Source organism: Streptomyces sp. NPDC004266 (genome assembly GCF_042874095.1).
In the GTDB taxonomy this organism is placed as follows: Bacteria; Actinomycetota; Actinomycetes; order Streptomycetales; family Streptomycetaceae; genus Streptomyces.
The window spans coordinates 359,828-415,524 of the sequence record NZ_JBIAMM010000006.1; the positions used below are offsets into that span (position 1 = coordinate 359,828).

52 protein-coding genes (2 of these 52 running past the window's edge) are annotated in these 55,697 nt (G+C 73.2%); 22 read left to right on the plus strand and 30 right to left on the minus strand.

The window, feature by feature from the left end; genetic code table 11:
• The 10 genes from ACFYUZ_RS17680 to ACFYUZ_RS17725 form a co-directional block, all read right to left on the minus strand.
• Nucleotides 1-330 carry the start of an agmatine deiminase family protein gene (locus ACFYUZ_RS17680; RefSeq protein WP_389310109.1) on the minus strand. Its footprint begins 414 nt before the window's first position, so the window shows 330 of its 744 coding nt (coding positions 1-330); it begins with the start codon at nt 328-330; its stop codon lies beyond the left edge, outside the window.
• A gap of 27 nt (nt 331-357) precedes the next feature.
• The gene (locus tag ACFYUZ_RS17685) at nt 358-1,155 is read right to left on the minus strand and encodes an ABC transporter ATP-binding protein (protein ID WP_389310112.1); all 798 of its coding nucleotides are present in this window, start codon (nt 1,153-1,155) and stop codon (nt 358-360) included.
• Nucleotides 1,148-2,134, minus strand: coding sequence for an ABC transporter ATP-binding protein (locus ACFYUZ_RS17690; RefSeq protein ID WP_389310114.1), 987 nt, complete (start codon nt 2,132-2,134; stop codon nt 1,148-1,150). Before ACFYUZ_RS17690 ends, ACFYUZ_RS17685 begins: the two co-directional genes overlap by 8 nt.
• Nucleotides 2,131-2,985 (minus strand): ABC transporter permease, encoded by an 855-nt coding sequence (locus ACFYUZ_RS17695; RefSeq protein ID WP_389310117.1) that lies wholly within the window; start codon nt 2,983-2,985, stop codon nt 2,131-2,133. The genes ACFYUZ_RS17690 and ACFYUZ_RS17695 overlap by 4 nt, the downstream gene beginning before the upstream one ends.
• Nucleotides 2,982-3,941, minus strand: coding sequence for an ABC transporter permease (locus ACFYUZ_RS17700; protein ID WP_389310119.1), 960 nt, complete (start codon nt 3,939-3,941; stop codon nt 2,982-2,984). Before ACFYUZ_RS17700 ends, ACFYUZ_RS17695 begins: the two co-directional genes overlap by 4 nt.
• On the minus strand, nt 3,938-5,617 hold the full coding sequence (locus tag ACFYUZ_RS17705; protein ID WP_389310122.1) for an ABC transporter substrate-binding protein: 1,680 nt from the start codon (nt 5,615-5,617) through the stop codon (nt 3,938-3,940). The genes ACFYUZ_RS17700 and ACFYUZ_RS17705 overlap by 4 nt, the downstream gene beginning before the upstream one ends.
• Before the next feature lie 78 nt (nt 5,618-5,695).
• Nucleotides 5,696-6,712, minus strand: coding sequence for an agmatine/peptidylarginine deiminase (locus tag ACFYUZ_RS17710; RefSeq protein WP_389310125.1), 1,017 nt, complete (start codon nt 6,710-6,712; stop codon nt 5,696-5,698).
• Nucleotides 6,713-6,875: 163 nt separating this feature from the next.
• The gene (locus ACFYUZ_RS17715) at nt 6,876-8,627 is read right to left on the minus strand and encodes an urease subunit alpha (RefSeq protein WP_389310128.1); all 1,752 of its coding nucleotides are present in this window, start codon (nt 8,625-8,627) and stop codon (nt 6,876-6,878) included.
• Nucleotides 8,624-9,319: an urease subunit gamma gene (gene ureA, locus ACFYUZ_RS17720; RefSeq protein WP_389310130.1), complete on the minus strand. Its 696-nt coding sequence runs from the start codon at nt 9,317-9,319 to the stop codon at nt 8,624-8,626. The genes ACFYUZ_RS17715 and ureA overlap by 4 nt, the downstream gene beginning before the upstream one ends.
• 296 nt (nt 9,320-9,615) lie before the next feature.
• Nucleotides 9,616-10,197 carry a TetR/AcrR family transcriptional regulator gene (locus ACFYUZ_RS17725; protein WP_389310133.1) on the minus strand — a complete coding sequence of 194 codons (582 nt, stop codon included), beginning with the start codon at nt 10,195-10,197 and terminating at the stop codon, nt 9,616-9,618.
• A 151-nt stretch (nt 10,198-10,348) separates the two neighbouring features.
• Here ACFYUZ_RS17725 and ACFYUZ_RS17730 point away from each other — a divergent pair, with 151 nt between their 5' ends.
• Nucleotides 10,349-11,539, plus strand: coding sequence for a 7TM domain-containing protein (locus ACFYUZ_RS17730; protein ID WP_389310135.1), 1,191 nt, complete (start codon nt 10,349-10,351; stop codon nt 11,537-11,539).
• Nucleotides 11,536-12,399: a sugar-transfer associated ATP-grasp domain-containing protein gene (locus tag ACFYUZ_RS17735; RefSeq protein ID WP_389310138.1), complete on the plus strand. Its 864-nt coding sequence runs from the start codon at nt 11,536-11,538 to the stop codon at nt 12,397-12,399. Before ACFYUZ_RS17730 ends, ACFYUZ_RS17735 begins: the two co-directional genes overlap by 4 nt.
• A gap of 211 nt (nt 12,400-12,610) precedes the next feature.
• Here the strand turns inward: ACFYUZ_RS17735 and ACFYUZ_RS17740 are convergent, their stop codons facing one another.
• The 4 genes from ACFYUZ_RS17740 to ACFYUZ_RS17755 all read right to left on the minus strand — a co-directional run bounded on the left by ACFYUZ_RS17740 (nt 12,611) and on the right by ACFYUZ_RS17755 (nt 17,555).
• Nucleotides 12,611-13,270, minus strand: a complete 660-nt coding sequence (locus ACFYUZ_RS17740) for a response regulator (protein ID WP_389310140.1) — start codon at nt 13,268-13,270, stop codon at nt 12,611-12,613.
• 10 nt (nt 13,271-13,280) lie between these two features.
• Nucleotides 13,281-14,687: a sensor histidine kinase gene (locus tag ACFYUZ_RS17745; protein WP_389310142.1), complete on the minus strand. Its 1,407-nt coding sequence runs from the start codon at nt 14,685-14,687 to the stop codon at nt 13,281-13,283.
• Between the two features lie 67 nt (nt 14,688-14,754).
• Nucleotides 14,755-15,921 carry an agmatine deiminase family protein gene (locus ACFYUZ_RS17750; RefSeq protein WP_389310144.1) on the minus strand — a complete coding sequence of 389 codons (1,167 nt, stop codon included), beginning with the start codon at nt 15,919-15,921 and terminating at the stop codon, nt 14,755-14,757.
• An 89-nt stretch (nt 15,922-16,010) separates the two neighbouring features.
• A complete protein-coding gene (locus ACFYUZ_RS17755; protein WP_389310146.1) occupies nt 16,011-17,555 on the minus strand; it encodes a serine/threonine-protein kinase in 1,545 nt (514 codons plus the stop codon).
• 127 nt (nt 17,556-17,682) lie between these two features.
• Here ACFYUZ_RS17755 and ACFYUZ_RS17760 point away from each other — a divergent pair, with 127 nt between their 5' ends.
• From ACFYUZ_RS17760 to ACFYUZ_RS17790, 7 genes are all read left to right on the plus strand, one after another.
• Nucleotides 17,683-18,264, plus strand: a complete 582-nt coding sequence (locus ACFYUZ_RS17760) for a TetR/AcrR family transcriptional regulator (protein WP_389310148.1) — start codon at nt 17,683-17,685, stop codon at nt 18,262-18,264.
• Nucleotides 18,265-18,510: 246 nt separating this feature from the next.
• Nucleotides 18,511-19,671: an agmatine/peptidylarginine deiminase gene (locus ACFYUZ_RS17765; RefSeq protein WP_389310150.1), complete on the plus strand. Its 1,161-nt coding sequence runs from the start codon at nt 18,511-18,513 to the stop codon at nt 19,669-19,671.
• A 227-nt stretch (nt 19,672-19,898) separates the two neighbouring features.
• Nucleotides 19,899-21,086 (plus strand): agmatine deiminase family protein, encoded by a 1,188-nt coding sequence (locus tag ACFYUZ_RS17770; RefSeq protein WP_389310152.1) that lies wholly within the window; start codon nt 19,899-19,901, stop codon nt 21,084-21,086.
• Nucleotides 21,087-21,330: 244 nt separating this feature from the next.
• Nucleotides 21,331-22,491: an agmatine/peptidylarginine deiminase gene (locus tag ACFYUZ_RS17775; RefSeq protein WP_389310154.1), complete on the plus strand. Its 1,161-nt coding sequence runs from the start codon at nt 21,331-21,333 to the stop codon at nt 22,489-22,491.
• Nucleotides 22,492-22,789: 298 nt separating this feature from the next.
• Complete coding sequence (locus ACFYUZ_RS17780) at nt 22,790-23,809, plus strand: MsnO8 family LLM class oxidoreductase (protein ID WP_389310156.1); 1,020 nt, start codon at nt 22,790-22,792, stop codon at nt 23,807-23,809.
• A gap of 104 nt (nt 23,810-23,913) precedes the next feature.
• Nucleotides 23,914-26,274, plus strand: coding sequence for an ATP-binding cassette domain-containing protein (locus ACFYUZ_RS17785; protein WP_389310158.1), 2,361 nt, complete (start codon nt 23,914-23,916; stop codon nt 26,272-26,274).
• A gap of 201 nt (nt 26,275-26,475) precedes the next feature.
• Nucleotides 26,476-26,895, plus strand: coding sequence for a GNAT family N-acetyltransferase (locus tag ACFYUZ_RS17790; protein WP_389310160.1), 420 nt, complete (start codon nt 26,476-26,478; stop codon nt 26,893-26,895).
• A 61-nt stretch (nt 26,896-26,956) separates the two neighbouring features.
• Here ACFYUZ_RS17790 and ACFYUZ_RS17795 read toward each other — a convergent pair whose 3' ends face one another.
• From ACFYUZ_RS17795 to ACFYUZ_RS17820, 6 genes are all read right to left on the minus strand, one after another.
• Nucleotides 26,957-28,408, minus strand: a complete 1,452-nt coding sequence (locus tag ACFYUZ_RS17795; protein WP_389310162.1) for an MFS transporter — start codon at nt 28,406-28,408, stop codon at nt 26,957-26,959.
• A 209-nt stretch (nt 28,409-28,617) separates the two neighbouring features.
• A complete protein-coding gene (locus ACFYUZ_RS17800; RefSeq protein ID WP_389310164.1) occupies nt 28,618-29,445 on the minus strand; it encodes a tyrosinase family protein in 828 nt (275 codons plus the stop codon).
• A 22-nt stretch (nt 29,446-29,467) separates the two neighbouring features.
• Nucleotides 29,468-29,860, minus strand: coding sequence for a tyrosinase cofactor (locus ACFYUZ_RS17805; RefSeq protein WP_389310166.1), 393 nt, complete (start codon nt 29,858-29,860; stop codon nt 29,468-29,470).
• Between the two features lie 294 nt (nt 29,861-30,154).
• Entirely contained in the window at nt 30,155-30,904 is a 750-nt protein-coding gene (locus ACFYUZ_RS17810; protein ID WP_389310168.1) for a succinate dehydrogenase/fumarate reductase iron-sulfur subunit, read from the minus strand.
• Nucleotides 30,901-32,877 (minus strand): fumarate reductase/succinate dehydrogenase flavoprotein subunit, encoded by a 1,977-nt coding sequence (locus tag ACFYUZ_RS17815; protein ID WP_389310170.1) that lies wholly within the window; start codon nt 32,875-32,877, stop codon nt 30,901-30,903. Before ACFYUZ_RS17815 ends, ACFYUZ_RS17810 begins: the two co-directional genes overlap by 4 nt.
• Before the next feature lies 1 nt (nt 32,878).
• A complete protein-coding gene (locus ACFYUZ_RS17820) occupies nt 32,879-33,505 on the minus strand; it encodes a succinate dehydrogenase cytochrome b subunit (RefSeq protein ID WP_389310302.1) in 627 nt (208 codons plus the stop codon).
• 195 nt (nt 33,506-33,700) lie between these two features.
• Between ACFYUZ_RS17820 and ACFYUZ_RS17825 the strand changes: the two genes are divergently transcribed.
• On the plus strand, nt 33,701-34,579 hold the full coding sequence (locus ACFYUZ_RS17825) for a LysR family transcriptional regulator (protein ID WP_389310172.1): 879 nt from the start codon (nt 33,701-33,703) through the stop codon (nt 34,577-34,579).
• 93 nt (nt 34,580-34,672) lie between these two features.
• Here ACFYUZ_RS17825 and ACFYUZ_RS17830 read toward each other — a convergent pair whose 3' ends face one another.
• Nucleotides 34,673-35,686, minus strand: a complete 1,014-nt coding sequence (locus ACFYUZ_RS17830) for a helix-turn-helix domain-containing protein (RefSeq protein ID WP_389310174.1) — start codon at nt 35,684-35,686, stop codon at nt 34,673-34,675.
• Between the two features lie 327 nt (nt 35,687-36,013).
• Between ACFYUZ_RS17830 and ACFYUZ_RS17835 the strand changes: the two genes are divergently transcribed.
• Together ACFYUZ_RS17835 and ACFYUZ_RS17840 are read left to right on the plus strand one after the other, a co-directional pair.
• Nucleotides 36,014-36,421, plus strand: a complete 408-nt coding sequence (locus ACFYUZ_RS17835) for a hypothetical protein (protein WP_389310176.1) — start codon at nt 36,014-36,016, stop codon at nt 36,419-36,421.
• A gap of 189 nt (nt 36,422-36,610) precedes the next feature.
• Nucleotides 36,611-37,555 carry a hypothetical protein gene (locus tag ACFYUZ_RS17840; protein WP_389310178.1) on the plus strand — a complete coding sequence of 315 codons (945 nt, stop codon included), beginning with the start codon at nt 36,611-36,613 and terminating at the stop codon, nt 37,553-37,555.
• Nucleotides 37,556-37,702: 147 nt separating this feature from the next.
• On the opposite strand, the gene ACFYUZ_RS17845 is transcribed toward ACFYUZ_RS17840, so the two are convergent.
• Together ACFYUZ_RS17845 and ACFYUZ_RS17850 are read right to left on the minus strand one after the other, a co-directional pair.
• Nucleotides 37,703-39,868, minus strand: a complete 2,166-nt coding sequence (locus tag ACFYUZ_RS17845) for a putative bifunctional diguanylate cyclase/phosphodiesterase (RefSeq protein WP_389310179.1) — start codon at nt 39,866-39,868, stop codon at nt 37,703-37,705.
• Nucleotides 39,865-40,677 carry an SAM-dependent methyltransferase gene (locus ACFYUZ_RS17850; protein ID WP_389310181.1) on the minus strand — a complete coding sequence of 271 codons (813 nt, stop codon included), beginning with the start codon at nt 40,675-40,677 and terminating at the stop codon, nt 39,865-39,867. The genes ACFYUZ_RS17845 and ACFYUZ_RS17850 overlap by 4 nt, the downstream gene beginning before the upstream one ends.
• Nucleotides 40,678-41,220: 543 nt before the next feature.
• On the opposite strand from ACFYUZ_RS17850, the gene ACFYUZ_RS17855 reads away from it, so the two are divergent.
• The 3 genes from ACFYUZ_RS17855 (at nt 41,221) to ACFYUZ_RS17865 (ending at nt 43,484) form a co-directional block, all read left to right on the plus strand.
• Nucleotides 41,221-41,949: a hypothetical protein gene (locus ACFYUZ_RS17855; protein ID WP_389310183.1), complete on the plus strand. Its 729-nt coding sequence runs from the start codon at nt 41,221-41,223 to the stop codon at nt 41,947-41,949.
• 49 nt (nt 41,950-41,998) lie between these two features.
• The gene (locus tag ACFYUZ_RS17860) at nt 41,999-42,763 is read left to right on the plus strand and encodes a hypothetical protein (protein ID WP_389310185.1); all 765 of its coding nucleotides are present in this window, start codon (nt 41,999-42,001) and stop codon (nt 42,761-42,763) included.
• Nucleotides 42,764-42,926: 163 nt separating this feature from the next.
• Nucleotides 42,927-43,484 (plus strand): hypothetical protein, encoded by a 558-nt coding sequence (locus ACFYUZ_RS17865; protein WP_389310187.1) that lies wholly within the window; start codon nt 42,927-42,929, stop codon nt 43,482-43,484.
• Between the two features lie 106 nt (nt 43,485-43,590).
• Here ACFYUZ_RS17865 and ACFYUZ_RS17870 read toward each other — a convergent pair whose 3' ends face one another.
• Nucleotides 43,591-44,118 (minus strand): hypothetical protein, encoded by a 528-nt coding sequence (locus ACFYUZ_RS17870; RefSeq protein WP_389310189.1) that lies wholly within the window; start codon nt 44,116-44,118, stop codon nt 43,591-43,593.
• A gap of 391 nt (nt 44,119-44,509) precedes the next feature.
• On the opposite strand from ACFYUZ_RS17870, the gene ACFYUZ_RS17875 reads away from it, so the two are divergent.
• The gene (locus ACFYUZ_RS17875) at nt 44,510-45,169 is read left to right on the plus strand and encodes a class F sortase (protein WP_389310191.1); all 660 of its coding nucleotides are present in this window, start codon (nt 44,510-44,512) and stop codon (nt 45,167-45,169) included.
• 76 nt (nt 45,170-45,245) lie between these two features.
• Here ACFYUZ_RS17875 and ACFYUZ_RS17880 read toward each other — a convergent pair whose 3' ends face one another.
• Entirely contained in the window at nt 45,246-46,106 is an 861-nt protein-coding gene (locus ACFYUZ_RS17880; RefSeq protein ID WP_389310193.1) for a polysaccharide deacetylase family protein, read from the minus strand.
• A gap of 162 nt (nt 46,107-46,268) precedes the next feature.
• On the opposite strand from ACFYUZ_RS17880, the gene ACFYUZ_RS17885 reads away from it, so the two are divergent.
• Nucleotides 46,269-46,673: a universal stress protein gene (locus ACFYUZ_RS17885; protein WP_389310304.1), complete on the plus strand. Its 405-nt coding sequence runs from the start codon at nt 46,269-46,271 to the stop codon at nt 46,671-46,673.
• 13 nt (nt 46,674-46,686) lie between these two features.
• Here the strand turns inward: ACFYUZ_RS17885 and ACFYUZ_RS17890 are convergent, their stop codons facing one another.
• Nucleotides 46,687-47,889, minus strand: a complete 1,203-nt coding sequence (locus ACFYUZ_RS17890) for a CapA family protein (protein ID WP_389310195.1) — start codon at nt 47,887-47,889, stop codon at nt 46,687-46,689.
• A gap of 262 nt (nt 47,890-48,151) precedes the next feature.
• On the opposite strand from ACFYUZ_RS17890, the gene ACFYUZ_RS17895 reads away from it, so the two are divergent.
• The 3 genes from ACFYUZ_RS17895 to ACFYUZ_RS17905 all read left to right on the plus strand — a co-directional run bounded on the left by ACFYUZ_RS17895 (nt 48,152) and on the right by ACFYUZ_RS17905 (nt 49,846).
• Nucleotides 48,152-48,715 (plus strand): sigma-70 family RNA polymerase sigma factor, encoded by a 564-nt coding sequence (locus ACFYUZ_RS17895; RefSeq protein WP_389310197.1) that lies wholly within the window; start codon nt 48,152-48,154, stop codon nt 48,713-48,715.
• A gap of 4 nt (nt 48,716-48,719) precedes the next feature.
• Nucleotides 48,720-49,142, plus strand: a complete 423-nt coding sequence (locus ACFYUZ_RS17900; RefSeq protein WP_389310199.1) for a PaaI family thioesterase — start codon at nt 48,720-48,722, stop codon at nt 49,140-49,142.
• Between the two features lie 197 nt (nt 49,143-49,339).
• On the plus strand, nt 49,340-49,846 hold the full coding sequence (locus ACFYUZ_RS17905; RefSeq protein ID WP_389310201.1) for a hypothetical protein: 507 nt from the start codon (nt 49,340-49,342) through the stop codon (nt 49,844-49,846).
• 10 nt (nt 49,847-49,856) lie between these two features.
• On the opposite strand, the gene ACFYUZ_RS17910 is transcribed toward ACFYUZ_RS17905, so the two are convergent.
• From ACFYUZ_RS17910 to ACFYUZ_RS17925, 4 genes are all read right to left on the minus strand, one after another.
• Nucleotides 49,857-51,065, minus strand: coding sequence for a histidine kinase (locus ACFYUZ_RS17910; RefSeq protein ID WP_389310203.1), 1,209 nt, complete (start codon nt 51,063-51,065; stop codon nt 49,857-49,859).
• On the minus strand, nt 51,062-52,807 hold the full coding sequence (locus tag ACFYUZ_RS17915; protein ID WP_389310205.1) for a cation acetate symporter: 1,746 nt from the start codon (nt 52,805-52,807) through the stop codon (nt 51,062-51,064). Before ACFYUZ_RS17915 ends, ACFYUZ_RS17910 begins: the two co-directional genes overlap by 4 nt.
• Nucleotides 52,808-52,817: 10 nt before the next feature.
• On the minus strand, nt 52,818-53,222 hold the full coding sequence (locus tag ACFYUZ_RS17920; protein WP_389310207.1) for a hypothetical protein: 405 nt from the start codon (nt 53,220-53,222) through the stop codon (nt 52,818-52,820).
• Between the two features lie 70 nt (nt 53,223-53,292).
• A complete protein-coding gene (locus tag ACFYUZ_RS17925; RefSeq protein ID WP_389310209.1) occupies nt 53,293-54,048 on the minus strand; it encodes a LytR/AlgR family response regulator transcription factor in 756 nt (251 codons plus the stop codon).
• Nucleotides 54,049-54,356: 308 nt separating this feature from the next.
• Here ACFYUZ_RS17925 and ACFYUZ_RS17930 point away from each other — a divergent pair, with 308 nt between their 5' ends.
• Both ACFYUZ_RS17930 and ACFYUZ_RS17935 read left to right on the plus strand, forming a co-directional pair.
• Entirely contained in the window at nt 54,357-55,031 is a 675-nt protein-coding gene (locus ACFYUZ_RS17930) for a response regulator transcription factor (protein WP_389310211.1), read from the plus strand.
• Nucleotides 55,028-55,697, plus strand: the 5' portion of a protein-coding gene (locus ACFYUZ_RS17935) for a sensor histidine kinase (protein ID WP_389310213.1). Its footprint extends 644 nt past the window's final position; only the first 670 of its 1,314 coding nucleotides appear in the window; its start codon is at nt 55,028-55,030; the stop codon falls past the right edge of the window. Before ACFYUZ_RS17930 ends, ACFYUZ_RS17935 begins: the two co-directional genes overlap by 4 nt.

Below are 55,697 nucleotides of genomic sequence, written 5' to 3' on the forward strand. Positions count from 1 at the left end.
GCACATCTGACGGGCTTTCGCCGCGCTGCCGGAGTTGGCGCACATCACGACCGGCTCGTACCCGGCGATGGTACGGGCGATCAGGGCGATGTCCGCCTGGACGCCGTTCAGCCTGCCGCCCCAGATCGCGGTGCTGTCGGGCCAGGCCATCCAGGTGCGGGTGTGGCGGACGTCCTCGACCGGGACCCGGAAGGCCCCCGCGGCGGCACCCGCCCGTTCGGGGAGGGTCGTCGCGAGCGCGGCGCCGACGGCGGTCGCTCCGGCGGTGACGAGAAAGCCACGCCGGTTCAGGCCTCGGTGCGCATGCCGGCCGGCGGTGTGTTCGTTCAAGGTCGATCTCCTGTGTCGGCGGGGCTGTCAGAGCGCCCGGCGGGCGGCGGCGATCGCCGCGGGGTCCCAGCCCGGGCGGGGCACGGACTCCAGCAGCAGCCGCGTGTAGGGGTGTCGGGGTGAGGCGAGCACCTCGGCCGTGGGGCCCGCCTCGACGACACGGCCCTTGCGCATGACGATGACGTCGTCGGTGACGCACCGGACCACGCCGAGGTCGTGGGTGATGAACAGGTAGCCGATCCGGGTCTCCTCGCGGATGTCGGCGAGCAGGTTGAGGATCTGCGCCTGTACGGAGACGTCGAGGGCGGCGACCGCCTCGTCCAGGACCAGCACGGCCGGTTCGACGGCGAGGGCGCGTGCGATGGCGACGCGTTGGCGCTGGCCCCCGGAGAGCCGGCGGGGCCGTGCGTCGGCGGCGCGGGTACCGAGGCCGACCTGATCGAGGAGTTCCCGGACGCGCCGGTCGTGGTCGGTGCCGGGGAAGTGCAGGCTCAGGGTCTCGCGCAGGACCTGTTCGACGCTGGTCCTCGGATCGAGGGAGAGGTACGGGTCCTGGAAGACCATCTGGACCTCGCGCGCCCGCGCCAGGCGCCGGTCCCGGCCGCGACTCCGCGCGCCGCGGACACGGCCGCGGACGCGGATCTCCCCGGCGTCGGCCTGTTCGAGACCGACGACCATCCGGGCCGTGGTGGTCTTGCCGGAGCCGGACTCGCCCACGATGCCCAGGGACCCGCCCTCGGGGAGGGCGAAGGACACGTCGTCGACGGCGCGGACGCTCCCGAAGGCGCGGTGGAGGCCGACGGCCTCCAGGACGTTCTCAGGCATCGGCGGGGCTCTCCGTGAGACGGTCGCTGTGGTGGCACGCGGCCCGGTGCGTCGGCAGGCCCGGCGCGGTGGTCGGCTCGGGCGTCCGCTGCCCGCAGACCTCCGTGGCGAGGGGACAGCGGGCGGCGAACGGGCAGCCGGGCAGTTCCTGACGCAGGTCGGGGGGTTGGCCGTCGATGGCGGCGAGCCGCCCCCGCGGGGCTTCGAGGCGGGGGGTGGAGGCGAGCAGTGCCGCGGTGTACGGGTGCCGGGGACGGGCGAAGAGGACTTCGGCGGGGCCGCTCTCGGCGATCCGGCCGGCGTACATGACGTAGACGCGGTCGCTGATGGCGGCGGCGAGGTCGAGGTCGTGGGTGACGAAGAGCAGTCCGGTGCGGAAGCGGGCGCGCAGTTCGGCCAGGAGTGCGATCACCTCGGCCTGCGTGGTGACGTCGAGCGCCGTGGTGGGCTCGTCCGCGAGGAGGAGCTCGGGGTCTCCCATGAGCGCGGCGGCGATCACGACACGTTGCAGCATGCCGCCGGAGACCTGGCCGGGGTACTTGTGCAGGGCGGAGTCGTCCAGGCCGACCGCCCGCAGGAGTTCGGCGGCGCGGGCGGTGGCGTCCGCCCGGGTCATGCTGCCGGACAGGGTGACGCTCTCGGTGAGGAAGTCGCCGATGCGGCGCAGTGGGTTGAGGGCGGCGCGGGGGTCCTGGAAGATCATGGCGACGGTGTCGGTGCGCAGAGCGCGCAGCTGCTCGCCCCGCATGGCGAGCACGTCGTGTCCGAGGACGCGGACCCGGCCCTCGACGACGGCCCCGGGGGGCAGCAGGCCGAGCGCGCTGCGCGAGGTGAGGGTCTTCCCGGATCCGGACTCGCCGACGAGGGCGACGGTCTCGCCGGCGGCGACGTGGAGGTCGACGCCGTCGAGGACGGGGCGGGCCGTGCCGGGCAGGGTGATCCGCAGCCCCTGGACGTCGAGCGTGTACGTGGAAGTCATCGGTCTCTCCTGGCGACGCGGTCGGCCCAGCGCTCTCCGACGACGTTGAAGGCGACGACGGTGAGCACGATGGACACGCTGGGCAGGACCGCGGAGAGCGGGTAGCCCTGCTGGATGGCGGTCTGGCCGTCGAAGACCATGCGGCCCCAGTCGGGGGTGAGCGCGGGTACGCCGAGGCCGAGGAAGGACAGGCCGGCGAGGTCCATCAGTGCGTAGCCGAAGTTGATGGTGGACTGGGCGAGGACGACGGGGGCGATGTTGGGCAGGATGTGGCGCAGGCTGATCTGGAGGGCCGAGTGCCCCTGGACCTGGTAGGCGCTGACGTAGGGGCGTTTGCGTTCGGCCAGGACGAGGGAGCGGGTGAGCCGGCTGACGTACGGCAGGTAGGCGAGGGAGAGGGCGATGACGGGGGCGAGCAGTCCTTCGCCGTAGAGGGAGACGATCAGGATGGCGAGGAGCATGCCGGGGAACGCGAAGACGAGCTCGGTGCTGCGCGAGAGGACGGAGTCGAGCCAGCCGCCCCGCCAGCCCGCGGCCATGCCGACCGCGATTCCGGCGAGGGTGGAGAAGACGACGACGCCGAGCGGGCCGAGCAGCGAGGTGCGGGCGCCGAGGAGCAGCCGGGAGAAGGTGTCGCGTCCGGCGGCGTCGACCCCGAGCAGGTGCTCCGGGGAAGGTCCGGCCAGCGCGTTGCCGAGGTCGACGGCGTTGGGGTCGTACGGCACGAGCCAGGGCGCGAGGAGCGCGGCGGCCGTGACGAGGGCGACGAGGCCGAGGCAGGCCGGATACAGCGGGGACCGGGCGGTGCGGATCTTCGCGAGGCCGGGCCTGCGGGTCAGGACGGCGGTCATACGGAGGAACTCCTCGATCCGAGGGTGATCCGCGGGTCGACCAGCGGCAGCAGGAGGTCGACGATGAGGTTCACGATCATGAACAGGGCGACGATGATCAGGGAGATGGCCTGGACCGTCGGGAAGTCCTTGGTCGAGGTGGACAGCTCCAGGAGCTGGCCGATGCCGCCGATGCTGAAGGCGGTCTCCACGAGGATCGTGCAGACCAGCAGCGTCGAGACGATCAGGCCGCCGGTGGTCAGGACGGTGCCCAGCGAGTTCCGGAACACGTGCCGGCGGATGACCTGGCGCTCGGGGACGCCGCGGCTGCGGGCGACCGTGACGTGCTCGCTGTCGAGGGCCTCCAGCATGGCCGAGCGGGTGACCCGCGCGAGCATGCCGATCAGGTACAGGGCGAGCGCGATCGCGGGCAGGGTGAGGTGCCAGACCCGGTCGAGGAGGCCGTCGCCGGAACCGCTGCTGGGGAACCAGCCGAGGTTGACGGCGAAGAGTCCCTGGAGCAGGACGGCGGCGACGAAGGAGGGGGTGCCGACGGCGAGCGTGGTCCCGACCAGGATGGCCGAGTCGGTGCCGCCGCCGCGCACGGCGGCGATGCGCCCCAGTACGAGGCCGATCACGACGACCACGGCCAGTGCCATCGCCACGAGGAGCAGGGTGGTGGGGAGGCGGTCGGCCAGGAGCCGGGAGACGTCGGTGCGGTAGGTGATGGACCGGCCGAAGTCCCCGTGGACGATGTCGCCGAGCCAGCGGAGGTAGCGGACGAAGAAGGGGTCGTCCAGGTGGTACTGGGCGTTGATCGCGGCGAGGGCCTCGGGCGAGGCCGAGCGGCCGGAGAGCAGGAAGCTGGCCGGGTCGCCCGGCGCCAGGTACATGGCGCCGAAGACCACGAACGACGCGCACAGCAGGGTGGCGGCCATCTCCGTCACCCGGCGCACGGCGAATCTCACGAAGTTCACGGCGTGGCCCCCGCGTCCGCCGCACCGACGCCGGCGGCCCACGGGTGGTACATGTACGAGATGGTGGTGGGGGCGCCGGTGATCCTCTTGTTGAGGAAGACGGCGGTGGGCCACTCGGCGACCGGGATCCAGGGCAGCTGCTCGGCCACCCGCTTCTGCATCTCCGCCTCGATCCTCATCCGCTGCTCCGGCTCGTAGACGCCGGTGGCCTGGTCGACGAGCGCGTCGTAGCCCTTGTCGCTGTAGTCGGCGAAGTTCATGTAGGCGCCGGTCTTGAAGTTGGTCAGCAGGTCCAGCGGGTCGGTGATCGAGTCGTAGTAGGTGAGCGGGAACATGTCGATGCCCTCGCGCGCCTTCGGGTCGGTGAACAGCGCGGTGAAGGCGTTGGGGGCGATCGTCCTGAGGTTGATCTTCAGTCCGATCTGCGTGCCGGCGGCCTGGATCGCGGTGGCGAGGAGGGAGACGTCCTGGCCGATGGAGCTGGTGGCGACGGTCAGGGTCTTGCCCGTGGCACCGGCCTCCTTGATCAGCGCCTTGGCCTTCTCGATGTCCTGGGCGGCGGGCGGCAGCGCGCCGAACGCGTCCTTGCGGGTCTGCTCCGAGGCTCCGGCCCAGGCGGCGCGGGTGGTGAGCGAGGTGGTGACGGTGCCGGCGCCGCCGAGTCCGGCCTTGACGAACCCGGACCGGTCCAGGGCCAGGGAGAGCGCCTTGCGGACCCGGAGGTCGCCGAGCGGGCCCGTCATGTTGGTGATGTCGACGTTGACCGTGCTGAGGCCCTCGCCGAACCAGAGCTTGCCGACGCCGCTGTTCCTGAGGCGGTCGTAGCTCTCGGTGGGGATGAGGTAGCCGCCGTCGATCTCGCCGCTGAGCATGGCGTTGGTGCGGGCCGAGGGGTCGGTCAGGATCCGGAAGACGGCCTTCTTCGCCTTGGCCTTCGTGCCCCAGTAGCCGTCGAAGCGCTCCAGCTCGATCGACTGGCCCTTGCTCCACGTGCCGAGCTTGAACGGGCCGGTGCAGGCGAGGTCTCCGGTGGTGCCGTAGTCCTTGCCGGCCGCCTCGACGCCCGCCCTGGAAGCGACGACGCCCGCGGCGGTCGCCATGTACTGGGGGAACTGGGAGTCCGGCTTCTTGAGCTTGACCGTGACCTGGAGCGGGCCGGTCTTCGTCAAGGAGGTGACGTTCTGGAACGTCTGGGCCCAGGCGGCGGCGTTCTTCGGGTCCCGCTGCCGGCCGAGGCTGTAGACCACGTCGTCGGCGGTCATCACCTTGCCGTCGTGGAAGCGGACGCCCGGACGCAGGTCGTACACCCAGGTGTTGGGGTCGGGGTTCGAGGCCTTCCGGGCCAGGCCGGGCTCCATGGTGAGCCCCGGTGTCCAGCGCATCAGGCTCTCGCACACGTTGGACAGGATCGTGTTCTGCGGGTAGTCGAACGCGACCGTGTAGTCGAGGGTGGGCGGCTCGGCGTAGACGGCCCAGGTGAAGGAGTCGATCTCACCGCGCGCCGGAGGCGTCGAGGCGGAGAGCTTCACTCCTGCGCCGGTACTGCCCGTGCCGCTCTTGGGCGGCCCGGAGCAGGCCGCGAGCAGGGCGAAGGAGGACAGGACCGCGGTCGCGGCGGCGATCCGGCCGCGACGGCGGGAGGGCCGTCTGGGGCCCTGGACGGGGGAGGTCGTCATCGGCGCGCTGTCTTTCCGTGAGGGGTGCGGAGGGGTGACGGGCCGCGGGGCCGGCCCGTCAGGAGCGGCGGGACCGCTCTACGCGGCGGAGGGGCGCGCGGCGGGGATCTGCTGGGTGATGCAGTGCACACCGCCCCCGCCGAACGCGATCGCGATCGCCTGCACCGGGACGACCTTGCGGCCCGGGTACGCCGAGGCGATCACGGCGAGCGCGGCCTCGTCCTGGGGCACGCCCGCCACCGGGACGACGACGCCGCCGTTGGCCACGTAGTAGTTCAGGTACGACACCTCGACCGCTCCGTCCGGCATCTCGACGAAGGCGGTCTGGGGAACGTCGATGATCTCCAGGCGGCGGCCGCGGGCGTCCCGGGTCGACTCGAGGACCGCGCGGTTGGCCCGCATCCGGGCGTAGTCCGGGTGCTCGGGGTCCTCGGGCAGGGAGACCACCACGGTACCCGGAGCGGCGAAGGCGCAGACACCGTCGACGTGCCCGTCGGTCTCCGTGTCCAGCAGGCCGCCGTACGGCAGCCATACAACCTTGCTGACGCCGAGCTGGGATTTCAGCTCGGCCTCGATCTCGTCCCGGTTCATGCCGGGATTCCGGTTGGGATGCAGGAGACACTGCTCGGTCGTGATCAGCGTTCCCTCGCCGTCGACCGTGATCGCCCCGCCCTCCAGGATCATGTCGGAGGGGATGCGCTCGACGCCCAGGTGCTCCAGGAGGAGGCCGCCGACCCGGTCGTCGGAGTCGTACGGGCTGTGCTTGCGGCCCCAGGCGTTGAAGCGGAAGTCCACTCCGGCGCGGTTGCCTTCACCGTCGAGCACGAAGAGCGGGGCCGAGTCCCGGAACCACGAGTCGTCCTGCGCCAGCTCCACCACGGTGATCTCCTGGCCGCACCTGCTCCTGGCCTCCTCACCGTGGCCGGGCGGCGCGACCATGGTCACGGGCTCGAACTCGGCGATCGCACGCGCGACGTTCGCGTACTCCTCCTTGACGTCGTCCAGCACGCTGCCCCACAGGTCCTCACGGACGGGCCAGGCCATCAGGCACCCTTCGTGTGCGGACCACTCGGCAGGCATACGGAATGCAGTCATCACGGGTCTCTCTTCGTTTCGCCAGAAGTACCCGTCGGCGGCGGCCGGCTCGGCCAGGCTCAAGCGCGGGAACGGGTACGCGGTGTGAACAGCATCCTCCATCCGACTGAAATTTCAGTCAAGACTGGAGGCGTGCCTTTCTCGGGTCGTTCAGCGGGAGGAGTCAGAGGAAGTACAGGCGGCTCAACGACACCTGCTGCGCCGGCTCGGAGCGCATCGGATCGCCGTCCAGGGTCACGAGGCCGCTGCGCGGGTCCACGTCCACCTGTCCGAGGCGGGCGTTGCGCACCATGTCGGCCGGGCCGATGCCCCGGGTGCCCCGGACGGCCACGCGCCTGCGCCGAGTGCCCAGCGTGTCGTACGGCGAGCCGAACGAGCCCGACTCGGCGGCGGCGCGGCTGACGAAGGCGACGGACAGCTCGGCCGGAGCGGCTCCGTGCGCACCGAACAGCGGTCCCAGGAGCAGTGGTTCACAGGTGTCGGTGGCCGCGTTCGGGTCTCCGGTCACCCCGTAGGCGGGGAAGCCGTTCTTGATGACCATCTGCGGCTTGGCGCCGAAGAACTCCGGCCGCCACAGCACGATGTCGGCCATCTTCCCGACCTCGATCGAGCCGATCTCGTGGGCGAGGCCGTGGGCGATCGCCGGGTTGATGGTCAGCTTGGCCATGTAGCGCAGCACGCGCGCGTTGTCGTCACCGTCGCCGTCGCCCTCCAGGGGCCCCAGTTCGGCCTTCATCTTCCCGGCCATCGCGAACGTACGCCGGATCGTCTCCCCCGCCCGCCCCATCCCCTGCGCGTCGGAGGAGGTGATCCCGATCGCGCCGAGGTCGTGCAGGACGTCCTCCGCGCCCATCGTCCCGGCCCGGATCCGGTCGCGCGCCATCGCGGCGTCGCCGGGCAGGTCCGTCTTCAGGTCGTGGACGGAGACGATCATCCCGTAGTGCTCGGCGATGGCGTCCCGCCCGAAGGGCAGGGTGGGGTTGGTGGAGGAGCCGATGACGTTCGGCACGCCCGCCATCTTCAGGACGTTGGGGACGTGTCCGCCGCCGCAGCCCTCGATGTGGAAGGCGTGGATCGTACGCCCCTCCAGGACCTTCAGGGTGTCCTCGACGGACAGGCACTCGTTCAGGCCGTCGGAGTGCAGCGCCACCTGGACGTCGTGCTCCTCGGCGACCCGCAGCGCGGTGTCCAGGGCGCGGGTGTGGGCGCCCATGTCCTCGTGGACCTTGAAGCCCGAGGCGCCGCCCTCGGCGAGGGCCTCCACCAGGGGCGCTTCGTCGGACGCGGAACCCCGGGCCAGGAAGCCGATGTTGACCGGCCAGGCGTCGAAGGCGTCGAACCCGAGCTTCAGGGCCCAGGGGGAGTTGACGCCGACGCCCCAGCTCGGCCCGATCTCCTGGCCGATGATCGTGGTGACGCCGCTGGCGAGCGAGGCCTCCATGATCCGCGGCGACAGCAGGTGGACGTGGGTGTCGATCGCACCGGCGGTGGCGATCAGTCCCTCTCCCGGGATCATCGTGGTGCCGGTGCCGACGACGACGTCGACGCCGTCGAGGGTGTCGGGGTTGCCGGCCCGTCCGATGGCGTGGATCCGGCCCTCGCGGATGCCGACGGACACCTTGCGGATGCCCTGCACGGCGTCGATGACCAGGACGTTGGTGATCACGACGTCACAGGTCTCGCGGACCGCCGCGGCCTTCAGGTGCATCCCGTCGCGGGCGGTCTTGCCGAACCCGGCGAGGAACTCGTCCCCGTACGCCTGTGAGTCCGCCTCCACCCGTACGACGAGTCCCGAGTCACCGAGCCGGACCCGGTCCCCCGCGCGGGGCCCGTGCACGGTGGCGTACTCGTACGGGTCGATGTGCCGGCTGCTGCCGGGAGCACAGTGGTCGCCGTGTCTGGTGGGCCTGCTCATCGCTCTGCCCCTTCCGCTCCGAGGTAGCCGCAGACGGCGGCGCGCTTCAGGGCCTCGGCCTTCGTGCCGGGCGCGTCGAGCGGGCCGTCGACCAGGCCCGCGAAACCGATGGCGATCCTGTCGCCCCCCATCGGTACGAGTCCGACTTCCACGACCGCACCGGGGTCGAACCGGGTGGACGAGCCGGCCGGGGCGGCCAGCCGCATCCCGTAGGCGGCGGCCCGGTCGAAGTCCAGCCGCGGGTTCGCCTCGAAGAAGTGGAAGTGCGAGGTCACGCTGACCGGGACCGCGGCCGCGTTGCGCACCCGCAGAGTGATCGCCGGTTCCGGCTCCGGCAGGGTGTCCGTGTGGGGCAGGACGGCCCCGGGCGCGCCGTCGTCGTGCTCCACCTCGCCGAACGGGGCGCTGATGACGGCCAGGCGGGTGCCGTCGTCGAACACCGCCTCGACCTGGATCTCCGTCACGACGTCGGTGACGCCGGGGAGCACGTCCTCCGGACCGAGGACACCGCGTCCGCGGTCGAGCGCCTCGGCCAGACGAAGGCCGTCACGCGCGGCCTCGCACACCGTGTCGGCGATCAGCGCGGTCGCCTCCGGAACGTTGAGCCGCAGTCCGCGCTTCAGGCGGGACCGGGCGAGCTGGGCGGCGGTGAAGAGGAGGAGCCGGTCACGCTCGGTGGGGGTCAGAGGCATGTCGTCGCCTGTCCGAAGGGCCTGGTCACACGCAAGGTCGTCCCTTTCCTTCCGCAAGATGTCAGAGGCGGATGCAGGGAATTCACTGTCGCATTGACTGAAATATCAGTCAAGACTGTGGGCCTGGCTCACCCCCCGCAAGCCCGATCACCTGTCCGGACCGCGATCAGCGGCGGCGCGCACCGGACGGCGTGGGCAACCACGCCGTCGGCACGGCACGCCCGGTTCGGCACGCCGTGTGGCGGGAGGAATCGCCGTGTGCAGGGAAAAACCGCCGTGTGCAGGGAGGAACCGCGTTACGGGCGGTCCAGCCGGTCGATCTCGGCGTCGATGGCCTCGCCCATCAGGGCCCTGGCGTGGGCGATCCGGAGCGTGCCGCTGAGCCAGCGCATGCTCAGGCCCTCCAGGAGGGCGGTGAGCCGCTCGGCGGCCGCCTCGAGAGCGGCTGCCGAGGCCATCGGCCGGACCTGGCCCAACAGGGCCGCCACCTCCTGCACCCAGACCCGGGTGGCTCGCGTCAGGTCTTCGCGCAGCAGCTCGTCGAAGACGGCGCTGGCCCGCAACTCGCCCCAGGCGGTGCTGTTCTCCCTGACCTCGGTCGAGTCCTGGAGTTCGAGGAGGAGCGTCTGTTCCAGCTCCTCGCGCGGGCCGAGCGGTTCGGCGTCCGGGTCGCGGTGGGTCGTGTAGCGCTCGGCACGGTCGCTGATGAACTCCAGCGTCTTGCGCAGGATCCCGGCACGGTCCTTGAAGTGGTAGTAGATCAGCGCGGTGGACACGCCCGCCTCGGCGGCCAGCTCCTCCACGCGCAGGCCACGGACCCCGCGCCGGGCGATCACCCGGGCGGCGGCTTCGAGGAGTTGAGTGCTGCGAGACGCCATGGCCCAAACCTTACCGGGCCCGTCCGGTCGGCAGGATCACGGCCCTGACGAGGGGCGGGCGGGTCCGGAAACGGTGCACGGACAACTTTCGTTGCCCTCCTGGGGCCGATCGGCACTACTGGGGGCCGGTCCCCTGTTCAAGGCTTTTCCCATGCATGACCTGCAGAAGTACGAAGAGAGTCCGGAGAGCGGGGAGCGGGCGGCGGACGCCTACCGCGGTGGGCGCGGGAAGGTGCCCGTGGTGGTGAAGGTGCTGGCGGCCGTGGCCTGTCTGAGCTTCCTGCTGCTGGGGGTGCTCGGCTCCCCCGACCGGCCCCTGAGCCGGTCGGGGGAGGTCATCGGCGAACGGGAGATGGTGCGCGTCAGCGGACCGACGGGCCGGAGTCACGAGGTCCTCGCGCTGATCGACACCAGCGCGTCGGCGTCGTCGGTGGACACGGCACTGGCGAAGGAGCTCGGTTTCGACCTCGACGCGGCACCGAGAATCACCGTGGGGTCGGCGCTCGGCCGTGAGAAGCGCCCGGTGGTCGACGCCACGGTGCGGCTGGCCGGCCGCTCCTTCGTCGCCAGGCTCAGCGTCAACAACCGCTCCAAGCGCGAGACCCCCGTCCTGCTCGGCCGGCAGGAGGTCCAGGGACTTCACGTGGCCGTGGGCAAGCGGCTGCTCACCCAGCCCGACTCCATCGCCGCGCCGTCGGCCCTGCGCATCCTGTTCGCCAAGGCACCGGCGATCGACCCCGTGTCGATGATGGCGCTGCTGCCCCTGGCGGCCCTGCTGATCGTGGTGCTCCGGGTGGTCGTCGGGCTGAACACGCTGGGCACGTTCAGCCCGGTGCTGCTGGCCCTGGCGTACGCGCAGGCCGGCCTCCCCCTCGGCGTACCGCTGACGCTCGTGATGTTCGCGCTCGGGTTCGCCATGCAGCCCCTGCTGCGCCGCCTGCACCTTCCGCGGGTCGCCCGGCTCGGCGTGCTGATCGCGGTGGTCACCTCGGGCCTGATCGGCGCCCAGCTCGCCCTGGGCGGTCTCGGGCTCTCCGACTCGTGGGGGATGTCGCTGCCGGTCGTCGTCACGGCGATCGTCACCGAGCGCCTGTGGGAGGCGTGGGACCTCGACGGCGTGAGGGCCGCCGCGACGGGAGCCGCCCTGACCATGGGCACGGCCGTCCTGGTGGCGCTGCTCCTCCTGACCCCGTACGTGCGCGAGGTCGCGGAGGCGGTGCCCCTCCAGCTCGCGATCGTGTGCGCCGTGTGGACGTCGATCGCGGGAACGTACCGCGGGCTTCGCCTGAGCGAGCTCTTCCGCTTCGCGCCCGCGGCCAGGAGGCAGGGGGTGGAGGCGTGATACGGCTTCGCGGCTGGGACCCGGTCATGGGCATGAACCTGCGCAACGCCCGGATCGCCCGGCACAACTCGTCGGCCGCCGTCCGGCTCGTCAACGACAAGTACGCCACCAAGGAGGCGCTGGCCGAGGTCGGCGCCCCCACCTCCCCCACCCTGGCCCTGCTGCGCTCGCGCCGGGAGATCGCCTCCCTGGACTGGGACGGCCTGCCCGACCGCTGGGCCCTCAAGCCGAACCAGAGCCTGGGAGGCAACGGCATCCTGCTGGCCTTCGGCAGGCGCCGCCGGAACTGGACGTCCTCCTCCGGCAAACGGATCACCAGGGAAACGGTCGCCGACCAGCTGCGGCGCATCCTGGACGGGGACTTCTCCCCGCGCCCCACCGACTGGGCCATGTTCGAACCCCTGATCCGGGCCCACCCCGACCTGGCCCGGCTGTCCCATCAGGGGCTGCCGGACATCCGGGTGATCTGCGACCGGGACAGGCCCCGCCTCGCGATGCTGCGGCTGCCCACCCGCTTCAGCGGCGGGCGGGCCAACCTGCACCAGAAGGCCATCGGCGCCGCCGTCGATCTGGCCACCGGCCGGATCACCCACGCCCTGGTCGGGAAGGAGCCGACCGGGACCCACCCGGACACCGGCGCGCGGCTGATCGGCGCGACCGTTCCGCACTGGCCTGAGGTGCTCGACGCGGCGAGTCGGTGCGCGGCGGCGACCGGCCTGCACTATCTGGGCGCGGACATCGTCGTCGACGCCGATCGGGGGCCGCTGATCCTGGAGGTCAACGCCCGGCCCGGACTGCAGATCCAGAACGTCACCGGTCACGGCCTGATGACCGCGACCACCCACCCGTGGAGTCCCTGATGCGCTGGACCGCGCTCGTGTCCAAGTTCGTCGTCGCCGGTGCGGCCGGCGCCTTCCTCGCGGTCAGTGCCGCGGGCGTACAACCGCCTCGGCAGGCTTCCGACGCGGACCCCGGCAGGGAGGAGCCGGCGGACGAGCGGACGACCGCACCCGGTCCGGGACCGGACGGGCGGTCCACCGCTCCCCTTCCGGGTCCTTCACCGACACCCGGTCACCGCTCGCCCTGAACGAGCCGGGCGTCGTGGGCCAGGATGGCCGCCTGGACGCGGTTGGCGCAGCGCAGCTTCGTCAGCATGCGGCTCACATAGGCCTTGACCGTGCCCTCCCCCAGGTGCAGCCGCTTGCCGATCTCCGCGTTGGAGGCGCCGGTGCCCACCATCGCGAGGACCTCGCGCTCGCGGCTGGTGAGATCGGCGATCCGGTCCAGGCGCGGATCGGCCGGCTCCTCGCCGCTGTCGAGGTACCGGTCGATGAGGTGCCGGGTGATCCGGGGGGACACGACCGGCGCGCCGGAGGCGACCCTGCGGACGGCCTGGATGAGTTCCTGCGGGGTGCTGTCCTTGAGGAGGAATCCCGTAACCCCCGCCTTCAGGGCGCGCTCCACGTAGGCGTGTTCGCCGAAGGTGGTGAGCATGACCACGCGGACCGACGGCGTCCGCTCCGCTATCCGTTCCGCCGCGCGGAGTCCGTCGGTGCCCTGCATCTGGATGTCGAGCATCGCGACGTCCACGTCGTGCCGGGCGGCGAGCACCGATGCCTCGTGGCCGTCCGAGGCCTCGGCCACGACCTCGATGTCGTCGGCGTGCTTGAGCACCAGTCTGATGCCGGCGCGGACCAGTTCCTGGTCGTCGGCGAGGAGAACACGGATCACGGGGAGGGCCTCACGTCGTGGGATGTCGGAAGGTCATGGAGACGGCGACCTCGTCGAGGTCGGAGGTCACGTCCACCTCGGGGTAGGGGACGAACGCCAGGGTGACGAACTGCAGGGCGACGACACCCACCACGCCGAGGGCCATGGCGGCGGCGCTCACGAGGCGGTGCGGCCATGTCCGCGCCGTTGCCACGACGTGCCGTCCGGCCGGGGCGGGCGCGTCCGCCACAGCGGGGCCGGCGCCCAGGGGGATGCGGGCGTCGACCGCGTACCCGCCGTCGACCGCGGCTCCGGCGCGCAGGGTGCCGCCGAGCAGACGGATCCGCTCGTGGAGACCGACGAGGCCGAGGTCGCCGCCCGGAAGCCTGACCGCCCGTGCGGCCCGGCTCTCGGGTCCGTTGCGCACGACGACCCGCACCTGCCGGGGTTCCCTGCGCACGACGACCCGCACCTCCGCCGCGGCCGCGTGCTTGTGCACGTTGGTCAGGGCCTCGCGGATCACCCGGTCCACGGCGCGCCGGGCGGTGGGGCTCTCCCCCGTCAGGTCCTCGCCGGTCCACTCGACGCGTACGGCGATCCCGGCGGTACGGGACTGGGCCACCAGCGCGGCGACCTCCGCGCGGGTGCCCGTCTTCACGGTCAGAGGCTCCGACGTGCCCGACAGCGGGTCCCCCGCGCGCAGGACCCCCAGGACGTCCCGCAACTCGGCCATCGCCCGGCGCACCGTGCTGTGCACCAGGAGCGCACTGCGGTGCACCTCGGGATCACCCGTCTCGCTGGCCATTTCAAGGCCGCCGGAGTGCAGGGCGATGAGACTGAGGCGGTGACCGAGCAGATCGTGCATCTCGCCCGCGATCCGCGAGCGTTCGCGGGATCTCGCCTGTTCCTCCGCCGAGCGGTGGGCCCGTTCCAGGAAGGCGTTGCGCTCCTCCAGGGCTTGGAGCAGCCGCTCGCGCTGGCCGGTCAGCGCCCCGGCGAGGCCCGGCAGGATCCCGCACACGATGCCCGTGACGAGGACGACCATCACGTCGTACTCGAGGATCGGTGCCGGCTCCGCCGCCGAGTGGGCGAGGGTGACGGCCAGGGGCGCCGTCATGGACGCGGTCAGGGTGAGGACGCGGTGGTGGAGGCGGATCCAGTTCAGGCCCGCCGTGTAGGCCACGACCGTCAGCGCTCCGCCGGTCAACGGCTCGAACGCCATGAGCGTGGCCGCGGCGACCAGCGCCGTCGCGGGCCGTCGTCGGCGGACGAGTACCGACGCCACCGCTCCCCCGGCCGTGGTGAGCTGTCCCGCCGTCCCGAACAGCGCGCCCTGCTCGGAGCTCCAGCTGTCCCAGTCCAGCAGGGCCGCGACCGTCGCCGCGGTCACGGCGATCAGCGCGAGGTCGGCGAGGGGTGGAAGCACCCGGTTCCGCATGCCACTCTCCAGGAGGGCCGGCCGCCGCCGGTGGGCGGCGACCGGCGGTTCATCCGGTGTCGCCCGGTCAGGCGGCCGGGGGGACGGCGGGCTGCGACTGGGTGGCGCAGTGGATGCCGCCACCGCCGGTCGCGATGTTGTCGATGTCGAGCTGGACGACGGTCCGGCCGGGGTAGGCGGCCGCGAGGATGCTGCGGGCCACGCCGTCGGCGTGGTCGTCGCCGAACTGGGGGACGAGGACGGCGCCGTTGGCGGTGTAGTAGTTGGTGTAGCTGGACAGGAAGGCGCTGCCCCTGTCCTTGCCCCGGATGCGGCCGCGGTCCGGGCCGGGGAGTTCGGTGACGGTCAGGGGACGGCCCTGCGCGTCGGTGGCGCCCAGCAGGATCTGCTTGGTCTCGTTGTAGACGGCGACCCACTTGGAGTCGGTGCCGGGGCCGGGCTGGTCGAGGATGACGCGTCCCGGTGCGGTGAAGCGGGCCAGGCAGTCGATGTGGCAGTCGGTGATGTCCTGCCCCGCGAGTCCGGGCACCCAGATGACCTTGTCGACGCCGAGGGCCGACTTCATCGCCTGCTCGACCTGGTCCTGGGTCGTGCCCGGGTTGCGGTTGGCGTTGACGAGCGAGCTGACCGTGGCGAGCAGGGTGCCCTGACCGTCGGTCTCCAGCGAGCCGCCCTCGCCGACGAACCCCGCCTGGACGCGCGGAACGCCGCACCGGCCGAGCAGGGTCGCGGCCGCGGCGGCGTCGTTGGCGTAGGGCTGGTAGTAGCTCGTGCCTGTCTTGCCCCACCCGTTGAAGTTGGTGTCCACACCGGCGACGGCGCCGGGCGCGACGACGAAGGTGGGGCCGAAGTCGCGGATCCACAGGTCGTCGTTGGCTATCTCGACGACCTCGATGCCGTGGGAGCCCCCGGCTCCGCACTGGTACCGCGCGTCGGCCGCCTGGTCGGGACGGGCTAGCACCACGACGGGCTCGTAGCGGGAGATCGCGTCGGCCACGCGGGCGATGTCACGGCGGACGCCGGCGAAGTACGGGGACCAGACTGAGGACAGCGCGGGCCAGGCCATGAAGGTCCGCACGTGGAGGTCGTGCTCCGCGGGCATCCGCAGCGTGGCGCCCGAAGGAGCGGTGGCGGCGCGGGCGGCCGTGGGCAGCGCCGACCCGAGGGCCGCGAGCGGCAGAGCCGCGGCGCCGAGCTGGAGCAGTCGGCGTCGGGACGTCGTGGGCGTGTCCATGGGGCTCCTACCTGAGGGAGGGGGCGGGTGTTCCCCGCATGGTTCCGCAGACTGAAAATTCAGTCAATGATCACATCGGGACCATGCCCCTACTGATCACTGCGGTAGCGCTCGAACGCCGCCGTGACCGCCCCGCCACCGGCCCGGGCCTCTATCAACCGCACGACGACGATGTTCTTCCCGTCGGAGCTGCGGACGCAGAAGGGCCGCTCGTCGGCCAGGTCCGCGAAGGCGATCCGGGTGACCGGTTCCGTGTCGATGCCCCGCACGCAGTCGGCGGGGCCGAGCTCCTCCGTCGCGGAGACGAAGGCGTCGCCGTCCTCCGGGAGGACGAACTCCGACCGGTCACGCGCCAGGTACCAGGTGGCGGTGTCCGCGGGAACGACCTTCCCGGACCTCAGGTCGAATTCGTAGGAGGCATCGGGGGAGGTCAGCTCCACCTCCTTGCCGACGGACGCATAGGAATCGGCCGAGGGGTACGACGGGCCGGACCCGGCGGCGTCGCCCCCGGCCGGCCCGTCGAGGAGGTAGACGGCGCCACCGGCCGTCACGAGGGTCGCCAGCACGGCGAGAACCGTCACGACCAGGCGGCGCCGACCCTTCCGCGCCCGACGGCGCGAGGAGGGCTCGACCGGGGCGTCGGTCCCGGGCCGCGGAGGCAGAGGCGCCGGGGCCGGGGCCGGCGCCGCGAGGGTGGGCTGAGCGTGGACGGGCGCCGGGTGCGTCGCCCGCCCCGCCACCTCGCTGCTGATCGACTGGGGCAGCCATCCCTCGGCGAACTCCGGGCGGGGCCCGACCAGGGGATGGGCGTGAACGGCGGCGATCAGGTCCGCCGTCGTGGGGCGGTCCTCCGGTCGTTTGGCCAGACACCAGGCCAGCAGATCGCGCAGGTCGTGCGGCACGCGGGCGAGGTCGGGCCGCTCGTGGACCACCCGGTACAGGGCGGCCGACTCCGGCCCCGCCCCGAAGGGGGCCTCGCCGCTCGCCACGTACGCGATGAGCGCGCCGAGCGCGAACACGTCGGTGGCCGCGGACACCGGCTTCCCCAGCGCCTGCTCGGGGGCCATGAACGCCGCCGTACCGATGCTCAGGCCGGTTCCGGTCAACGCGACCGCGTCGGCCGCGCGCGCGATGCCGAAGTCGATGACGCGGGGCCCGTCCTCCGCGATCAGCACGTTGGCGGGCTTGAGGTCGCGATGGACGACGCCGGCACGATGGATCGCCTGAAGGGCCTCGGCGACGCCCGCCATGAGCAACAGCACCGTCCGCACCGGGAGCGGGCCGTGGCGCTGGACCACCTGGTGCAGGGACGGGCCGGGGATGTAGGCGGTGGCCAGCCACGGGGTCGGAGCGTCCACGCCCGAGGCGACCACCTGCGCGGTGAACAGGCCGTGGATGCGCTCGGCGCTGGCCACTTCCTGGGCGAACCGCAGACGGAACTCGGGGTCCCCCGCGAACTCCTCCCTCACCGCCTTCAAGGCGATCGGACGGCCGCCCGGGGTGTGCGCCAGATACACCACGCCCATGCCGCCCGCTCCCAGCCGGGCCTGGAGGCGGTAGCCACCGATCTCTCGCGGGTCGTCGGCCGTCAGCGCCGCGTGAGCAGGCTGTGCACCAGGAAGCTGAGCGGACATGCGGTGGCTCTTTCGACGATGTGGAACGAAGGGCGTGTCGACTGATGCGACTGACGCATACTGGCTCTAACTAAAGATTCAGTCAATATGCGACACTGTTGGTTCAGACCACCGAGGAGGGGATCACGTGGCGACGGATCGCCGAGGGGCCATCTTGGAAGGTGCCGCCCGAGTCATAGCACGGCGGGGAGTGCGCGGGCTGCGCATGGAGGAGCTGGCGACCGAGGCCGGGGTGTCCACCGCGCTGATCTACTACCACTTCAAGGACCGGGCGGGCGTCCTCCGCCACACCCTGGAGTTCATCAGCGACCGGGCCGACCGGTACACGTCCGACGAAGACGGCACCGCCGGACCGCACGACGCCCGGCAGGAGCTGGAGCAATCCCTGCTGCTGGAATTCCAGAACCTCCCGGAGGTCCGCGAGAACAGCACGGCCTGGGGCGAGCTGCGCGCCAGCGCGGTCTTCGAGCCCGAGTTGCGCGGGGACCTCGCCAGGGCCACGCTGACCTGGATCCACGATGTCGCGGACCTCCTGGGCTGCATCCGGCCGTCGGCTCCCGCACCGGCCCTCACGGCGGCCGCGGAGAGGCTCACCGGCCTCCTGGAAGGTCTCAGCACCCGCTGGCTCAGCGGCGCACTGCCTCTGGACCACGCCCGCGAACTGGTGAAGGAGGCGGTCTCCATCGAGGTCGAGCGGCTGGACCGTTGAGAGGGGACGCCCGGGACGGCCCCACGGGGGCGGCTCCGCTCCGGGAACATCCACTCGAACTTGACTGAATTTTCAGTCAGTGGCAGAGTGATGACACACCATACTCGGCCAGGCGTCACCGACCGTTCAGAGGGCCGGGCCCGCACCCCGTGGACGGCCGATGGACCCGCCGTCCACGCCCCCGCCTCCCCTGATGCCCGCCGCCGATTCCCTGGCCCCGCGTGCCTTTCACGATCGGAGACCCCGATGTCAGACCTCCGCCCCTCCCGCCGCTCCGCTCTGCGTCTGCTCGCCGGAATCGGCGCGCTCACCCTCGGTGCCTCGGCCTGCGGCCCCGGCGACCCGGGCCCCTCTGGAGCCGCGGGCACCACCGGCCCGGGTGTGGGGACCGGCGAGGAGCGGCGTCTGGGCGCCGAGTGGGAGAGCCACGCCCGCACCTTCATGGCATGGCCCGCACTGGAGTCGGTCTGGGAGGACGACCTCCCTTACGTGCGTCAGGACATCGCACGGATCGCCCGCGCCGTCTCGGAGTACGAGTACGTCGTGATGATGGCCCGGCCGGACCAGCTGGCCGCCGCCCAGAGGGCCTGCGGCAAGGGCGTCGAGGTCGTCCCCCTCGCCGTCGACGACCTGTGGGCCCGTGACACCGTCCCCGTGTTCGTCGAGGAGGGCGGCGAGGTCGCGGGCGTCGACTTCAACTTCAGCGGCTGGGGCGACAAGCAGGTGCACGACAACGACGCCCAGGTCGGACGGAAGCTGCTGTCGAAGTACGGGGTCCCCCGCATCCGGACGTCGCTCGTCGCCGAGGGAGGCTCCTTCGAGACGGACGGCGAGGGCACGCTCCTGATCACCGAGAGCTCGATCGTCAACGACAACCGCAACCCGGGCATGTCCCGCGCCCGGATCGAGGCCGAGCTCAAGGAGCTCCTCGGCATGGACAAGGTGATCTGGCTGAAGGGCGTACGCGGCGAGGACATCACCGACGCCCACGTGGACAGCCTCGTCCGCTTCACCGCGCCCGGCGTGATCCTCCTGGACCGCGCCTTCCCGGGCATGCCGGCCGACTCCTGGTCACGCTCCTCCGACCAGGCCAAGGCCGTGCTCAGCGAGGCGACCGACGCACAGGGCCGAAGCTTCGAGGTCATCGACCTCCCGCAGCCGGACCCCGACCGGATCACGGGCTACAGCGACGACTTCCTGTCGACCTACGCCAACTTCTACATCGGCAACGACGCGGTGTACATGCCGAAGTTCGGCGACAGGAAGGCCGACGACCGCGCCCGGGGCATCCTCCAGGAGCACTTCCCCAAGCGCGACATCGTGCAGGTGAACATCGACACCATCGCCACCGGAGGCGGCGGGATCCACTGCTCCACCCACGACCAGCCCGGCAAGCCGGTCGATTGACCACGGTTCGGCCGACCGCCACCCGGGGCGGCCCCTCCTCCGAGGCGCACAGCCGCGGCGCGACCACGGACCTGCCCGTCACCTCGACGGGCGGGGGAGCGTGCTCGTCCCCGCCGCCTTCATGAGGGGCGCCCTGCGGGCTTGCCGCGTCGTCGACGAACGGCCGTCGCCGCTCCTGCGCGCGGCACCGCGTCCCGCGCGCCGTCGGCGGATAGCCTTGCCGCCCCGTGATCGGAGGCGCCGTGCACCAGTTCTTCCCCACCCGACGCACCGCCCTGCGCGCCTTCGCCGGTCTCGCAGGCGGCCTTGCCCTCGGCGCCACGGCGTGCGGCTCCGACCACTCGGCCCGGGCCGGGGCGAGCCCCGTTCCGAGCGGCTCCGCGCCCCCCTCCGGCACCGGCGGTGGGCGCAGGTTCGGTGCCGAGTGGGAGAGCCACACGCGGACGTTCATGTCCTGGCCGGCCCTCGCCTCGGTGTGGGGGGACGAGCTGCCCCGCGTACGGGAGGACATCGCGCGGATCGCCCGGGCGGTGGGGGAGTTCGAGGCCGTGGTGATGATGGCCCGTCCACAGCAGGTGGCGGCGGCCCGGCGGGCCGTCGGCTCGCAGGTGGAGGTCATCCCCCTGGAGGTCGACGACCTGTGGGCCCGTGACACCGTGCCCGTGTTCGTCGAGGACGACGGCGAGCTGATCGGTGTCGACTTCAACTTCAACGGCTGGGGCGACAAGCAGGAGCACGGCAACGACGCCCAGGTGGGTCGCAAGCTCCTGGCCCGGTACGGCATTCCGCGGGAGCGGGCGCCGCTGGTCGCCGAGGGCGGCTCCTTCGAGACCGACGGCGAGGGCACTCTGCTCGTCACCGAGAGCTCGATCGTCAACGACAACCGCAACCGCGGCAAGACCCGGGACCGGATCGAGGACGAGTTGATCGAGACCCTCGGCGTGCAGAAGGTGGTCTGGCTGGCCGGCGTCCGCGGCGAGGACATCACCGACGCGCACGTGGACAGCCTCGTACGGTTCACCGCACCCGGCGTGGTCCTGCTCGACCAGGCGTTCCCCGGCGCTCCCCCGGACTCCTGGTCCCGCTCGGCCGACCAGGCCCGCTCCGTGCTCGACAGGGCGACCGACGCCCGGGGCCGGCGCTTCGAGATCGTCGACCTGCCCCAGCCCGACCTCGACAGGATCACCGGCGAGGGCGACGACTTCGTGTCCACCTACGCCAACTTCTACGTCGCCAACGGCTCGGTCTTCCTGCCCCGCTTCGGCGACCGGACGGCGGACGACCGGGCCAAGGCCATCCTTCAGGAGCACTTCCCCCGGCGGGAGGTCGTGCAGCTGCGGATCGACACGATCGCCTCCGGCGGCGGAGGCATCCACTGCGCCACCCACGAGCAGCCCGGCGAGCCCGACGCCTGACCGGACCCGCCGACCGGGCCGACGGCCGGGGTGCGGTGCGGTGCGGCGGGTGGCGATGCCCCGAGGGAACGTTGCCGCGCCGTCCCCGCACAGGGCGCCCGCTTCGGCCCCGACTCACCCCGTGCCCTGCCCGTCCGAGCTGCGGCCGCAGCGACCCCCATAGTATTGACTGAATTTTCAGTCGAGGTCAGGATGGGCGACGCAACCCCGACCCCTCACCCCAACCCCTCACCGAAGGACCTCCATGGCCACGCCCCTCACCTCCCGACGCCGCCTTCTCCAACTCGGCGCGTCCGCCGTGCCCCTCGCCGCCCTCGGGTCCGCGCTGCCCACGACCGCCGTCGCGGCCACCGCCGGATCGGGCGCCACTCTGCGGATCCCCGCGGAGACCGACCCTCACGTCCGCACCTTCATGGCCTGGCCCGCGCTGTCGTCGGTCTGGTCCACGCAGCTCGACGGCGTCCGCAACGACATCGCGCGCGTGGCCTACGCCATCTCCCGGTTCGAGCCGGTCGTCGTCCTGGCGCGCCCCTCACAGGCCGCCGACGCCCGGTACGTCTGCGGCTCCGGCGCGTACCACGGCATCGAGGTCGTCGAGATAGCCAACGACGACCTGTGGATCCGTGACTTCGGCCCCACCTTCGTCGTCGCGCCCGGCGCCGTCGCCGGTGTGGACACCAACTTCAACGGGTGGGGCAAGACCGGCACGAGCTACTACCAGCCCTACGCCAACGACGCCGCCGCGGCCACGACCCTGCTCGGCCGGTACGGGGTCAACAGGATCCAGGCTCCGTTCGTCGGCGAGGGCGGCTCGCTGGAGACCGACGGGCAGGGCACCCTGATGGCGACGGTCAGCTCCATGGTGAACAGCAACCGGAACCCGGGCATGACCCAGGACCAGGTGGAGCAGTCGATGAAGTGGGCCCTCGGCGTCGACAAGGTCATCTGGGTCCCCGGTCTGGCCGGTCAGGACATCACGGACTGCCACATCGACTGCCTCGCGCGTTTCGTCGCGCCCGGCAAGGTGATCCTCGACCAGCCCGGCCCCGGCACCAGCAGCAAGTGGGTCGCCGTCTACAACGAGACCAAGAAGGTCCTGCAGAGCGCCACCGACGCGCAGGGGCGCCGACTGGACATCACCGAACTCCCCGGACCCGACCGGCGGTACATCCGAGGAAGGGGAACGGACTTCCTGTCCAGCTACACCAACTACTACACCGTGAACGGCGCCGTTCTGGTGCCCCAGTTCGGCGACGGCTACGCCGACGGCGTGGCCTACGACATCCTGCGGGCCGCGTACCCCGGCCGGACCGTCGTCCAGGTCAAGATCGACAACATCGCCAGTGGCGGCGGCGGCATCCACTGCGCCACCCAGTCCCAGCCCGCCGTGCCCGCGGCAGGCTGACCCACGGTCACGAGGTGACACGGGGCGGTGACCGGCCCGGCACCGTGCCGCTCGGCCCGGCGCGCCGCCGTCCTTCTCGTCGCCGCCACCACACCGACCACCTCACCAGGTCGGTTCGGTGTGGTGGCGGGCAGGTAGGTCATCCGGCATCCGGTCGGCTCGTCGGCCTCCGCCCGGCCCGGTCCCTCCTGCTCGACGAACTGCTCGACGAACCGCTCGACGAACTGCTCAACGAAGCGGAGCGGGCAGGGGTCGCTGGAGCGGGAAATCTCCTCCCGTCCGGCGCGTTGAACCCTCCATGAGCACCTTCCCCGCCGGCATCCGCTTCTCCGTCCTCGACCGCTCCCGCACCCGGGAGGGCGAGGACCCCGCCCAGGCGCTGCGCGCCACCGTGCGCCTCGCCCAGGAGGTGGAGGCCCTCGGTTATCACCGCTTCTGGGTGTCGGAGCACCACGGCGTGCCCGGGGTCGCCGGTTCGGCGCCCACGGTGCTCGCCGCCGCCGTCGCCGCCGCGACCTCAGCCGTCCGGGTCGGTACGGGAGGGGTGATGCTCCCGAACCACCGGCCGCTCGTCGTGGCCGAGCAGTTCGGCGTGCTCGAATCCCTCTTCCCCGGCCGGATCGACATGGGGATCGGCCGGTCGGTGGGCTTCACGGACGGCGTCCGCCGGGCCCTCGGCCGGGACAAGGACGACGCCGACCGGTTCGGGGAGCAGCTCGCCGAGCTCCTCGGCTGGTTCACCGGCGAGCAGACGGCCCACCCCCAGGTGCACGCCCGGCCCGCCGAGGGCCTGCGGGTGCCGCCCTTCGTCCTCGCGACCGGGGAGGGCGCCGGGATCGCCGCGGCCGCCGGGCTGCCGCTGGTCATCGGCGACCTGCGCGGACGCGAGCGGCTGCTGACGGCCGTGGACGCGTACCGCGCCGCCTTCCGCCCGTCCCGGTGGGCCGCCGAGCCGTACGTGGTCGTCGCCGGGACGGTCGCGGTGGCCGCCACCGAGGCGGAGGCACGGCGGCTGCTGATGCCGGAGGCCTGGTCCCTCGCGTACTCCCGCACCCTCGGCGTCTTCCCGCCGCTCGCCGCGCCCGAGCGGATCGAGGGGCTGCCGATGACGGAGAAGCAGCGCGGCTTCTACGAGGCGGGGCTCGACGGACACGTGCACGGCACGGAGGAGCAGGTGACGGAGGCGCTGGAGCGGGCGGTGAAGGAGACCGGGGCGCAGGAGGTCATGATCACCACGAGCACGTACGACCGGGCGGCGCTGAGCGGGTCGTACCGCCGTCTCGCCCGGGCCGTCGGTCTGACGCCGCGGGCCGCCTGACGGCGCCGGAGGAAAGCCGTCGGCGTCCGCCAGCGACCGCCGGGACCGTCGAGCCCCAGGGGAGCCACCAGGGCAAACGCGGACCATTCGATAAGGTCGCCTCCATGCACGACACCCCCCACGATCCTTACGTCCGCGTCCGGGGCGCCCGCGAGCACAACCTCGACGGGGTCGACGTCGACATCCCGCGCGACGCGCTCGTCGTGTTCACCGGGGTCTCCGGCTCCGGCAAGTCGTCGCTGGCCTTCGGGACGATCTACGCCGAGGCGCAGCGCCGCTACTTCGAGTCGGTGGCCCCGTACGCTCGGCGGCTGATCCACCAGGTGGGGGCGCCCGCGGTCGGCGAGATCACCGGGCTGCCGCCGGCGGTCTCCCTGGAGCAGCGCCGGTCCTCGCCGAACGCCCGGTCCTCCGTCGGCACGGTGACCACCCTCTCCAACTCCCTGCGGATGCTGTTCTCCCGGGCCGGCCGCTATCCGGAGGGGGCCGTGCGGCTCGACTCCGACGCCTTCTCCCCCAACACGGCCGCGGGCGCGTGCCCTTCGTGCCACGGCCTCGGACTGATCCACGACACCAGCGAGGAACTCCTCGTCCCGGACCCCGGTCTGTCGATCCGCCAGGGGGCGATCGCCGCCTGGCCGGGCGCCTGGCAGGGGAAGAACCTGCGGGACGTGCTCGACACCCTCGGCCACGACGTCGACCGGCCGTGGCGGGAGCTCGACGCGAAGGACCGGGAGTGGATCCTCTTCACGGACGAGCAGCCGGTCGTCACGGTGCACCCGGTGCGGGAGGCGGACCGCATCCAACGCCCGTACCAGGGCACGTACATGAGCGCGCGCCGCTACGTCCTGCGCACCTTCTCCGACTCGAAGAGCCCGTCCCTGCGGGCGAAGGCTGAGCGGTTCCTCACCAGCGCGCCCTGTCCGGCGTGCGGCGGCGGCCGGCTGCGGCCCGAGGCGCTCGCGGTCACCTTCGCCGGCCGGAACGTCGCCGAGCTCGCCGCGCTTCCGCTCACGGCCCTGTCCGGCCTCCTGTCGACGGCGGCGGCGACGGAGGACGCCCCGGAGACCGCGCGGGTCCTCACCGCGGACCTCGTCGCCCGGATCGGCACGGTCACCGAACTCGGCCTCGGCTACCTCAGCCTGGACCGCGCCACGCCCACCCTGTCCAACGGCGAGCTCCAGCGGCTGCGGCTCGCCACGCAGCTGCGTTCGGGCCTCTTCGGCGTGGTGTACGTCCTCGACGAGCCCTCCGCCGGGCTGCACCCGGCCGACACCGAGGCCCTGCTCGTGGTCCTCGACCGGCTCAAGGCCGCCGGGAACTCGGTCTTCGTCGTCGAGCACCACCTCGACGTCGTACGCCACGCCGACTGGCTCGTGGACGTCGGCCCGCGTGCCGGAGTGCACGGCGGGCGGGTGCTGCACAGCGGTCCGCCGGAGGAACTGGCAGGCGTCGAGGCGTCCGCGACGCGGCGGTTCCTCTTCGACCGGGCTCCCGCGCCCGCGCGGACGGTGCGGGAACCGACGGGCTGGCTGCGCCCGGGGCCGGTCACCCGGCACAACCTGCGGGCGGTGGACGCCTCCTTCCCGGTCGGCGTCCTCACCGCGGTCACCGGCGTCTCGGGCTCCGGGAAGTCCACCCTCGTCGACGCGCTGACCGGGGAGGTGGAGGGCGTGGGCCGTCTGGTGACGGTGGACCAGCGTCCGATCGGCCGCACCCCCCGGTCCAACCTCGCCACGTACACGGGGCTGTTCGACGTCGTGCGCAAGCTCTTCACGGAGACCGAGGAGGCGAAGGCGCGCGGCTACAAGGCGGGCCGCTTCTCCTTCAACGTGCCCGGAGGGCGCTGCGAGACCTGCCAGGGAGAGGGCTTCGTCTCGGTGGAGCTCCTCTTCCTGCCCAGTACGTACGCGCCCTGCCCCGACTGCCACGGCGCCCGCTACAACGCCGAGACACTCCAGGTGCGGCTGCGCGGCCTCACCATCGCCGAGGTCCTCGACCTGACCGTCGAGTCCGCCGCCGCCTTCTTCGAGGACACCCCCGCGGCGGCCCGGAGCCTGCGCACCCTCCTCGACGTGGGCCTCGGCTATCTGCGGCTCGGACAGCCGGCCACCGAGCTCTCCGGCGGCGAGGCACAGCGCATCAAGCTCGCCTCCGAGCTCCAGCGGCCGCACCGCTCCCCCACCCTGTACGTCCTCGACGAGCCGACGACCGGTCTGCACCCGGCGGACGTCGAGGTCCTGATGCGCCAGCTGCACGGCCTCGTGGACGCCGGACACTCGGTGATCGTCGTCGAGCACGACATGGACGTCGTCGCCACCGCGGACTGGGTCGTCGACCTCGGCCCGGGCGGCGGCGACCGGGGCGGGCGGATCGTGGCGGCGGGTCCCCCGGACCGCGTGGCGCGGGCGGCGGACAGCCGCACCGCGCCGTACCTGGCCCGGGCCCTCTCCGGGCGGCCCTGAGGAGCCCCTCGCACGGGTCTGCCGGGTCTGCGCGGGGCGTCCGCTCGCCCGGGTCCTCGGCCGGAACGCCTTCGCCGACATGTTCGGCTGCACGGCGGTCCCGCCGCCGGGCCGGGAGCCGGTCTTCGTCCTCGAAGGCCGGCGGATGGTCCGGCCGCCGGTGCGCTGCCCGGAGCGGCCCGGGCCGCGGCCGGCACCGAAGTGGTCGAACCCGGCGCGGCCGACGTGCCCGAGGTGCCCGACCTGACCGCGCGCACGCGGCCGGGGCCGTTCTGGCCGCGGACCCGCGCACTCGGCACCTGTCTCGGGATCCGGGCGGGCGGCAGGCTGGTGGCCATGGCGGGCGAGCGCAGCGGGATGGGGGCGCCCCCGGCCGAAGGCCGGGGGAGCCTGCGGCCGCCGGGCCGGACCGAGATCAGCGCCGTCCGCACCGGCCCCGAGGCGCGGGGACAGGGGTGCGCCGCCCTCCTCCCGGGCGCGCTCGTCGCCCGCGTCCTGGACCGGCACGAGCACCCCTTGCCGCACGTGGCCGAGAAGAACACCGGGGCGATCGCGCTCTACGGGCGGCTCGGCTTCACCAGCCGGAAGCACGTGGCCTTCCGCGGCTTCCGCATCCCGTGACGGCGCCGGGACGTGCTCGGCGGCGCGTCCGCCGCGACGGGTCCGTCCGGGCGCGCGGGGGTCAGCGGCGGGCGGCGCGGCGGCCCGCCACCACGTCGGCGAGGGCCGCGGCGAGCGCGGCCCCGACGAAGGCGATCGAGACGAGGAGGCCGTGGTCGTAGGCGGTGGCCCAGCCGTCCTGGGCGACCTGGTCGAAGAAGACCGATCCGACCGCGGCGATGCCGATCGCCGAGCCGACCCGCTGGCCGGTCTGCAGGGTGCCTCCGGCGCTGCCCGCGCGGCGCACCGGCACCTCGGAGAGGGTGAGGGTCTGGTTCGGGGAGATCACCAGGCCGCTGCCGAGCCCCGCGAGGAGCAGCGGGGCGAGCATCGCCCAGCCCGCGCCCCGGCCGGGCACCTGGTGCACCGCGAACGCCGTACCGGCGAGGCCGATCGTCACCATCACCAGGCCCAGGACCACGAGCGGCCGGCCGAAGCGGTTCACGAGCCGGCCGCCGATCCCGGCCGCGAACGCCGCGCCCAGGGCGAAGGGGGTGATGGCGAGTCCGGCCTGGAGCGCGGTGTAGTGCAGTCCGTTCTGCAGGTAGAGCGTGCTGACGAAGAAGATCGAGGTGAAGCCCGCGAAGTAGAGCAGGATCAGCAGCGAGCCGAGCCAGTAGGACCGGACGCGGAAGAGCTCCAGTTCGACGAGGGGCTCGTGGCCCGACCGCGCGCAGCGGCGCTCCCATCCCACGAAGGCCGTGAGCAGCGCGGCGGCGACGAGGACGAGCAGGTACTTCCCGTTCCCGGACCACTGCTGGGACTGGACGAAGGGCAGCAGCAGGGCGAGGACGCCGGCGCCGAGGAGCACCACGCCGACGGGGTCGAGGCGGCTGAGCCGCACCGGCTTGGCGTCCGGCGTGTCGGGCAGCAGCCGCCGGGCGAGGAACAGGCACACGATCCCGATCGGGAGGTTGACGTAGAAGACCCAGCGCCAGCCCTCCTCGGCTCCCGCCACCTGGATCAGCAGCCCGCCGAGGAGGGGGCCGACGGCGGTGGAGATGCCGACGACGGTGCCGAACATCCCGAAGGCCCTGCCGCGCTCGGCCCCCCGGAACATCTGCTGGATGAGTGCGGAGATCTGCGGTGAGACGAGGCCTCCGGCCGCTCCCTGCACCAGCCGCGAGACCACCAGCCAGAGGCTCGACTGGGCCGCTCCGCAGGAGGCCGAGGCGAGCGTGAAGAGCGCGAGGCCGACCATGAAGACGCTGCGTCGGCCGCGCGCGTCGCCGAGCCGTCCGCCCGGGATGAGGGAGAGGCCGAAGGCGAGCGAGTACCCGGAGAGCACCCACTGGAGGTCCGACTCGGCGGTGTCGAGCCCGGAGCGGATGGAGGGCAGCGCGACGTTCACGATCGACACGTCGAGGAGGGTCATGAAGCCCGCGACGAGGCAGACGCCGAGCGCCTTCCACCGGTTCGGGTCCGGTTCCTCCTGCTGCCGGCACGGTGCCTGCGCCGACTCTTGCCGGGTCACGTGTCCTCCTCGTTCCCTCGGTGCGGCCCGGTGGACGGCGCGCGACACGGACCGTGCGCGCCTCGCGGCCTGCGAAGGCCCGGGTACCCGGCGCGGGCGTCCCCGATTCCTCCTTTTCCCCTGGATCATCCGTTGATGTCGGCAAATGCCCCGTCCCCGCCCCGGGCGCCCGTGGGGGCGCCCGGGGCGGGGGGAGGGTCCGGAGCCCGTCAGGCCGCCGTGTCGAAGGTGTAGTGGGGCGTGTGGTCCAGCATGTCCGCGGGGGTCACGTCGTTCCACGGGCGCATGGTGTCGTGGAGGTCCACGACGTTCCGGGTGCCCGCGGCCGGCAGGTACGCCGAGCGGGGGTGGCGGGCCTGCCATTCGGCCCACAGCTTGTCGACGAAGGCGTGGTGCAGCCAGAAGACGGGGTCGTTGGGGGAGACGCCGGTGGCCATCTGGCCGCCGACCCAGACGTGGACGCGGTTGTGGAGGTTCACCCCGCGCCAGCCCTCCAGGTGGTTGCGGAAGCCGTCGGAGGAGCTGTTCCAGGGGGCGGTGTCATAGGTCTCCATGGCGAGGACGGAGTCCACCTCGGCGCGGGTGGGGAGCTGTCGGCCGCCCGCGCCGAGGTCGCGCCGCAGGTAGTCGCGTCCGTCGACGCGGACGTTGATCGGCCAGCGGCCGCCGGTCCGGGCGAAGGAGCCGTCCGTGACCTGGCCGTCCCGGGCTCGGCCGGTGCCGCCGAGGAAGTCGGGCGCCCACAGCGAGGAGCGGGAGGTGCGGTCGGCGGTCCAGTCCCAGTAGGGCAGGGTGACGGTCGCGTCGACGGACTTGAGGGCCTCCTCGAACTCCAGGAGGAAACGCCGGTGCCAGGGCAGGAAGGACGGCGAGCGGTGGCCGACGCGGTCGCCGTCGTCGGTGTCGCTCATGATGAAGGCGTTGTGCGTGGTGACGAAGGTGTCGTACCGCCCGGAGCGCTTGAGCTCCAGGAGGGCGGCGACGAAGCGCCGCTTCTCGTCGGCGGTGAGGGTGGCCTGGTTCTTGCGCACGGTCATGGTGGTGCCGCTCCTGGATCGGTCAGCCGAGGGTGAGGGGTACGAGCGGGGCGCCCTGGAGCTCCCGGACGGCCGCGCGGGCCAGCGCCCTGGGCGTGGCGACGGGCTCGTAGTGGTTGATCACGCTGATCCAGGTGCCGTCGGCGTTCCGCATGACGTGCAGTTCCCGACCGTCGATGGTGACGGAGTAGCCGCCCCCGTGGTGTCCCCCGTGGTGGCCGCCGCCGTGCGCGGGCCCGCCCTGGATGCGGCGGCCCTGGTAGACCTCGTCGAAGGAGGCCGGGTCGGAGTCGGCCGCCGGGGCGGCCGCGCGGGGAGCCGAGGCGGCGGCCGGGCCCGCCTGGGCGAGGACCGCGACGGCGCCCGCGGCGCCTGCCGCGACGCCGAGGGCCCGGCGGCGGGTGATGCTGGACATGAGAAACCCCCAGATGGTCTGTACGACCGGGGGTTTGGTCATATGCCCCCGGCAGGACCCATCAGTACCCGGGGGCGTCGGCGCGGCGGAAATCTCCGGCCGGCGGTTGGTCGCGAAGTGGTCAACTTGCCGCGAAAAGTGCAATTTTGAACGGATGCGATCTTGCTGTTCCGGTGCGCGGGAGCACCCCGGAGCGAAGATCTTGCGGAGAAGATGATCATTCCGTGAACGATCTTTCGCGCCGGGGTGCCGCGTGTGGCGGAGCCCACGCCCTCGGATTGTCCGGATCCGGCCTCAGCCCCGGCCCGCCTTCCGCCGCGCCCGCAGCCACTCCCTGTTCATCGCCGCGATCGACGGGAGCGGGATGCCCTTCGGGCAGGCGGTCGCGCACTCGCCCGTCAGGGTGCAGCCGCCGAAGCCCTCCGCGTCCATCTGGGCCACCATGTCGAGGACCCGGGTCTCGCGTTCCGGGGAGCCCTGGGGCAGGACGTTCAGGTGGTTGACCTTGGCGGAGGTGAAGAGCATCGCCGAGCCGTTCGGGCAGGCCGCCACGCACGCGCCGCAGCCGATGCACTCGGCGTGCTCGAAGGCCGAGTCCGCGTCGGCCTTCGGGACCGGTGTGGCATGGGCTTCGGGGGCCGAGCCCGTCGGGGCCGTGATGTAGCCGCCGGCCTGGATGACGCGGTCGAAGGCGGAGCGGTCGACGACGAGGTCCTTGACGACGGGGAAGGCGGACGCGCGCCAGGGCTCGACGTCGATGGTGTCGCCGTCGCGGAAGGAGCGCATGTGGAGCTGGCAGGTCGTGGTGCGCTCCGGCCCGTGCGCGTCGCCGTTGATGACGAGGCTGCACGCGCCGCAGATGCCCTCGCGGCAGTCGTGGTCGAAGGCCACGGGGTCCTCTCCGCGCAGGATGAGGTCCTCGTTGAGGGTGTCGAGCATCTCGAGGAAGGACATGTCGGGCGAGACGCCGTCCACCGCGTAGGTGACCATGGCCCCCTCGGTGTCGCCGCTCTTCTGGCGCCAGACGCGCAGGTCGATCCTCATGCGTAGCTCCGCTGGGTGGGGTGGACGTACTCGAAGGTGAGGTCCTCCTTGTGGAGGACGGGGGCGGATCCGGCGCCGTGCTCGCCCGGGGGACGGCCCCCGGCCCCCCGGAACTCCCAGGCCGCCGCGTACGAGAACTCCTCGTCGCGGCGGGCGGCCTCGCCGTCCGCCGTCTGGGACTCCTCGCGGAAGTGGCCGCCGCAGGACTCGGCGCGGTGGAGGGCGTCGAGGCACATGAGCTCGGCGAGCTCCAGGTAGTCGACGATCCGGTTGGCCTTCTCCAGGGACTGGTTGAACTCCTCGCCGGTGCCGGGGACCTTGACGCGGCGCCAGAACTCCTCGCGGATCTCGGGGATGCGGCGCAGGGCCTCGGTCAGGCCCTCCTCGGTGCGGGCCATGCCGCAGTACTCCCACATGAGTTCGCCGAGTTCGCGGTGGAAGGAGTCGGGGGTGCGGTCGCCGTCGACGGAGAGGAGGAGGTTCAGGCGGTCCTCGGTCTCGGCGAGGACGTCGCGGACCGCCGGGTGGTCGTCGTCGAGGGGTTCGCTCGACGGGTGGCGGGCGAGGTAGTCGTTGATGGTGGCCGGGAGGACGAAGTAGCCGTCGGCGAGTCCCTGCATGAGGGCGGAGGCGCCGAGCCGGTTGGCCCCGTGGTCGGAGAAGTTGGCCTCGCCGATGGCGAAGAGGCCGGGGATCGTGGTCTGGAGGTCGTAGTCGACCCAGAGTCCGCCCATCGTGTAGTGCACGGCGGGGTAGATCCGCATGGGGACCTCGTACGGGTTCTCGGCGGTGATCCGCTCGTACATGTCGAAGAGGTTGCCGTACTTCTCCTCGACGGCCTTGCGGCCCATGCGGCGGATCGCGTCGGCGAAGTCCAGGTAGACGCCCTGGCCGCCGGGGCCCACTCCCCTGCCCTCGTCGCAGACGTTCTTCGCGGCGCGGGAGGCGATGTCGCGGGGGACGAGGTTGCCGAAGGAGGGGTAGATCCGCTCCAGGTAGTAGTCGCGCTCGTCCTCGGGGATCTCGGCGGCGGGACGCGTGTCGCCCTTCGCCTTCGGCACCCAGATGCGGCCGTCGTTGCGCAGCGACTCGCTCATCAGGGTCAGCTTGGACTGGTGGTCGCCGGTGCGCGGGATGCAGGTGGGGTGGATCTGGGTGAAGCAGGGGTTGGCGAAGTACGCGCCGCGCCGGTGCGCCCGCCAGACGGCGGTGGCGTTGGAGTTCATGGCGTTCGTCGACAGGTAGAAGACGTTGCCGTAGCCGCCGCTGGCGAGGACGACCGCGTCGGCGAAGTGGGTGGAGATCCGTCCGGTGATCAGGTCGCGGGCGACGATGCCCCGGGCCCGCCCGTCGACGACGATCAGGTCGAGCATCTCCGTACGGGCGTGCATCTCGACGTTCCCGGCGGCGATCTGCCGGGACAGCGCCTGGTAGGCGCCGAGGAGGAGCTGCTGCCCGGTCTGGCCGCGGGCGTAGAAGGTGCGGGAGACCTGGACGCCGCCGAAGGAGCGGGTGTCGAGGAGTCCGCCGTACTCGCGGGCGAAGGGGACGCCCTGGGCGACGCACTGGTCGATGATCTCGACGGAGATCTGGGCGAGGCGGTGGACGTTGGACTCGCGGGCCCGGAAGTCGCCGCCCTTGACGGTGTCGTAGAAGAGGCGGTGGATGGAGTCGCCGTCGTTGCGGTAGTTCTTGGCGGCGTTGATGCCGCCCTGGGCCGCGATGGAGTGGGCGCGGCGCGGGGAGTCCTGGAAGCAGAACTGGACCACCTGGTAGCCCTGCTCGGCGAGGGTGGCGCCGGCGGAGCCGCCGGCGAGGCCGGTGCCGACGACGATGATCCGGTGCTTGCGGCGGTTGGCGGGGTTGACCAGCTTCGCCTCGAAGCGGCGGGTGTCCCAGCGGTCGGCGACGGGCCCGGCGGGCGCCTTGGTGTCGGTGATCGGCTCACCGGTCGTGTAGTCGAGGTAGCTCATGTCAGCTCACCACTCCGGTCATGACGGCGACGGGGACGGAGACGAAGCCCGCGGTCAGGACGAGCGCGAGGGTGTTGGCGAGCACCTTGAGGAGGCGCTCGCGGCGGGCGTTGCCGACGCCCAGGGTCTGGGCGGCGCTCCAGAAGCCGTGGCGGACGTGGAGGCCGAGGGCGAGCATGGCGGTGATGTAGACGACGTCGCCGTACCAGGTGGAGAAGGTGTCGACGACGTTCTGGTAGGGCTTGCCCTCCTCGAAGCCGCCGGGGTGGGCGGTGCCGGTGGTCAGGTCGAGGAGGTGCCAGACGATGAAGAGGGCGAGGATGATCCCGCCCCAGCGCATCGTGCGGGTGGCGTAGGAGGCGCGCCTGCGGCGGTGGACGTACGCGGTGGGGCGGGCCCTCAGGTCGCGCCGGCTGAGCTGGTACGCGGAGACGGCGTGGGCGACGACGGCGGCGAGGAGCACGACCCGGACGATCCAGAGGGCCCAGTGGTGGTGCAGGACCGGGGCGCCCATGACGCGCAGCCAGTGGCCGTAGGCGTTGAACTCCTCGGGGCCGAAGAAGACCTTGAGGTTGCCGGCGACGTGGGCGACGAGGTAGCCGAGCATGATCAGCCCGCTGACGGCCATGACCGTCTTCTTGCCGAGGGTCGACGACCAGAATCCGCGGGAGGGTGTGGGGGACGGCGGGCGGGCTGCCGTCCGCTCCCTCGTGGGTGCCAGAGCCATGTCCTCGACGCTAGGGCCGGAGGACCCGAGAGGTCCAAGACATGGTCCGGCTCATCTCGATAGGCTGTACCTATTCACGTCCTCTACGCTGGCGCCATGCAGTTCCAGCAGCTCCTCTACTTCGTCGCCGTGGCCGAGACCCGTCACTTCACCCGGGCCGCCGAACGCGTCCACGTCTCGCAGCCCTCGCTCTCCCAGCAGATCAAGGCCCTGGAGCAGGAGCTGGGCGCGGAGCTGTTCAGCCGCGCCCGGGGGAACATCACCCTCACCGACGCGGGCGAGGCCCTGCTGCCGCTCGCGCGGCGGATCCTCGCCGACACGGAGACGGCCCGCCTGGAGGTGCAGGAGCTGGCCCAGCTGAAACGGGGCCGGGTGCGGCTGGGGGCGACGCCGAGCCTGTGCACCGGGCTCCTCCCGGACGTGCTGCGGACCTTCCACGACCTGCACCCGGGGATCGAGCTCCTCATCGAGGAGGGCGGTTCGCACGACCTCGTGCGGGAGCTGGCGCGCGGGGCGCTCGACCTGGCCCTCGTGGTGCTGCCGCTGCCCTCCCCCTCGCCCGCCCTGACGACGGTCGAGCTGCTGACGGAGGACCTCGTCGTGGTCTCCGCCGCCTCGGAGCGGTCGCCGCGGCGGCCCGTACGGATCAAGGACCTGCGGGACCAGCCGCTCGTGATGTTCCGGCACGGCTACGACCTGCGGGAGCTGACCGTGGCCGCCTGCCGGGCGGAGGGCTTCGAGCCCACGTTCACCGTGGAGGGCGGGGAGCTGGACGCCGTGCTCGGTTTCGTACGGGCGGGGCTCGGGCTCGCGGTCGTGCCGGCGATGGTCGCGGCGCGCGCGGGGCGCGACCTGCGGGTGACGGCCCTCGCGCGGCCGGGCCTGCGCCGCACCATCGCGCTGGCGCACCGCAGCGACGTGGCGCCGCCGAGAGCGGCCCGCGAACTCCAGAAGCTGCTGCTGCGCCGCACCTGACGCGCCCACCGGACGATCGGGGAGGCGAAGGCCCGGGAAGCGCCCGCGGCCGCGGCCCGCGCTTCCCGGAGCCCTCGCGCGCGCACGCCCTCGTCAACGACCGGGGGTGACCGGGGACGACCGGGAGCCGTGCGTGGCGCCCAGTCGGTAGCGGGCCGGCGAGAGGCCCGTCTCGCGGGCGAAGACCCGGTTGAACTGCGAGGCCGTCCCGAGGCCCCAGCGCGCCCCGATGACGTACGCGGCCAGGTGCCGCAGCGCCGGGTCGGCGAGGTCCCGGGAGCAGCGGGCGACGCGGCGGCGACGGATCGTCCCGGACACCGTGGTGCCGTGCTCCTGGAAGATCCGCTGGAGGTAGCGCAGCGAGATGCCGTGGACCCCCGCGATCCGCTCGGGCGTGAGGTCCGTGCGCAGGTTCTCCTCGATGTACGCGCTGATCAGCAGGAAGAACTGCTCCGAGCGCGACTCCGGTGCCAGTGGGGGCGTCCTCCCCAGCCGGGCGCCCAGTGCCGTGGCCGTCAGGTCGATCAGACTGGTGCCCAGGCGGGACAGGTCGGACGGCGACAGCGTGCGGTGCTCCTCGTTCACGCTGCGGAGGAGATCGGCGAGCACCCGTCCCATGCCGCTGCTCGTGGACAGGGGCGTGCCCAGGAGCCGGTCCACGTGGTCGCCCGAGAGCGGCAGCAGCCGTTTCGGGAACTGCAGGACCATGGAGCGCGAGAGGCCGTCGCCGCTCCCGACCCACGCGTCGAAAGGCCTCGAACTGTCGTAGACGACCATCTGTCCGGGCCGCAGCAGGACCCGGTTGCCCACGTGGTCGATCCCCTGCCGACCGCTTCCGATGACGGCCACCTGGTAGAACTCCGGGTCCGACTGCCGGATCATGCGGGGCGTGCGGCGCGAGACGAGCGGGCTGTAGCGCATGGACGACAGGGCGGCGCTCCCGAGCTCCAGGCTCAGGATGCTCGCCCTCGCCTCTTCCGCCCCTCCGGCCCCCGTGCCCCGGGCGAAGCTGATGTCCGTCGGTATGAGAGCCGTCGACGTGAGCTCCCACCAGGCTGCTGTCCGGTCCTCCACGGGAAGGTCCGAGGTGTCGAAAACTGTGGGCATGGCCCGTCCCCCTCCGCGCTCTTCGGTCTGGAGCGCGTCCAGCACGGTAGCGAGCGCCCGGGCCTTCCAGGAGGAGGCAATCGGTCAACGCCCGGCGGGCCCCGGCCGACGGACGGGCGTCCGTCGGGCGCCCCTCCCCCGCCGCCCGGCCTTGTGCGCCGGATGCCGACCGTTGTGCGCGTGGTGCCGATGCGACGGGACGGGAGAGCCGGAACGATCCGGAGGTGACTCGCCTGCCCCACGGGGCGTGCGAGGCATGTGTCCGCGCGGGCCGCACCAGCAGGTTGACCGAGGGGGAGACCCGGCCCGCCGGAAGGAGGAAGCGTCATGAACGTACGTCGTGTGATCGTCGGCGCCACCCTGGCCACCGCGCTCGGCGGCCTGTTCCTGGTGTCGCCCGCGACGGCCGCGCCCGAGGGGACCCAGGCGTGTGCCACCAAGTCGCTGACCACCGGCTACCAGAAGGCCGGGACGACGGTGAGCAAGTCGTCGTCCAGCAGCTGCAACGACCTGAACCTCACGTACTCGAACGACTCGACGTCCACCTACGGGGACAGCTACCGGGGCTTCTACAAGACGTCGAGCGGCTGGAAGGGCGGCAGCCGGGGCTACATCTGGGCGAGCGACGGCAGCCACAGCCCGTGGATCGTCCTGCTGTCGGACGTCGCGGGCGGCACGACGATGGGCGTCGGCAGCGAGATCGACGGCGGGGACAGCGTGACCGTCGCGCACTGAGGCACGGGCGCGCCGTGGCCGCGGCGCACTGAGGGACGGGCCGCCGTGGCCGCGGCGCCCTGAGGGACGGCGGCCGGGTGTCATGCCCGGCCGCCGTCCCGCGCCGCCCGCCCCGGGAGAACCGCCGGACGCACCACCGCCCGCCCGTCATCCTCACCGCATCCCCGGAGTCCTACGAAGGAGAACCGCGTGTCGGACCAGCGCGATACCGGCCGGACGTCACTCCGCTCGACGGCACTGCTCGCCCTGGCGGGCGTCCTGACGGCCGTGGCCACGTCCTGCGGCCCGTCCGGAGCCGGCGGTACGGACGGACCCGGACGGGCCGCCGAGTCGGTCCGCACCGCCCAGCCACCGCCGTCGACGGAGGAACGGCCGGCCCGCGTCCGGTACGGCGTACCGGACGACATCGTCCCGATGCTCTTCCCGGCCACGGGCGCGGAGACCCGCCAGACGCAGGGGCTCGACGGGTTCCTGGACCTGGCGCGGTACGTCGGCACGCGCCGGTGCGCTCCGGGGAAAGGGTCCGCCGGAGCGGCCGACGGACCCCCGCCGATGTTCGTGCGGCGGTTCGCCGTACCCGACCTCGCCTACGTCGCGGCGCACGGTTTCACCAGTCCCGAGGTCCCCGCCCCGGCCGGCCCGGGACCCTCCGCTCCCCCGGTCGCCGCCTCCGGCCCGGCGCCGTGCGCGCCGGGCGGTGCGGGTGCGGACGCCAGCGAGGTGGGCAGGGGTTTCGCGGATTTGCGGGCCGAGTGGTGGCGCGCGCTGGCCCGGCTGGACGACGACCCCGAGGTGCGCCGGGCGTACGGGGAAGCCGGCGGATGCCTGGCCCCCGGGGTCCGGGGCGTCGCGGGCGAGGACGCGTTCTTCTCCCGGGTGGACGCCAGGCTGCACGCCCTGGACGGTGCCGGCCGCGAGGCGGAGCGCGCGCGGGAGGACAGGCGGCTCGGCGCGCTGTACGCCCGCTGCATGGGTCCCGTCGAAACCGTACGGGAGCGCCTGCGCGCGCGGCACCGCCAGGGCTTCCTCCTGCGGCACGCGGACCGGCTGGCCGTCCTGCGCCGCACCCTCCCCCGGGACGTCGCGCGGCTGGAGAGCCGTTACGGGATCCGCTTCAGCTCTCCCCGGCTCTGACGGAACCGTCCCGCGCGGCCCTCACGCACCCCACGGCCTCGTCCCGGCCGGCCTCCGCCTCGGCCCGCGGAGCGCGGACGGCCTCCGCCTTGCGGGCGCACGCACCGGGCCCCGCTCCCTGATCCGGCCTGATCCGAAAGACAGGCCCTAGACGGCGTCCGCGAGCAGCAGGGAGTGGATGCGGTCCGGGGCGCCGGGGCGGGCGTAGTACCAGCCCTGGGCCGTGTCGCAGCCGAGGTCCCTGAGCTGCCGCGCCTGGGCCCCCGTCTCCACGCCCTCGACGGTGACGGCGAGTTCCAGGCTGTGGGCGAGCGAGACGATCCCCTCGACGATCTTGAGGTCGACCGGGTCCACCGGGTGCTGCTGCATCCCCCGGGTGAAGGAGCGGTCGAGCTTCAGGACGCTCACCGGCAGCCGCCGCAGATTGGCGAGGTTCGAGTAGCCGGTGCCGAAGTCGTCGAGCGCGATGTCCACGCCCATCTCGGCGAGCTGCCGCAGCGGCTTCAGCAGGTCCTCGTCGGCGCCGATGAGGGCGGACTCGGTGACCTCCAGGCAGAGCGCGCCCGGTTCGAGGCCGGAGCGCTCCAGGACGTCGACGGTGTCGGCGACCAGGCGCGGGTGGTGGAGCTGGGTCGGGGAGAGGTTGACGTTGATGCGCAGCGGGCCGCCGTCGGAGTGCCGGGTCTTCCAGAAGCGGGCCTGGCGCACGGCCTCCTGGAGGACCCAGCGGCCGAGCGGCACGATGAGGCCGGTGTCCTCGGCGAGCGGGATGAACTGGTCGGGGCCGAGCACCCCGTGCTGCGGGTGGCACCACCGGACGAGGGCCTCCGCGCCGTGCACGCTGCCGTCGTCGAGGTGGACGAGCGGCTGGTACTCGATGAAGAACTCGCCGCGTTCCAGGGCGGTCGGCAGGGCGGTGGTGAGCCCGTGCCGGGTGATGGCGCGGGCGTCGGCCTCCGGGTCGGCGACCTCGAAGCGGTTGCCGCCCGCCGACTTGGCCCGGTACATGGTGATGTCGGCGCTGCGGAGCACCTCGGCCGGGGTCCGCTCCCCCGCCGGGCCCTCGACGACGCCGAGGCTGCCGCGGACGGTGAGTTCGCGGCCGTCGATGCTGAGGGGGGTGGCGAGGGCGGCGAGGATGCGGTCGGCGAGTTCGGTGACGTCCCGTCGGCCGTCGGCGCCGGTGGTGAGGGCGACGAACTCGTCGCCGCCGAGCCGGGCGACCATCTCGCCCGCGCCGGTGACGCAGCTCTGCAGCCGGTCGGCGACCTCGACGAGCAGCCGGTCGCCGATGGAGTGGCCGAGGCTGTCGTTGATGACCTTGAAGCCGTCGAGGTCGAGGTAGCAGAGGCCGAAGCGGGCGTTCTCGCCGGGGGCGAGCGCCTTCTCCAGGCGCTCGAAGAACAGGGTCCGGTTGGGCAGTCCGGTGAGCGCGTCGTGGGTGGCCTCGTACCGCAGGCGCAGATGGAGCAGGCGCCGTTCGGTGGTGTCCTCCATGAGGGCCAGCTGGTACTGGGGGTTGCCGTCGGCGTCCCGGAGGAGCGAGACGGTGAGGTTGGTCCAGAGAACCGTTCCGTCACCCCGGTAGTAGGGCTTCTCGACGCGGTAGTGCTCGCGCTCGCCGCGGACCAGCTCCTCGTACAGCTTCCAGACGTGCGGCCCGTCCTCCGGGTGGACCCACTCGCTGACGTTCCGGCTGCGCAAGGGCCCCTCCATCCCGCCGAACATGCGGGTGAGGGTCTCGTTGACCTCCAGGACGTTGCCGTCGAGGTCGGCGATGCCGATGCCGATCGCCGCCCCGTCGAAGACCGCGCGGAAGCGGCTCTCGGTGGCGTGCAGGGCGATCTCGGCGGCGCTGCGGGCGACGAGCGCGGAGCGGGCGATGGCCTCCTGCTCGGTGAGGGTCCGCTCGCGCAGGGCGCCCGCGTAGCCGGCGGCCATGGCGTGCTGGAGCCGGGCGCAGCGGGCGCGGAGTTCCTCGGCGGGGAGGTCCGACTCCGTACCGCAGTAGAGCACCAGGTACGAGTCGACGACGCCGAGGCTGCGGCCGAGCGCGTCCGGGTCGGTGCAGTGGGCGGCGACGAGGGCCGCGCCGGTGCGCTGGGCCGGTGCCGTGTCGAAGGGCCGGGCGTGCAGGGCGTCGCACAGGGTGCGGGCCAGCGGCAGCAGGTGCCCCTCGAACTCGGCGCGGGTCAGCGAGGTGGCGGTCACGGGGAAGATCGCCCGGCTCCAGATGGTGACGAACCGCCTGAGTCTGTCCTCCGGGCCGTCGGCTTCGGCGACGGCGCCGGACGGCTGCGACGGGACCTTCACGCCTTGCGCCCCACCCCTGCGAACCCGGAGAAGGCGTACGGATCCTCCTCCTCGGCCGGGCTGTCCGGCCGCCAGAGCGGCATGGGGACGAGTCCGGGCTCGACCAGTTCGGTGCCTTCGAAGAAGCGGGTGATCTCGTCGCTCGACCGCATCACCAGGGGGTTGCGGATGTCGCGGTAGACCCCGACGGTGCCGCCGACCTCCTCCTCGGGGAGCGGGATGCCCTCGTACGAGGCGTGGGTGAGGAGGAGGAGGCTGCCGGGGGCGAGGGCGTCGACCAGTTCGGCGACCGCCTCGTAGGGCTGGTCCTCGGCCTCCAGGAAGTGCAGGACGGCGACGAGGAGCAGGGCCACGGGCCGGTCCAGGTCGAGGAGTCGGGTCACCTCGGGGCTGTGGAGGATGTCGGCGGGCTTGCGCAGGTCGGCGGCGACGACGGCCGCCCTGTCGTCGTCCCCCAGGACGGCGCGGCTGTGGGCCACGGCGACGGGGTCGTGGTCGACGTAGACGACCCGGGCGGCGGGGTCGGCGGCGCGGGCGACCTCGTGCACGTTGCCGAAGGTGGGTATGCCGGAGCCGATGTCGAGGAACTGGGTGACGTCGTTGTCAACGGCGTGGCGGACGGCGCGCCGCATGAAGGCGCGGTTCGCCTGCATGACCTTGGGCAGGCCAGGCATGAACTCCATGGCCTTGCGCGCCGCTTCCCGGTCCACTTCGAAATTGTGCGAGCCGCCCAGATAGAAGTCGTACATACGGGACACGCTCGGTACCGAGATGTCGATACCGGGCGGGGCCCAGGCGGGACGCTCCATCGATGTCTCCAACAAGTCGCCATGGGGGATACGGCCATGTGTTCGCGGCCGGTGTTCGAGGTGAGGCTACTGATCGCCCGCCGGGAGAGCGAGTAGAAACGGAAATTCGCGGTCCGTTCTTGGTCACACGCCATTGGCACGTGCTCCTGGAACGCAGACTTCACGCCTTCAGGCTGTGCACATTCACGTGCATATGATCGTGCGTCGGTTCCCGGGAGGCCGCCGACCGCGCCCGGCGGGGCCCCAGGCCCCTTCCGTACCTCGGCTGTTGCCGTTCTCGGGGCCCGGTCGCCGGTGCAGGATGCCCTGTTGACCGGGCCGGCCGACAGGGCGACAACCGGACAGTTCTCCGTCGGAAGGCCTGAACGATCCGTGTCGGCCACCCGCCCGCAATCATCACGACCGCCAATACCGGGCATTGCGCCGGATCCGTCCCCGACACCCGGCGAAACGTCAAGCCCTCACATCCGGAGATCCCCTCCATCTGGCGAATCCCGCGCGATTCCGCCCCGGCGCGCCTCTCGTGTGATCAAGCTCGACGGCGTGTCTCTGTACGGATCACTCCTCGCGCGGCCGCTGGCGGCCCTCGGTCTCGTGTGGCTGCTCACCACACCGGTACCCGCCTCCGCCGACGCCTGCGCCTACGCCTCGACCGACTCGGGCGGTTCGCAGATCGCGGTGGCGGTCGCCGGTGGCGGCCACCACGACGTCGACGACCGGGGGAACGGCGGCGGAAAGGGCCACGGGAAGGGCAAGGGCCACGAGCACCACGGCAACGGCAAGGGGAAGGGGCACGGGCACCACCACCACCCGACGCCCTGCGATCCCGAGCCGCCCCCGCCGTGCCCGTCGCCCACGCCCGAGCCGACGCCTCCGCCCTCCCCGACGCCGACGCCCGAGCCCCCGCGGCCCTCCCCGACCCCGAAGCCGACGCCGAAACCCGAGCCGCCCCCGCCGCCCGCGCCGAAGCCGGCTCCGCCCCGGCCGGTGCCGAAGCCGCCGGCCACCAGGCCCGCGCCCCGCCCGGAGCCGCCGTCCCCCGCGCCTCCGGCCACCAGGCCGCCGGAGCCCGCGGCCGCGCCCCCGCCGGCCCCGGCCCCGCCGCCCGCCGTGCGGCCCCGGCCGCCGTCCCCCTCCCCCGTGGCGCTTCCGCACTACCGCCCGGCGACGCACACCAAGCAGAAGGGGGGCACCTCCGTCGTCACCGCGACGCTGATGATCACCGCCCCGGCCGTCCTCGCGACGGCGATCCTCCGCCCCCGGTCCAAGTGACCCGCCGTCCCCCTCACCCGTCGACCCTCTGAATCCCGCCGGAGGAACCATGTCCGAATGGCTTGTTCTCTCTCTCGCGATGGCCGCAGCCTGCGCCGTCGTGCTCACCATCGTCGTCATCAACAACCGCCGGATCCCCGAGGACGACGACCCCAGCGAGACCCCGGACGTCATCGAGTACATGACGATGATGATCGGCGTGATCTACGCGATCGTCCTCGGCCTGGCCATCGCCGGCGTCTGGGAGGCCCGGGGGGCCGCCCAGGAGACCGTGCGTCAGGAGGCCCAGGCGATGCACGAGATCTCGGCGCGCGCCGAGGTGTACCCGCCGGAGGTCCGGTCCCGGATCCGCGCCGACGTCGACGCGTACGTCTCGTACGTGGTCCACGACGAGTGGAAGCACATGGCCGAGAAGGGCGAACTCAGCGACGAGGGCACCGCGCTCCTGGAGCGGGTGCGGCGCAGCGTCACCGACTACCAGCCGGCCAACGACTTCGAGGGGCAGGCGTACCAGCCGCTGGTGGACCAGGTGACCCTCGCCGACGACGCCCGGGGCGCGCGCGGGCAGAACGCGGGGGCGACGATGCCGGGGGTGGTCTGGTTCGGCCTGATCATCGGGGCCCTGGTGACGGTCGGCCTGATCTTCACGCTGCAGATCCGCAGGACCGGCCGGGAGCTGCTGCTCGCCGGGCTCTTCAGCGTGCTGATCGCCTTCCTGCTGTTCCTCATCTGGGACTTCGACGCGCCGTTCGGCCGGGGCATCTCGGCCACCGCCGCGCCGTTCATCGATCTGTTCCCGCAGATCAGCCGCTGAGCCGGCCCCCGCGGATGGGCCACACGGGGGACATCGGTGCCCCATTCGCACCTCTGGGATCGCGGCTGTGGTAGTGCGCTCCTAGCGTGTCGGGCATCGAGGTGCACCGTCCTTCGCGGGAACCCCCTCCCGCGGCTGCCCCTCGGGACCCGGAGGATTCACCATGCGCGCGATACGTGCCGCAACCACTGCCCTGTTGGGAGCGGCCGCCCTCGCCCTGGCCGCCCCCGCCGCCCTCGCGGCGGACGGGGCGCCCGCCACCGGCCCACGGGTGGCCAGGGCCAAGGCACCGGGCGATTTCGTCGTGTCGCCCTCGATCGTCGCCCCGGGCGGGCGGCTGACGCTGAGCGCCCCCGGTTGCGCCAGTACGGCGACGGCCACGGCCGGCATCTTCAACACCGCGACCATCGCACCGGGGGCGACGGTGACCGCCACCGTCGACGCCGACGCCAAGCGCGGCGCCGTGTACACGGTGCTGTTCAACTGCACGGGCGGCGTGCAGGACACCGTCGCCCTGACGATCAGCGGCGCCCCCACCGCCACCCCGACCATCAGCGCCACGATCCTCACGCCCCCGCGCGGGGTACGGGGCGGTCTCGGCGGCTCGATGGCCCCCAGCACCGCCGAACTGGCGGCCGGCGGCGCCCTGGTGCTGGTCGCGGCCTGCGGCACCGCCTACGTGGTCCGTCGCCGTCGCTCCGGCGCCGGCCGCCGTCACTGACCGGGCCTTCGCGGCCGCGTGGGGGGGCGTCCTGCCGATCGCCCCCGGGTCCCGGCAGGGACCCGGGGGCAGCGGGCACGGCGGGCCGACCGGGAGGTTCGGCCGGTCAGACTCCCGCGCCGGTCAGGCGTCGGCGGCGGGCGATGAAGAGCCCTCCGCCGAGCGCGGCCGCGGCGACGAGGCTGCCGCCGACGGCCATCTCGGTGGAGCTGGGGGCCAGAGAGCCGCCGAGACCGCCGGCTGCGCCCTGGCCGGCGATGACCCGGAACGGCTGGGTGAGCGTACGGCCGCCGCACTGGACGGCCAGGTTGTACTGGCCGGGCGTGGCGTTGTCGAAGATGCGGGCCGTGGCGGTGGACACGCCGTTGACGGCGGGGCCGAGCGTGACCGTCGCGAAGGCGTTGGACGTGACCGTGCCACCGGCGCAGCCCCGGACGGTGATCGTGAGGATCCCGCCCTGGTGGACCGCGAAGGGGGACACCGTGACGCCGTTGGAGTTGTCTCCGCCCCGCTCGGCCTGGAAAGGGCTGACGGTGACGCTGCTGGGCCCGTTGGTGGCGGTGGCGAGGGGGGCCGCGAACCCGACCGCCGCGAGCGCGGTGGCGGCCACCGCCAGAGTGCGTGCAGCACGCATGGTTGAACCTCCAGTGGAAGACGCCCCAAAGCGGTGCTCCGGGAGTTTCGACGAGTACGCCTTCCATGACGAACCATCACAAACCGCCGCAAGCCGTGCATGTCGGCACTGGGCCACCCCGGTGAGGCGACACGCCGGGCACGGGACCTGCCGGGCCGAGGGAACCGCAGGTCAACCGTGCCCGGGAGGCTTATCTGACGATTACTCGGATGGGTCAGCCGGGCTGTCACCCACCTGCTCCCCACGCCCCTTCCGCCGCCGCGCCCCGCCTCGCGCCCCTCGCCGGGGCCGGGGCACCCGTCCGGCGGCGGGCCCCACCCGTTCGCACCGTCCGGCGCGACGGCCCGCGCGACCGCCCTTACCGTTCTGACGACGCCGAGAAGGGAGAACCATGCCCCCGAAGGACTTCCGCGTCTTCGAGCGCAGGAGACGCCAACCCTGGGGCGTCCTGGCCCTCGCCATGCTGTCCGGACTCGCGATGATGCGCAACGGGGTGGACGTCCCCCTCGGGCCGCCGCAACCCGCCGCGGCGGCCCGGCCGGTGGCGCGTCCGGTCGTCCCGCCGCCCGCCGCGAGCGCCGGTCTGGAGCCGCTGCCCTACGCCCCGGCGTCCCGGGTCAAGATCCCGGCGATCCAGGTGGCGGCTCCCATCATGGACGTGGGCCTGGACGAGCAGGGCTGGGTGGCGGCCCCTCCCCCGGAGGACCCCAACCTCGCCGGCTGGTACCAGAACGGCATCGCCCCCGGCATGCGCGGCACCTCCGTCCTCGTGGGCCACGTCGACAACACGAAGGGCCCGGCGGTCTTCTACGGCCTGGGCTCCCTCCGGAAGGGCCAGCACATCGAGGTCGAGCGGTACGACGGACGGGTGGCGGTCTTCGAGATCTACGGCGTCGAGGTGTACGCCAAGGACAACTTCCCCGGCGTGCAGGTCTACGCCGACACCGGCGAACCGGAGCTGCGGGTGATCACCTGCGGCGGGGGCTACACGCGGGCGCGCGGCTACGACGGGAACGTCGTGGTCTTCGCGCGCATGGTGGGCTCGCGCTGACCGGGACGCGGGTCCCGCGCAGGGCGGAGGGCCCCGGCACCCGAGGGCGCCGGGGCCCTTCCCCGTCCCGGGGCGGTCAGCGCCGGGGGACGGTGATGCGGTAGCCGGCGTCGAGGAGTTCGGGCAGGTAGCGGCGGAGCGCGGCCACGCTCTGGGAGCGGTTGCCGCCGGCGTCGTGGGAGAGGACGACGACGCCGGGCGCGGCGCCGTCGAGGACGCGGCGGACGATGGTGCCGGTGCCCGGTTCCGTCCAGTCCAGGGTGTCGACGGTCCAGGCGAGCGGCTCCATGCCGAGCTCGGCGCCGATCTCGAAGGAGAGCCGGTTCCAGGCGCCGTAGGGCGCCCGGTACCAGAGCGGGGCCGCGCCCAGGGCCTTCTCGATGACCTCGCTGGTGGAGCCCAGCTCGGCGCGGATCCGGGAGGGCCGCAGTTTCGGGATGAGCGGGTGGGACCAGGAGTGGTTGCCGACGACGTGGCCGTCCTCGGCCATCTCCCGCAGCAGGTCCTGGTTGTCCACGGCCATCTCGCCGCAGACGAAGAACATCGCCCGGCAGTCGTAGTGGCGCAGGGTCTCCAGGATGCCGGGGGTGTAGCGGGGGTCGGGGCCGTCGTCGAAGGTCAGCACCATCGAGCGGCCGACCCCGGACATGCTGAGGAAGGGCCGCTGCCGCACCGGCGGCGACGCGCGCCGGAAGGCCGGGGGCGCGTAGGAGGTCATGGGCTGGAGCCGGTACGCGGTGGGGCTCAGCCGGGCGGAGTGCGTCCGGGGTCCCGCGGCCGGGCCCGCGAGCCCCGCGCCGGAAGCGCCCCGGGGCGTGGAGGCGGCGTCGGCGGTCGGGGCGGGCGTGGCGAACCGGTCCGCCGCGAGGGCTCCGACGGTGACGGTGGCCCCGAGGGCGGCGGCGAGCCGCAGCACCGCCCGGCGCCCACTGGGCATCTGATCCTTTTTCATGACCAATGGTTCGTACGGACGAGGGTCCGGGCGGCTCAACGACACCGGCCACCCGCTCGAAAACACCCGATGAGCCGATAACCTCCAAGGGTGAGCGCACAGCAGCCCGACCGGTTCGAACGCGGCACCGACGGCCCGAAAGTGATCATGGCGGGGGTCGACGGCTCCGCCTCCTCCCTGCGCGCCGCGGCGTACGCGGCCGGACTCGCCCGGCGCCAGAACGCCCTGCTCGCCCTCGTGTACGTACAGCCGGTGGTCCCGGCGGGCACGGCGCTCGGCGCGCCCGTGGCCGGGACCACCGAGGAGATCGCCGAGGACCTCGTCGCGGAGATCCGCGCTTCGGCGGAGAGGGTCAAGGACCTCTGGCGGATCCGGTGGGAGTTCCGCACCTTCCGGGGCGACGCCTACGCGGGCCTGGTCCAGGCGGCCGAGGAGATGACGGCGGACGCCGTGGTGGTGGGCGCCTCGGAGTCGGCGGGCCACCGCTTCGTCGGCTCGGTCGCCGTCCGCCTGGTGAAGGCGGGACGCTGGCCGGTCACGGTCGTCCCCTGACCGGCCGTACGCGCTACCTCCCCATCACCAGCCCGTCCTGGGCGGCTCCCCGGCCGAGGACCACCTGCCGGATGGTGTCGCGGATCTCCTCCTGGCGCGCGTCCAGGCCCTCCGCCGCGCCGAGGTTCACCACGCGGCCGCGCGCGGTGTCGAACCACTGGGGGATGAACTCGGCCCTGGTGACCTCCCAGCGCCCGCCGGCGGTCCTGGGCGGGGCGAAGGTGAAGCGGCCGATGCTGCTCTGGTTGCCGCGCGGGTCGTAGGCACCCTCGTGGTTGATCATGTCGCCGGAGATCTGGTCGCCCATCCCGTAGACGATCCAGGTCCCGTTGACCTTCTCGAAACTCTGGGGCACATGGGCGTGTGTACCGATGACGAGGTCCACGTCCGGGCGTCCGCCGCTCCGCGAGGCGGTCAGCGCCCGGCCGAGGGAGAGCTGCCGCTCGTCGGGTTCGGTCTGCCACTCGGTGCCCCAGTGGACGCTGACCACCACCACGTCGGCGCCGGCCGCGCGGGCGGCGCGGGCGTCGGCGATCACCTTCTCCCCGTCGAGCAGCCGCACGGCCCAGGGCTGCCCCTCGGGCATCGGGTAGCCGTTGGTGTCGTAGGTGTAGGCGAGCTGGGCGACCGTGGCGCCGCCGGCCTTGAGCAGGGTGGGCCGCGCCGCCTCCTCGGCCGTACGGGCGGAGCCGGCGTGCCGGACGCCGGCCCTGTCGAGCGCGTCGAGGGTGCGGCGGAGGCCCGCCGCCCCGTCGTCGAGGGTGTGGTTGGAGGCGGTGGAGCAGGAGTCGTAGCCGGTGGCCCTGAGCGCGGCGGCGATCTCGGGCGGCGACTTGAAGGCGGGGTAGCCGGTGTAGGGCCCGCCCTCCACTCCGTACACGGTCTCCATGTGGCAGATGGCCAGGTCGGCGCGGGAGACGACGGGCTTGGCCCCGGAGAGCATGGGGCCGAAGTCGTAGCCGGATCCGTCCGCGTCCTCGGAGGCCCGCCGGATGATCGAGTCGTGCGGGAGGACGTCTCCGGAGGCGACGAGGGTGAAGCCGACGGGCGCGGAGGCCCCGCCGGGCGCGGCGGACGGGGTGGCGGGGCTTCCGGTGCCGGTCCGGCCGGCCGGGTCGCCCGGGGTGGGGCCGCCGCCCCCGGCGCAGCCGGTCGCCGCCGCGAGCAGGAGCGCGGCGAGCGCCGCCACCCCCGCGGGTCTGGTGCGTGAGGTCATGTACGGCGCTCCACCCGACTCATGCGATGAACATCTGTTCTGACGAATTGACCCTTCGGGAAAGCCGCAGTCAAGGGTCAAGGCCGCACGGGGTCATGAACCGCACCGAAACGGACGCAACGGCTCCGTCCGACCGTTCGCCGTGCCATTCGCCGCTCGGTGCGACCGTTCGTCGCAGAGCGATGTCCGTTCCCTGTCCCCCGCCGTCCGGATGCGCTCGTATACGCCCCGGACGACGAGCCGCGGGAGAGGCGGGCAGAGCATGACGACGTCGACGGCGACGACCGACGAGCGGACCCTGGAGGAGCTGCAGCGGGACCACGGTCCGGCACTGCTCACCTTCCTGCTCGGCCTGACCCACGGGGACCGGCAGCGGGCCGAGGACCTCGCGCAGGAGACCCTGGTACGGGCCTGGCTCCACCCCGAGGCCTTCGACGGCCCCTACACCTCGATGCGCCCCTGGCTCTTCACCGTGGCCCGCCGCCTCGCCATCGACGCCCGCCGCTCACGCCTCGCCCGGCCCGCCGAGATCGGCGACGGCGTCCTGGCGGTGACGCCCGACCCCGCCGACGCCACCGCCTCGGCCGAGGCCGCGCTCGACGTGCGCGCGGCGGTGCGGGAGCTGAGCCCCGAGCACCGTGCGGTGCTGGTCCGGCTCTACTTCCACGGCCTCACCGTCAACGAGGCCGCCGTCGAGCTCGGCATCCCCGCCGGGACCGTCAAGTCCCGCTCGCACTACGCCCTGCGGCAGCTCGGCCGCTCCCTGCCCGGCTACCGGCCGCGCCGCGCGGCCGTTGCCCGGGCCCGTGCCGGGGCCCCACAATGACGCCGTGACGCTGACACTCGCCGCCGCCGAAAAGGTCCTCGCCGACAACTTCGCCCCCTGGGTGCTCGATCTGGGGCTCACCGTCGAGTCCGTCGACTCGGCCGACGGCCACGGGGCCGTGCTCCGGCTCCCCTGGTCGGACCGGCTCGCCCGGGAGGGCGGCGGGCTCTCCGGCCAGGCCCTGATGGCCGCCGCCGACACCGCGACGGTCATCGCGGTCGCCGCGGCCCGGGGCGGCTTCGTGCCGATGACCACCGTCCAGCAGTCCATCAGCTTCCAGCGCGCGGTGATCGGCGCCGACGTCCTCGTGCGGGCCCGGCTCACCAAGGCGGGCAAGCGGATGGCCTTCGCCGACATCACCATGACGGCCGAGGGCACGGAGGAGACCGCGGCCCACGCGACCGCCGTCTACGCGCTCCTGGGCTGAGCCGGCCCGGACTCCCCCGCCCCACGCGCCACCCTCGACCCGCCCGGCACCAAGAATCCCACCCGCACCGATCCGGCCGGGAAACGTATCCGAAACCACACGGGCGAGTTGAGCAAAGCGGGACCCGCGGGCGCCCTTCACGGAGGAGGCTCTCCCCCGGGACCCCTGACGTCCGGGGCCCTCATGTCCGGGAGAAGGTGGGAGCGTTGCTGCCCGAGAGCACGAACGGCGCCGGCGGCACGAGCGGCGGCGGCCTCGCCGTCCCGATGGCCTGGCTGTGCGCCGAGTACCTGGCCGACGAGGTATTGCGGGCCGCCGCGCTCGTGGCCCCCGGCTCACTGGAGTACCGGGCCGGCCTCCAGGCGCTGACCCTCACCGTCCACCTCGCCGGGGAACCGGACGGACCGGCCGGCGCGTGGGCCGGCCGCCGGGTCGACGAGTGGCTGCGGCACACCGCGTACGACCGGCCCTGGCCGCCCTGGGTCGAGGAGCGGCTCGCCGCGCGGCAGGCGGCCGACGGCGACGGCCCCGACCTTGCGCTCGCGCGGACCGCCTGGGCCCGGCTGCGGGACACCTGGATCCGCGCCGCCGACCTCGACGGCCGCGTCGACCCCGAGAGCCCGGTCGACGAGGCCGAGCAGATCTGGCTCCCGGCCTGGAAGCTGGGCCTCCCGCTCGCCCACCTGTCGCTGCACCTGCGCTGACGTCCACCCGCTACGGCGCGGAAGGGTGCACTCCCGGGCGGTACTTGGGGATCCGCACCGTCACCTTCATCCCGGCGCCGACGCCGGTCTCGATGACGAGGCCGTGCTCCGCCCCGTACACCTGGCGCAGCCGCTCGTCCACGTTGGACAGGCCGATGCCGGAGCCCGCCGGGTGCTCCCCGCGCAGGACGGCGCGCAGCAGCTCGGGGTCCATGCCGATGCCGTCGTCCTCGACCGTCACCACCGCCTCGGCGCCCGCGTCCCGGGCGGCGATCGTGACGCGGCAGCCCCGTTCCCGGTCCTGGAGGCCGTGCTTGACCGCGTTCTCCACGAGCGGCTGGAGGCAGAGGAACGGCAGGGTCACCGGCAGCACCTCGGGGGCGATCTGCAGCGTCACCTTCAGCCGGTCCCCGAAGCGGGCCCCCGCCAGGGCCAGGTACTGCTCGATGGAGCGCAGTTCGTCGGCGAGCTGGGCGAACTCGCCGTGCCGGCGGAAGGAGTAGCGGGTGAAGTCGGCGAACTCCAGGAGGAGTTCCCGGGCCCGCTCGGGGTCGGTGCGGACGAACGAGGCGATGGCCGCGAGGGAGTTGAAGATGAAGTGCGGGGAGATCTGGGCGCGCAGGGCGCGGATCTCGGCCTCCACGATCCGGGTGCGCGAGCGGTCGAGTTCGGCCAGCTCCAGCTGGACGGAGACCCAGCGGGCCAGCTCGGTCGCGGCCCGCACGAGGACGGCCGACTCCCGCGAACCGTAGGCGACGAGCGCGCCGAGGACGCCGTCCTCCCCGGTGAGCGGGGCGATCACCGCCCAGCGCAGCGGGCACGCCGGGTCGTCGCAGCCGCTGTGGGCGGAGCGGCTGCGACCGGTCGCCAGGGTCGCGGCGGCCTGCTCGGGGACGTGCGCCCGGTGGTGTTCCTCGCCCGGTCCGTCCCAGGCGAGGACCGCGTCCCGGTCGGTGAGGCAGAGCGCCTCGGTGCCGAGCAGCGAGCGGAGCGTGCGGGCCGCCTTGCGGGCGGTCTCCTCGGTGAGTCCGGCGCGCAGCGGGGGCGCGGCGAGCGAGGCGGTGTGCAGGGTGTGGAAGGTGGCCCGTTCGACGGGTGTGCCGAGGTCGGCGTCGGCGGCGCGCCCGCCGCGCCGGGCGGCGAACCGGCCGAGCACGAAGCCCGCGGCGAGCAGCACGGCCCCCGCGGCGGCCGCGGCGGCGAGGGCGATCCCGCTCATCGGCGTGCCTCCTGGACGGGTACGGCCCCGGTGATCTCCTCCGGGAGGTGGAGCCGGGCGAGGATGGCGGGGGTGCCGGGCGGGATGCGGCGGGGAGTGGCGAGCGAGACGAGCACCATCGTCAGGAAGCCCAGGGGGACCGACCAGACGGCCGGCCAGGCCATCAGGGTGTGCGGCCAGCCCTCGGGAGCGAGTCCGGCCCGGGTCGCCATCACGGCCGCGAGGGCGGAGCCGCCGCCGAGCAGGAGCCCTGCCACGGCGCCGGGCGGGGTGAGGCGCCGCCACCAGATCCCGAGGACGAGCAGCGGGCAGAAGGAGGAGGCGGAGACGGCGAAGGCGAGGCCGACGGCGTCGGCGACCGGCACCTTGGAGGCGACCACGCCGACGGCGAGCGGGACGGCGGTGGCGAGCAGGGTCGCGAGGCGGAAGTGCCGTACGCCCCGGGAGGACGACCGGGAGGGCAGCACGTCCTGGGTGAGGACCCCGGCGACCGACATGGTGAGTCCGGAGGCGGTGGAGAGGAAGGCGGCGAAGGCGCCGGCCGCGAGGAGCGCCCCGAGGAGGTCGCCGAGGAGTCCGCCGAGGATCCGGTCGGGCAGGACGAGGACGGCGGCGTCGGCGGAGCCGGTCAGGGCGAGTTCGGGGGCGTAGATCCGGCCGAGGGCTCCGTACAGGCCCGGCAGCAGGTAGAAGGTGCCGACGAGGCCGAGCACGACGAGGGTGGTGCGGCGGGCGGCGCGGCCGTGCGGACTGGTGTAGAAGCGGACGGCGACGTGCGGCAGGCCCATGGTGCCGAGGAAGGTGGCGAGGATCAGTCCGTACGTGGCGTACAGCTGGTGTCCGTCGCGGCCCCCGGCGAGCGGCTGGGACCAGCCGAGGGGGTCGGAGCCGCCGGCGGCCCGGTCGGGCAGGGGCGCCCCCGGAGCGAAGGCGAGCGAGGTGCCGCCGAGGACGTGGTGGGTGCCGGGGGCGAGGGTGAGGGTCCGGCCGGTGTACGCGACGGAGTCGACGCTGCCGGTGACGGTGACCGTGAGCGGGGCGTCGAGCCCGATCCGTACGGTGTCGGCGACCTGGACGACGGTGTGGTCGCGGAGCACGGCGGGGGCGTCGAAGCGGGCGCGGGGCGCCCCGTCCCCGTACCAGGCGGCGAGCAGGAAGAGGGCGGGGACGAGGAGGGCGGTGAGCTTGAGCCAGTACTGGAAGGCCTGGACGAAGGTGATGCTGCGCATGCCGCCCGCGGCGACCGTGCCGGTGACGACGAGGGCGACGAGCAGTCCGCCGACCCAGTCGGGGGCGCCGGTGAGGATCTCCAGCGTGAGCCCCGCGCCCTGGAGCTGCGGGAGCAGGTACAGCCAGCCGATGCCGACGACGAAGAGGCTGGCGAGCCGCCGGGCCTGCGGGGACTCGAGGCGGGCCTCGGCGAAGTCGGAGAGGGTGTACGCCCCGGAGCGGCGCAGCGGGGCGGCGACGAGGACGAGCAGGACGAGGTATCCGGCGGTGTAGCCGACCGGGTACCAGAGCATGGCGGGGCCCTGGACGAGGACGAGTCCGGCGATGCCGAGGAAGGAGGCGGCGGAGAGGTACTCGCCGCTGATGGCGGCGGCGTTGAGGGCCGGCCGGACGGTTCGCGAGGCGACGTAGAAGTCGGAGGTGGTGCGGGAGATCCGCAGGCCGAGGGCGCCGATGAGGACGGTGGCGAGGACGACGGCGGTGACGGCGACGACCGCGTGGGTCTGGTTCATGCGGGTCGGTTCACCGTTCGGCGGAGCCGGTCTCCACCAGACCGGTGAAGTCGCGTTCGTTGCGCTCGGCCCGGCGGACGTACCAGTGGGCGACGGCCCAGACGACCGGGTACACCCCGAAGCCGAGGGCGGTCCAGACGAGCGCCTCGGGGGCGGGCAGCGCGAGCAGCAGCGGCAGCGAGCCGACGAGCAGGGCGAGGGCGCCGAGGGCGGTGAGGGCGGCGCGGAGCTGGCTGCGCATCAGGGAGCGCACGTAGGTGTGGCCGAGGGTGGTCTGCTCGTCGATCTCGGAGCGGGCGGGCGGGTGCGGGGTCCGGGGACGCGGGCGCGGCGGGGGCACGGGCCGGTCGCCCAGGGCCGAGGCGTAGGTGACGGTCTCGCGCCGGGGCCGGCGCGCGGCTTGGTGCTCGGACATCGGTGTCCGCTCCCTCACGGTCGGACGGGCCCGTGGAGTGTAAGCGGAAGGGCTCCCGGGCCGGTAGGGGTCAGCCGCCCGCGCGGCGCGTCAGGAGATCCCGCAGGTGGCGGGCGTGCCGGCGGGAGACGGCGAGGTCGGTGGCGCCGAGCCGCACGGAGGTGGCGCCGCCGTCGACACGGAGTTCGGTGATCCGGCCGACGGCCACGAGGTGGCTGCGGTGGATGCGGACGAACCCCCGGTCGGCCCACCGCTCTTCGAGGGTGGAGAGGGGGATGCGGACGAGGTGGCTGCCCTGGTCGGTGTGGAGACGGGCGTAGTCGCCGTGCGCCTCGACGTACGCGATGTCCTCGACGGCGACGAAGCGGGTGACACCGCCGAGCTCCACGGGTACCTGCTCGGGGGCGGGAGGGGCGGACGCGGGGGCGGGGGCGGCGTGCACCAGTCCGTGGACGCGCCGGACGGCCTCGGCGAGCCGCTCGCGGCGGACCGGCTTGAGGACGTAGTCGACCGCCTGGAGGTCGAAGGCCTGGAGCGCGAAGCCCTCGTGGGCGGTGACGAAGACGACGAGCGGCGGCCGGGCGAAGCCGGCGAGCAGCCGGGCGACGTCGAGACCGGTGAGGCCGGGCATGTGGATGTCGAGGAAGACGACGTCGATGCCGTCGTCGCCGTCGGGCCCGGAGTCCAGGGCGCGCCCGATCCTCCGCAGCGCGGCGGCCGCGTCCCCCGCTCCCTCGGCGGTCCGCACCCGGGGGTCGGCTCGCAGCAGGTAGAGCAGCTCGCCGAGGGCGGGCTCCTCGTCGTCGACGGCCAGTACGCGCAGCATGCGCGGGAGTTTATTCGAGGAGCCCGGACGGGCGGCGGCCGGCGAGGATCTCCCCGCCGGGCCGGCAGGCGGGGCGGGAGGCGGGGTTCGCCCGCCGGGCCTCCGGTGGTGAGGTCCGGGAACCTCCCGTGCCGGCCGACCGCGGCGACCTCGGCGGGCGGGCACGGGTCCGCCCTGGCGCACGGGGGCCGGGCGGGGTTCCGGACGGGCTTCCGAGCCGGGTTCCGGGCGGGGTTCCAGAGGGGCTTCCGGACGGGCTCCCGGGCGGCGTTTCGGACGGGCTTCCGAGCGGGCTTATGGTGTGCGACGTGCGTGTACTGCTCGTCGAGGACGACGAAGACCTCCGGTTCGGGGTGGCCGCCGCTCTGCGCGCCGCCGGCCTCGCCGTCGACGAGGCCGCCGATCTGCCCCGGGCCGACGAGGCGTTGTTCGTCACGGCGTACGACTGCGCGGTCTTCGACCGGATGCTGCCCTCCGGGGACGCCGCCGTCTTCGTCGACGGGCTGCGGCGCGCCGGCCGCGACGTGCCCGTGCTGTTCCTGACCGCGCGCGACACCGTGGCGGACCGGGTGGAGGGCTTCGCGAGCGGTGGGGACGACTACCTCGTCAAGCCCTTCGCCGTGCCCGAACTGGTCGCCCGGGTCCGCAGCCTGTGCCGCCGGGCCGCGGTCGTGCGCCCCCCGGTGCACCGCGTCGGCGACCTGGAGATCGACACCGCGCGTCGGCACGTCCGCCGGGCCGGGGTGCTGCTGACGCTCACGGGACGGGAATTCGCGGTCCTGGAGGTCCTCGCGGCGCGCTCCGACCAGACGGTCTCCCGCGCCGAGCTGATCGAGAGCTGCTGGGACGAGATGGCCGAACCCCGGTCGAACGTCCTCGAGGTGCTCGTCTCCCAGCTCCGCCGCAAGCTCGGGGACCCGCCGGTGGTCCACACCGTGCGCGGGGTCGGCTACCGGCTCGCGCCGTCCGACGGCGTGCGATGAGGCTCCCGGGATTCCGCACGGCACGGACACCGACGCCGACGGCCCGGGTGCTGCGGCTGCGCCGGCGGATCAGCCTGCTGTTCGCGCTGACCAGTGCCATGGGGCTGATCGCGATGGCGGTGCTCGCCGTGCGCAGCGACAGCGGCCGCTGGCGGGAGCAGCTCGACCACACGATGGACGCGGACACCAGCTGGGCCCTCGGTCTCCTGGAGACCGACGAGGAGGGACGGCTCGTCCTGGACGTCCTGGCGGACTCGGTGGACACCGCGTGCCCGCCGCTGACGGTGCTCCTCGTGGACGGGGGCGGCCGGGGCGCGCTGACGGTCGAGCACGCGCCGGCGAAGCCGTGTCTGACGGTGAGCCGGGCCGTGGTCCTGGAGGCGGGCCGTGCGGCGGTGCGGGCCGACGGCGTCCGGGCCTTCGACGGGCGCACGACGGACGGCGGGCCGGTGCGCGTGTTCGCCCAGCCCTTCTACGCGCCGGAGGCCGCGGACGGCGAGGGCCCGCAGGGCGTGCTCGTGACCGTGGCCGACGCGACCGCCCAGCGGGACGACCACCGGCGGCTGGTGTGGCTGGTGACGGGCGGCTGCGCGGTGCTCGTCCTGCTCTCGGCGGCCGTCGGGCACGTCCTGTCGGGACGGGCGGTCCGTCCCGCGCTCGCCGCGC

Coding starts and splice junctions, on each gene's coding strand:
- ACFYUZ_RS17685 (WP_389310112.1), bottom strand. CDS start 1,155: ATGCCTGAGAACGTCCTGGAGGCCGTCGGCCTCCACCGCGCCTTCGGG.
- ACFYUZ_RS17690 (WP_389310114.1), bottom strand. CDS start 2,134: ATGACTTCCACGTACACGCTCGACGTCCAGGGGCTGCGGATCACCCTG.
- ACFYUZ_RS17695 (WP_389310117.1), bottom strand. CDS start 2,985: ATGACCGCCGTCCTGACCCGCAGGCCCGGCCTCGCGAAGATCCGCACC.
- ACFYUZ_RS17705 (WP_389310122.1), bottom strand. CDS start 5,617: ATGACGACCTCCCCCGTCCAGGGCCCCAGACGGCCCTCCCGCCGTCGC.
- ACFYUZ_RS17710 (WP_389310125.1), bottom strand. CDS start 6,712: ATGACTGCATTCCGTATGCCTGCCGAGTGGTCCGCACACGAAGGGTGC.
- ACFYUZ_RS17715 (WP_389310128.1), bottom strand. CDS start 8,627: ATGAGCAGGCCCACCAGACACGGCGACCACTGTGCTCCCGGCAGCAGC.
- ureA (WP_389310130.1), bottom strand. CDS start 9,319: ATGCCTCTGACCCCCACCGAGCGTGACCGGCTCCTCCTCTTCACCGCC.
- ACFYUZ_RS17725 (WP_389310133.1), bottom strand. CDS start 10,197: ATGGCGTCTCGCAGCACTCAACTCCTCGAAGCCGCCGCCCGGGTGATC.
- ACFYUZ_RS17730 (WP_389310135.1), top strand. CDS start 10,349: ATGCATGACCTGCAGAAGTACGAAGAGAGTCCGGAGAGCGGGGAGCGG.
- ACFYUZ_RS17745 (WP_389310142.1), bottom strand. CDS start 14,687: ATGCGGAACCGGGTGCTTCCACCCCTCGCCGACCTCGCGCTGATCGCC.
- ACFYUZ_RS17750 (WP_389310144.1), bottom strand. CDS start 15,921: ATGGACACGCCCACGACGTCCCGACGCCGACTGCTCCAGCTCGGCGCC.
- ACFYUZ_RS17755 (WP_389310146.1), bottom strand. CDS start 17,555: ATGTCCGCTCAGCTTCCTGGTGCACAGCCTGCTCACGCGGCGCTGACG.
- ACFYUZ_RS17765 (WP_389310150.1), top strand. CDS start 18,511: ATGTCAGACCTCCGCCCCTCCCGCCGCTCCGCTCTGCGTCTGCTCGCC.
- ACFYUZ_RS17775 (WP_389310154.1), top strand. CDS start 21,331: ATGGCCACGCCCCTCACCTCCCGACGCCGCCTTCTCCAACTCGGCGCG.
- ACFYUZ_RS17780 (WP_389310156.1), top strand. CDS start 22,790: ATGAGCACCTTCCCCGCCGGCATCCGCTTCTCCGTCCTCGACCGCTCC.
- ACFYUZ_RS17785 (WP_389310158.1), top strand. CDS start 23,914: ATGCACGACACCCCCCACGATCCTTACGTCCGCGTCCGGGGCGCCCGC.
- ACFYUZ_RS17800 (WP_389310164.1), bottom strand. CDS start 29,445: ATGACCGTGCGCAAGAACCAGGCCACCCTCACCGCCGACGAGAAGCGG.
- ACFYUZ_RS17805 (WP_389310166.1), bottom strand. CDS start 29,860: ATGTCCAGCATCACCCGCCGCCGGGCCCTCGGCGTCGCGGCAGGCGCC.
- ACFYUZ_RS17810 (WP_389310168.1), bottom strand. CDS start 30,904: ATGAGGATCGACCTGCGCGTCTGGCGCCAGAAGAGCGGCGACACCGAG.
- ACFYUZ_RS17815 (WP_389310170.1), bottom strand. CDS start 32,877: ATGAGCTACCTCGACTACACGACCGGTGAGCCGATCACCGACACCAAG.
- ACFYUZ_RS17820 (WP_389310302.1), bottom strand. CDS start 33,505: ATGGCCGTCAGCGGGCTGATCATGCTCGGCTACCTCGTCGCCCACGTC.
- ACFYUZ_RS17825 (WP_389310172.1), top strand. CDS start 33,701: ATGCAGTTCCAGCAGCTCCTCTACTTCGTCGCCGTGGCCGAGACCCGT.
- ACFYUZ_RS17830 (WP_389310174.1), bottom strand. CDS start 35,686: ATGCCCACAGTTTTCGACACCTCGGACCTTCCCGTGGAGGACCGGACA.
- ACFYUZ_RS17835 (WP_389310176.1), top strand. CDS start 36,014: ATGAACGTACGTCGTGTGATCGTCGGCGCCACCCTGGCCACCGCGCTC.
- ACFYUZ_RS17850 (WP_389310181.1), bottom strand. CDS start 40,677: ATGGAGCGTCCCGCCTGGGCCCCGCCCGGTATCGACATCTCGGTACCG.
- ACFYUZ_RS17860 (WP_389310185.1), top strand. CDS start 41,999: ATGTCCGAATGGCTTGTTCTCTCTCTCGCGATGGCCGCAGCCTGCGCC.
- ACFYUZ_RS17865 (WP_389310187.1), top strand. CDS start 42,927: ATGCGCGCGATACGTGCCGCAACCACTGCCCTGTTGGGAGCGGCCGCC.
- ACFYUZ_RS17870 (WP_389310189.1), bottom strand. CDS start 44,118: ATGCGTGCTGCACGCACTCTGGCGGTGGCCGCCACCGCGCTCGCGGCG.
- ACFYUZ_RS17875 (WP_389310191.1), top strand. CDS start 44,510: ATGCCCCCGAAGGACTTCCGCGTCTTCGAGCGCAGGAGACGCCAACCC.
- ACFYUZ_RS17880 (WP_389310193.1), bottom strand. CDS start 46,106: ATGCCCAGTGGGCGCCGGGCGGTGCTGCGGCTCGCCGCCGCCCTCGGG.
- ACFYUZ_RS17885 (WP_389310304.1), top strand. CDS start 46,269: ATGGCGGGGGTCGACGGCTCCGCCTCCTCCCTGCGCGCCGCGGCGTAC.
- ACFYUZ_RS17890 (WP_389310195.1), bottom strand. CDS start 47,889: ATGACCTCACGCACCAGACCCGCGGGGGTGGCGGCGCTCGCCGCGCTC.
- ACFYUZ_RS17895 (WP_389310197.1), top strand. CDS start 48,152: ATGACGACGTCGACGGCGACGACCGACGAGCGGACCCTGGAGGAGCTG.
- ACFYUZ_RS17910 (WP_389310203.1), bottom strand. CDS start 51,065: ATGAGCGGGATCGCCCTCGCCGCCGCGGCCGCCGCGGGGGCCGTGCTG.
- ACFYUZ_RS17915 (WP_389310205.1), bottom strand. CDS start 52,807: ATGAACCAGACCCACGCGGTCGTCGCCGTCACCGCCGTCGTCCTCGCC.
- ACFYUZ_RS17920 (WP_389310207.1), bottom strand. CDS start 53,222: ATGTCCGAGCACCAAGCCGCGCGCCGGCCCCGGCGCGAGACCGTCACC.
- ACFYUZ_RS17925 (WP_389310209.1), bottom strand. CDS start 54,048: ATGCTGCGCGTACTGGCCGTCGACGACGAGGAGCCCGCCCTCGGCGAG.